Annotated in this window: 57 protein-coding genes and 1 pseudogene; 35 read left to right on the top strand and 23 right to left on the bottom strand. The window is 60.0% G+C overall.

From position 1 onward, the window contains the following. The 6 genes and pseudogenes from DF196_RS02470 to DF196_RS02495 all read left to right on the top strand — a co-directional run. Positions 1–1,107 (top strand): MobA/MobL family protein (locus tag DF196_RS02470; protein ID WP_109056361.1); only part of this gene is annotated, 1,107 nt, incomplete at its 5' end. Further along, on the top strand, positions 1,104–1,406 hold the full coding sequence (locus DF196_RS02475) for a hypothetical protein (RefSeq protein ID WP_109056362.1): 303 nt from the start codon (positions 1,104–1,106) through the stop codon (positions 1,404–1,406). The genes DF196_RS02470 and DF196_RS02475, both read left to right, overlap by 4 nt. 11 nt (positions 1,407–1,417) lie before the next feature. Beyond that, positions 1,418–3,289 carry an AAA family ATPase gene (locus DF196_RS02480; RefSeq protein WP_109056363.1) on the top strand — a complete coding sequence of 624 codons (1,872 nt, stop codon included), beginning with the start codon at positions 1,418–1,420 and terminating at the stop codon, positions 3,287–3,289. A gap of 142 nt (positions 3,290–3,431) precedes the next feature. Continuing rightward, complete coding sequence (locus DF196_RS02485) at positions 3,432–3,590, top strand: transposon-encoded TnpW family protein (protein ID WP_006428300.1); 159 nt, start codon at positions 3,432–3,434, stop codon at positions 3,588–3,590. A 50-nt stretch (positions 3,591–3,640) separates the two neighbouring features. Next, a pseudogene (locus tag DF196_RS02490) lies at positions 3,641–4,519 on the top strand (VirD4-like conjugal transfer protein, CD1115 family); the annotation flags it as partial. A gap of 155 nt (positions 4,520–4,674) precedes the next feature. After that, entirely contained in the window at positions 4,675–5,070 is a 396-nt protein-coding gene (locus DF196_RS02495; protein ID WP_109056364.1) for a plasmid mobilization protein, read from the top strand. A 51-nt stretch (positions 5,071–5,121) separates the two neighbouring features. Here DF196_RS02495 and DF196_RS02505 read toward each other — a convergent pair whose 3' ends face one another. Continuing rightward, positions 5,122–6,123, bottom strand: coding sequence for a LacI family DNA-binding transcriptional regulator (locus DF196_RS02505; protein ID WP_109056365.1), 1,002 nt, complete (start codon positions 6,121–6,123; stop codon positions 5,122–5,124). A gap of 412 nt (positions 6,124–6,535) precedes the next feature. Here DF196_RS02505 and DF196_RS02510 point away from each other — a divergent pair, with 412 nt between their 5' ends. The 7 genes from DF196_RS02510 (at position 6,536) to DF196_RS02540 (ending at position 14,180) form a co-directional block, all read left to right on the top strand. Continuing rightward, positions 6,536–7,078, top strand: coding sequence for a hypothetical protein (locus tag DF196_RS02510; protein ID WP_109056366.1), 543 nt, complete (start codon positions 6,536–6,538; stop codon positions 7,076–7,078). A 364-nt stretch (positions 7,079–7,442) separates the two neighbouring features. Further along, on the top strand, positions 7,443–7,649 hold the full coding sequence (locus tag DF196_RS02515) for a hypothetical protein (protein ID WP_025263185.1): 207 nt from the start codon (positions 7,443–7,445) through the stop codon (positions 7,647–7,649). Between the two features lie 18 nt (positions 7,650–7,667). After that, complete coding sequence (locus tag DF196_RS02520) at positions 7,668–8,513, top strand: VirB6/TrbL-like conjugal transfer protein, CD1112 family (protein ID WP_109056367.1); 846 nt, start codon at positions 7,668–7,670, stop codon at positions 8,511–8,513. 42 nt (positions 8,514–8,555) lie between these two features. Next, positions 8,556–8,936 (top strand): PrgI family protein, encoded by a 381-nt coding sequence (locus DF196_RS02525; protein ID WP_055427677.1) that lies wholly within the window; start codon positions 8,556–8,558, stop codon positions 8,934–8,936. 79 nt (positions 8,937–9,015) lie between these two features. Next, the gene (locus tag DF196_RS02530) at positions 9,016–11,325 is read left to right on the top strand and encodes a VirB4-like conjugal transfer ATPase, CD1110 family (protein ID WP_241519549.1); all 2,310 of its coding nucleotides are present in this window, start codon (positions 9,016–9,018) and stop codon (positions 11,323–11,325) included. A gap of 524 nt (positions 11,326–11,849) precedes the next feature. Next, complete coding sequence (locus DF196_RS02535) at positions 11,850–12,914, top strand: CHAP domain-containing protein (RefSeq protein WP_241519550.1); 1,065 nt, start codon at positions 11,850–11,852, stop codon at positions 12,912–12,914. 21 nt (positions 12,915–12,935) lie between these two features. Next, positions 12,936–14,180: a hypothetical protein gene (locus tag DF196_RS02540; RefSeq protein ID WP_223847559.1), complete on the top strand. Its 1,245-nt coding sequence runs from the start codon at positions 12,936–12,938 to the stop codon at positions 14,178–14,180. A 6-nt stretch (positions 14,181–14,186) separates the two neighbouring features. Here the strand turns inward: DF196_RS02540 and DF196_RS02545 are convergent, their stop codons facing one another. The 14 genes from DF196_RS02545 to DF196_RS02610 all read right to left on the bottom strand — a co-directional run bounded on the left by DF196_RS02545 (position 14,187) and on the right by DF196_RS02610 (position 26,178). Then, complete coding sequence (locus tag DF196_RS02545) at positions 14,187–14,813, bottom strand: ABC transporter ATP-binding protein (protein ID WP_055427673.1); 627 nt, start codon at positions 14,811–14,813, stop codon at positions 14,187–14,189. A 65-nt stretch (positions 14,814–14,878) separates the two neighbouring features. Continuing rightward, entirely contained in the window at positions 14,879–15,565 is a 687-nt protein-coding gene (locus DF196_RS02550) for a hypothetical protein (RefSeq protein ID WP_094729292.1), read from the bottom strand. Position 15,566: 1 nt separating this feature from the next. Continuing rightward, complete coding sequence (locus DF196_RS02555; RefSeq protein ID WP_055427671.1) at positions 15,567–16,265, bottom strand: hypothetical protein; 699 nt, start codon at positions 16,263–16,265, stop codon at positions 15,567–15,569. Then, entirely contained in the window at positions 16,255–17,106 is an 852-nt protein-coding gene (locus tag DF196_RS02560; RefSeq protein ID WP_094667176.1) for a hypothetical protein, read from the bottom strand. The genes DF196_RS02555 and DF196_RS02560 overlap by 11 nt, the downstream gene beginning before the upstream one ends. A gap of 86 nt (positions 17,107–17,192) precedes the next feature. Continuing rightward, positions 17,193–17,600 carry a hypothetical protein gene (locus DF196_RS02565; protein WP_174514764.1) on the bottom strand — a complete coding sequence of 136 codons (408 nt, stop codon included), beginning with the start codon at positions 17,598–17,600 and terminating at the stop codon, positions 17,193–17,195. 141 nt (positions 17,601–17,741) lie between these two features. After that, complete coding sequence (locus tag DF196_RS02570; protein ID WP_094667175.1) at positions 17,742–19,409, bottom strand: VirD4-like conjugal transfer protein, CD1115 family; 1,668 nt, start codon at positions 19,407–19,409, stop codon at positions 17,742–17,744. Further along, positions 19,406–19,840, bottom strand: coding sequence for a hypothetical protein (locus DF196_RS02575; protein WP_055427659.1), 435 nt, complete (start codon positions 19,838–19,840; stop codon positions 19,406–19,408). The genes DF196_RS02570 and DF196_RS02575 overlap by 4 nt, the downstream gene beginning before the upstream one ends. Then, positions 19,837–20,145, bottom strand: a complete 309-nt coding sequence (locus tag DF196_RS02580; RefSeq protein ID WP_055427658.1) for a hypothetical protein — start codon at positions 20,143–20,145, stop codon at positions 19,837–19,839. Before DF196_RS02580 ends, DF196_RS02575 begins: the two co-directional genes overlap by 4 nt. Continuing rightward, positions 20,142–20,855 (bottom strand): hypothetical protein, encoded by a 714-nt coding sequence (locus DF196_RS02585; RefSeq protein ID WP_094729293.1) that lies wholly within the window; start codon positions 20,853–20,855, stop codon positions 20,142–20,144. The genes DF196_RS02580 and DF196_RS02585 overlap by 4 nt, the downstream gene beginning before the upstream one ends. A gap of 18 nt (positions 20,856–20,873) precedes the next feature. Continuing rightward, positions 20,874–22,334, bottom strand: coding sequence for an antirestriction protein ArdA (locus DF196_RS02590; protein ID WP_094729294.1), 1,461 nt, complete (start codon positions 22,332–22,334; stop codon positions 20,874–20,876). Beyond that, on the bottom strand, positions 22,331–23,338 hold the full coding sequence (locus DF196_RS13615) for a hypothetical protein (protein ID WP_174514763.1): 1,008 nt from the start codon (positions 23,336–23,338) through the stop codon (positions 22,331–22,333). Before DF196_RS13615 ends, DF196_RS02590 begins: the two co-directional genes overlap by 4 nt. Before the next feature lie 39 nt (positions 23,339–23,377). Further along, positions 23,378–24,280: a PcfB family protein gene (locus DF196_RS02600; protein ID WP_109056369.1), complete on the bottom strand. Its 903-nt coding sequence runs from the start codon at positions 24,278–24,280 to the stop codon at positions 23,378–23,380. A gap of 51 nt (positions 24,281–24,331) precedes the next feature. After that, entirely contained in the window at positions 24,332–25,783 is a 1,452-nt protein-coding gene (locus DF196_RS02605) for a relaxase/mobilization nuclease domain-containing protein (RefSeq protein WP_055427654.1), read from the bottom strand. Continuing rightward, on the bottom strand, positions 25,774–26,178 hold the full coding sequence (locus DF196_RS02610) for a MobC family plasmid mobilization relaxosome protein (RefSeq protein WP_055427653.1): 405 nt from the start codon (positions 26,176–26,178) through the stop codon (positions 25,774–25,776). Before DF196_RS02610 ends, DF196_RS02605 begins: the two co-directional genes overlap by 10 nt. A gap of 258 nt (positions 26,179–26,436) precedes the next feature. Between DF196_RS02610 and DF196_RS02615 the strand changes: the two genes are divergently transcribed. Beyond that, the gene (locus tag DF196_RS02615) at positions 26,437–26,973 is read left to right on the top strand and encodes a hypothetical protein (protein ID WP_146194685.1); all 537 of its coding nucleotides are present in this window, start codon (positions 26,437–26,439) and stop codon (positions 26,971–26,973) included. Positions 26,974–27,001: 28 nt separating this feature from the next. After that, entirely contained in the window at positions 27,002–27,334 is a 333-nt protein-coding gene (locus DF196_RS02620) for a hypothetical protein (RefSeq protein WP_055427651.1), read from the top strand. A 116-nt stretch (positions 27,335–27,450) separates the two neighbouring features. Here the strand turns inward: DF196_RS02620 and DF196_RS02625 are convergent, their stop codons facing one another. After that, positions 27,451–29,010: a ParB/RepB/Spo0J family partition protein gene (locus DF196_RS02625; RefSeq protein ID WP_055427650.1), complete on the bottom strand. Its 1,560-nt coding sequence runs from the start codon at positions 29,008–29,010 to the stop codon at positions 27,451–27,453. 88 nt (positions 29,011–29,098) lie between these two features. Then, positions 29,099–29,716: a DUF4192 family protein gene (locus DF196_RS02630; RefSeq protein WP_143249101.1), complete on the bottom strand. Its 618-nt coding sequence runs from the start codon at positions 29,714–29,716 to the stop codon at positions 29,099–29,101. Between the two features lie 663 nt (positions 29,717–30,379). On the opposite strand from DF196_RS02630, the gene DF196_RS02635 reads away from it, so the two are divergent. From DF196_RS02635 to DF196_RS02680, 10 genes are all read left to right on the top strand, one after another. Continuing rightward, a complete protein-coding gene (locus tag DF196_RS02635) occupies positions 30,380–31,561 on the top strand; it encodes a sensor histidine kinase (protein ID WP_241519551.1) in 1,182 nt (393 codons plus the stop codon). Positions 31,562–31,577: 16 nt separating this feature from the next. Next, complete coding sequence (locus DF196_RS02640) at positions 31,578–32,285, top strand: response regulator transcription factor (RefSeq protein WP_055427648.1); 708 nt, start codon at positions 31,578–31,580, stop codon at positions 32,283–32,285. Between the two features lie 243 nt (positions 32,286–32,528). Beyond that, positions 32,529–33,212 carry an ATP-binding cassette domain-containing protein gene (locus tag DF196_RS02645; RefSeq protein ID WP_055427647.1) on the top strand — a complete coding sequence of 228 codons (684 nt, stop codon included), beginning with the start codon at positions 32,529–32,531 and terminating at the stop codon, positions 33,210–33,212. Between the two features lie 172 nt (positions 33,213–33,384). Beyond that, entirely contained in the window at positions 33,385–33,513 is a 129-nt protein-coding gene (locus DF196_RS02650) for a lasso RiPP family leader peptide-containing protein (RefSeq protein WP_014484606.1), read from the top strand. Positions 33,514–33,567: 54 nt separating this feature from the next. Then, positions 33,568–35,157: an asparagine synthase-related protein gene (locus tag DF196_RS02655; protein WP_082440439.1), complete on the top strand. Its 1,590-nt coding sequence runs from the start codon at positions 33,568–33,570 to the stop codon at positions 35,155–35,157. Continuing rightward, positions 35,144–35,416, top strand: a complete 273-nt coding sequence (locus DF196_RS02660) for a PqqD family protein (RefSeq protein ID WP_055427646.1) — start codon at positions 35,144–35,146, stop codon at positions 35,414–35,416. The genes DF196_RS02655 and DF196_RS02660 overlap by 14 nt, the downstream gene beginning before the upstream one ends. Further along, complete coding sequence (locus DF196_RS14170) at positions 35,413–35,838, top strand: lasso peptide biosynthesis B2 protein (protein WP_082440438.1); 426 nt, start codon at positions 35,413–35,415, stop codon at positions 35,836–35,838. Before DF196_RS02660 ends, DF196_RS14170 begins: the two co-directional genes overlap by 4 nt. Positions 35,839–36,053: 215 nt before the next feature. Continuing rightward, the gene (locus tag DF196_RS02670) at positions 36,054–36,371 is read left to right on the top strand and encodes a lactococcin 972 family bacteriocin (protein ID WP_082440437.1); all 318 of its coding nucleotides are present in this window, start codon (positions 36,054–36,056) and stop codon (positions 36,369–36,371) included. A gap of 15 nt (positions 36,372–36,386) precedes the next feature. Beyond that, positions 36,387–38,498 carry a hypothetical protein gene (locus DF196_RS02675; protein ID WP_143248718.1) on the top strand — a complete coding sequence of 704 codons (2,112 nt, stop codon included), beginning with the start codon at positions 36,387–36,389 and terminating at the stop codon, positions 38,496–38,498. A gap of 3 nt (positions 38,499–38,501) precedes the next feature. Next, positions 38,502–39,176 carry an ATP-binding cassette domain-containing protein gene (locus DF196_RS02680; protein ID WP_201780449.1) on the top strand — a complete coding sequence of 225 codons (675 nt, stop codon included), beginning with the start codon at positions 38,502–38,504 and terminating at the stop codon, positions 39,174–39,176. A 93-nt stretch (positions 39,177–39,269) separates the two neighbouring features. Here DF196_RS02680 and DF196_RS02685 read toward each other — a convergent pair whose 3' ends face one another. After that, a complete protein-coding gene (locus DF196_RS02685; protein ID WP_055427644.1) occupies positions 39,270–40,595 on the bottom strand; it encodes an ABC transporter substrate-binding protein in 1,326 nt (441 codons plus the stop codon). Positions 40,596–40,828: 233 nt separating this feature from the next. Here DF196_RS02685 and DF196_RS02690 point away from each other — a divergent pair, with 233 nt between their 5' ends. The 6 genes from DF196_RS02690 to DF196_RS02715 all read left to right on the top strand — a co-directional run bounded on the left by DF196_RS02690 (position 40,829) and on the right by DF196_RS02715 (position 48,687). Continuing rightward, positions 40,829–41,944 (top strand): ROK family protein, encoded by a 1,116-nt coding sequence (locus DF196_RS02690; protein ID WP_094729296.1) that lies wholly within the window; start codon positions 40,829–40,831, stop codon positions 41,942–41,944. Between the two features lie 131 nt (positions 41,945–42,075). Continuing rightward, entirely contained in the window at positions 42,076–43,005 is a 930-nt protein-coding gene (locus tag DF196_RS02695) for an ROK family protein (RefSeq protein WP_094667170.1), read from the top strand. Positions 43,006–43,401: 396 nt separating this feature from the next. Next, positions 43,402–44,712 carry a sugar ABC transporter substrate-binding protein gene (locus DF196_RS02700; protein ID WP_206603768.1) on the top strand — a complete coding sequence of 437 codons (1,311 nt, stop codon included), beginning with the start codon at positions 43,402–43,404 and terminating at the stop codon, positions 44,710–44,712. A 10-nt stretch (positions 44,713–44,722) separates the two neighbouring features. Then, positions 44,723–45,658: a carbohydrate ABC transporter permease gene (locus DF196_RS02705; RefSeq protein WP_170114959.1), complete on the top strand. Its 936-nt coding sequence runs from the start codon at positions 44,723–44,725 to the stop codon at positions 45,656–45,658. Between the two features lie 2 nt (positions 45,659–45,660). After that, positions 45,661–46,533, top strand: coding sequence for a carbohydrate ABC transporter permease (locus DF196_RS02710; RefSeq protein WP_109056370.1), 873 nt, complete (start codon positions 45,661–45,663; stop codon positions 46,531–46,533). Between the two features lie 132 nt (positions 46,534–46,665). Further along, positions 46,666–48,687 (top strand): beta-N-acetylhexosaminidase, encoded by a 2,022-nt coding sequence (locus DF196_RS02715; protein WP_109056371.1) that lies wholly within the window; start codon positions 46,666–46,668, stop codon positions 48,685–48,687. Positions 48,688–48,810: 123 nt separating this feature from the next. Here DF196_RS02715 and DF196_RS13760 read toward each other — a convergent pair whose 3' ends face one another. After that, positions 48,811–48,975, bottom strand: coding sequence for a hypothetical protein (locus DF196_RS13760; protein ID WP_241519552.1), 165 nt, complete (start codon positions 48,973–48,975; stop codon positions 48,811–48,813). 21 nt (positions 48,976–48,996) lie between these two features. Further along, positions 48,997–50,088 carry a tyrosine-type recombinase/integrase gene (locus tag DF196_RS02720; RefSeq protein ID WP_241519553.1) on the bottom strand — a complete coding sequence of 364 codons (1,092 nt, stop codon included), beginning with the start codon at positions 50,086–50,088 and terminating at the stop codon, positions 48,997–48,999. A gap of 384 nt (positions 50,089–50,472) precedes the next feature. Between DF196_RS02720 and DF196_RS02725 the strand changes: the two genes are divergently transcribed. From DF196_RS02725 to DF196_RS02740, 4 genes are all read left to right on the top strand, one after another. Then, on the top strand, positions 50,473–50,850 hold the full coding sequence (locus DF196_RS02725) for a hypothetical protein (RefSeq protein ID WP_109056372.1): 378 nt from the start codon (positions 50,473–50,475) through the stop codon (positions 50,848–50,850). Positions 50,851–51,039: 189 nt separating this feature from the next. Then, positions 51,040–51,927 (top strand): hypothetical protein, encoded by an 888-nt coding sequence (locus DF196_RS02730; protein ID WP_146194686.1) that lies wholly within the window; start codon positions 51,040–51,042, stop codon positions 51,925–51,927. Then, positions 51,924–52,994: a hypothetical protein gene (locus DF196_RS02735; RefSeq protein ID WP_109056374.1), complete on the top strand. Its 1,071-nt coding sequence runs from the start codon at positions 51,924–51,926 to the stop codon at positions 52,992–52,994. The genes DF196_RS02730 and DF196_RS02735 overlap by 4 nt, the downstream gene beginning before the upstream one ends. A 14-nt stretch (positions 52,995–53,008) precedes the next feature. Further along, entirely contained in the window at positions 53,009–53,683 is a 675-nt protein-coding gene (locus DF196_RS02740; protein WP_109056375.1) for an ABC transporter ATP-binding protein, read from the top strand. 50 nt (positions 53,684–53,733) lie between these two features. Here the strand turns inward: DF196_RS02740 and DF196_RS13765 are convergent, their stop codons facing one another. The 3 genes from DF196_RS13765 to DF196_RS02755 all read right to left on the bottom strand — a co-directional run bounded on the left by DF196_RS13765 (position 53,734) and on the right by DF196_RS02755 (position 56,509). Then, on the bottom strand, positions 53,734–54,471 hold the full coding sequence (locus DF196_RS13765) for a hypothetical protein (protein ID WP_240542078.1): 738 nt from the start codon (positions 54,469–54,471) through the stop codon (positions 53,734–53,736). Next, positions 54,468–55,172 (bottom strand): helix-turn-helix domain-containing protein, encoded by a 705-nt coding sequence (locus DF196_RS13770; RefSeq protein WP_241519554.1) that lies wholly within the window; start codon positions 55,170–55,172, stop codon positions 54,468–54,470. The genes DF196_RS13765 and DF196_RS13770 overlap by 4 nt, the downstream gene beginning before the upstream one ends. 92 nt (positions 55,173–55,264) lie before the next feature. Beyond that, positions 55,265–56,509, bottom strand: coding sequence for a tyrosine-type recombinase/integrase (locus DF196_RS02755; protein WP_094667163.1), 1,245 nt, complete (start codon positions 56,507–56,509; stop codon positions 55,265–55,267). Positions 56,510–56,793 lie beyond the last annotated feature (284 nt).

Consider the following 56,793-nt stretch of genomic DNA (forward strand, 5'->3'; position numbering starts at 1 on the left):
CCCCAAGACACCTGTCAATTATGCCCCGAGACAATACACCCCATCCGCCCCATCGAGCAGAACGGCAAATGGGGGCTAAAGCAACGCCGGGTGTACGAGCTGGACGAGGACGGCAACCGTATCCGGGACGCAGACGGAAAGTTTGTGTTCAACGCCGTTCCCACTACCGACTGGGGCAGTCCCGAAACGCTGGAATACTGGCGGCAGACATGGGCGGAGCTATGCAACGCCAAGTTTGCGGAAAAGGGGCTTGACGTTCGTATCGACCACCGAAGCTATGAGCGTCAGGGCGTGGAGCTTCTTCCCACCGTCCATGATGGCGCAACCGTCCGGGCAATGGAGAAGAAAGGCATACGCACCGAGAAAGGCGAGTTCAACCGCTGGATCAGAGCCACCAACGCCGTTATCCGGGACATCAAGAAGAAAATCGCTCTCCTGTTTGATTGGATTGCCGAAGCAAAAGCGGAGCTTGCCAAGCCGCAGGCACCCGACCTTGTTTCTCTGCTGAACGCCTATTACACCCAGCGCAGAGCCGGGGCGTATTCGCAGAAAGGCAAGGTCAGCAATCTAAAGGAGATGAACGAGACTTTCAATTATCTCCGGGCAAACGACATTTACTCCCTTGAAGATTTGGAACACCGTGTCAGCGAACACAGTGCTGCCACAGAGAGCTTGAAGAAAACGCTGGACGAACAGACCGCCCGAATGAAAGCAATTAAGCAGCTCTATGACAGCTCCGCTGCTTTCCAGAGCTTGAAGCCTATCTATGACGGCTTGCAGAAAATCAAGTTTGAGAAGCCCAGAGCCAAGTACAAGGCAGAGCATGAAGCGGAACTGAAACAGTTCTACGCCGCCAGACGAAAGCTGACCGGAGAGTTCCCGGACGGTAAGGTGGATATGAAAAAGCTGTCCGCAGAGTATGACGCTCTGGAACAGGCGCATGAAACCACCTACGGCGAGTTTAAGACCGTCAGAGACGATTTACACCGCCTTTGGAAGGTCAAGTCATGCGTAGATACTGCCGCCCGATTTAACGAGCGTACAGAGGAACAAAAGCTCCAAAATCGACCCCAAACACGACACAAAAAGGAGGATATATCCCGATGAAAAAATACGACTGGAAGAACGAATACAACCCCATCCGCAGAACGGCAAAACGCTTTTTGAGCGGAGAGCCTTTGACCGATGGCAGACCGCTTTCCAATCTAATTGAGCTGGACGAACACACCCGGAAATGCCTTGCCTTTGAAGCCACCCTCACCGACCGTCAGATTGATATGTTGCAGGATTTGGGCTATCTGCCCGTTACCACAAGACAGTACGGTGAGGAATGTGCAAACTGCCCCTATACGCTGGACGAGCGTGAGCATGGCGTTTGCAGACGATGCGCTGTTTTCAAGAAGTAAGGAGGACGCTCATGCAGTACACCCAAGCACAGATTGACCGGGCAAACGCCGTCAGTCTGGAAGATTTTCTCCGCACACAGGGAGAAACGCTTATCAAAAGCGGACGGGAATACCGCTGGAAAGAGCATGACAGTCTGACCGTCCGAGGAAACAAATGGTTTCGCCACAGCCAGAGTAAGGGCGGCTATCCCATTGATTTTGTCATGGAGTTTTACGGAAAGTCCTTTCCCGAAGCCGTCCAGCTCCTGATCGGCGAAAGCGGCGAGGGACAGAGCGAAGCCAGCACAGCACCGCCCACAGCGTTTCACTTGCCCTTGCACAACAGAACAGCCGACAGAGCAATTCAATATCTTTGCGAAAGCCGAGGTCTCAACAAAATGCTTGTTGAGGCTTTTCTTCTTTCCGGGGATATTTACGAAGACGCAAAGCGGCAAAATGTTGTGTTTGTTGGCAGAGACCGAAGTGGTACGCCGAGATACGCCCATGTGCGAGGAACGGCAGACCCATTCAGACAGGACATTGCCGGGTCTGACAAGTCCTATCCGTTCCGATACGAGGGCAACGGCAACCAGCTCTTTGTCTTTGAAGCGCCGATTGACCTGTTATCGTTCATCTGCCTTTATCCGCAGGACTGGCAGACAAGGAGCTATCTTGCCCTGGGCGGCGTTTCGGGCAAAGCCCTTGACCGTTTTCTTTCTGAACGCAAGGACACCCGAAAAGTATTCCTCTGCCTTGACAGCGACACCGCAGGAAGTGAAGCCTGCTCCCGACTGGCACAGTCCATTCCCGGCGAGATCGCCGTCATTCGCCTTGTCCCGGCAAGGAAAGACTGGAACGATGTTCTCCGTCAGCAAGGGGACATTCCCAGCCGCAAATTCATAGCCGAGACAATCACGCTGCGAGAGCTGCCCACCGCCCAGCCTGTCCCAATGCTCCGCATGGCAGATGTGGAGCTGACGAGCGTGGATTGGCTATGGTTTCCGTATATCCCCTTTGGAAAGCTGACGATCATACAGGGCAACCCCGGTGAGGGCAAGACCTACTTTGCCATGCGTCTTGCGGCGGCTTGCACCAACCGAAAGCCTTTACCCGGTATGGAGAAACTTGAGCCTTTCAATATCATCTATCAGACCGCAGAGGACGGTTTGGGCGATACCGTTAAGCCCCGGCTGATGGAAGCGGACGCAGACCTTGAACGAGTGCTTGTCATTGACGATAGAGACACGCCGCTGACTCTTGCCGATGAGCGCATAGCAAGGGCAATCCGTGAGAACAACGCAAGGCTGGTTATCATTGACCCGGTACAGGCGTTTCTGGGCGCAGATGTGGACATGAACCGGGCAAACGAGGTGCGCCCAATATTCCGCAGTCTGGGAGACATTGCACAGGCTACCGGGTGCGCTATCGTGCTGATTGGACACCTCAACAAAGCCGCAGGAACGCAAAGCACCTACCGGGGATTGGGGTCTATCGACATTACGGCGGCAGTCCGCAGTCTGCTGTTTATTGGCAAGCTGAAAGACAGTCCCACAACAAGGGTGCTTATCCATGAGAAAAGCTCCCTTGCGCCGCCCGGACAGTCCCTTGCCTTTTCTCTGGGAGACGAGAAAGGCTTTGAATGGATAGGAGCTTATGACATTACCGCTGACGAGCTTCTTGCCGGGACAGACACCGCCAAGACCGAAAGCAAGACCGCACAGGCGCAAATGCTCATTCTGGAACTGCTTGCAGATGGAAAGCGTATGCCGAGCGCAGAGCTGGAAAAGGCAGTCAATGAGCGTGGGATTTCCTCACGCACCATGAGAACGGCAAAGAGCCGTATCGGGGACAGACTTGTGACCGAGAAAGACGGCACAGCATGGGTCTGCTATCTCCGAGATTGACAACAGGAACACGGCAAGCGTGGCAAAGACGGCAAGGTTTTTATAGATACCTTAATGTTGCCGCCTTGCCTTGTTCCCTCATACCGACACCGCCCGATGATGAACAGTCACCGGGCATTTTTCATTTACAGGAGGATTTTGAATGAACAATACCGCAACCAACACCGCCACTTGCCCTACTGTCAGAAAGCAGATTGGCAAGACAACCTATATCGTCCGTGTGCATTTCAGCCAGACCGCAAAAGAGACAATGGAGGACAAAATCAAGCGTCTGCTCCGTGAGGAAGTCCGCAAAATGTGACTTCTTTGTGAATTTGATGAAAAAGTCCTTGACTTTTCGTCTCTGGCAAGACGGCAAAAAGCATTTTAATTTCCTGCGGTGCGCGGCTGGCTCCCTTTGACATCCCGCAGCTTCGTGAAGTCATGGCCTATGACGAATTGGAGCTTGACCGCATCGGAGATCGGAAAACAGCGGTATTCTTCATCATTTCCGATACCACGCAGACCTACAACTTTTTAGTGGCGCTTGCATTTTCGCAGATGTTCAACCTCCTGTGTGAACGGGCGGACAATGTTCACGGTGGCCGCCTGCCGCACCATGTACGGGTGCTGTGGGACGAGGCAGCCAACACGGGACAGGTGCCCCAGCTCGAAAAGCTGGTCGCGGTTATCCGCTCCCGCGAGGTGAGTCTTTGCCTGCTGTATCAGCAGTTGGCACAGTGCAAGGCCATTTACGATAAACACGCTGAGATAATCCTCGGCAACATGGACAGTGTGGTGTTCCTCGGTGGCCGCGAAGCCAGCACCATCAAGGAAATATCTGAGAACTGGCTGGGAAAAGCCACAATCAGTATGCAGACCGACAGCCGCTCCCGTGGCCAGTCGGAAAGCTATAGTCAAAACACCCAGCGGCTGGGCCGGGAACTAATGACCCCAGCCGAACTTGCAACCATGCCGGGAGACAAATGTATTTTGCAACTTCGGGGCCTGCCCCCATTCTTCTCTCCCAAGTATGATCTGAAACGGCATCCGAACTACCGCTATACGGCGGAGGCCGATAAACAGAAAAACGCTTTTGACCTCGACAGGCTCATTAACCGCCGCAGGCGGCCCGGTCTGAACGAGGCGTGTACGATGTATGAGGTGACTGTGCCGGACGATGCACTCACGGATGAGGACGAGGACATCCTCAACTATGATGACATCGACGATCCAGACGCCTTTGCATAAAGGCTTCGAGACAAAGTGTCCCGAAGTTTGTAACCTTCCGCCTGCATGGGCGGCTTTTTTGTTTTTTCGGATTTTTCAAAAACAGTTCCGCTTCACACCCTGTTTTTCTCCTATTAGTGAGAGGACACCATACACAGAAAGGAGGTCTGTCGACCATGAAACGATACAACACACCGCACCGCAGCCGGGTAGTCAAAACACGCATGACCGAGGAAGAATACGCCGAGTTTGCAGAAAGGCTTTCTGCCTACAACATGAGCCAAGCCGAGTTTATCCGGCAAGCCATAACCGGGGCAGCCATACGCCCCATCATAACCGTTTCTCCCGTCAATGATGAGCTGCTTGCCGCTGTTGGGAAGCTGACCGCCGAATACGGCAGGATCGGCGGCAACTTAAACCAGATAGCCCGGACGCTGAACGAGTGGCACAGCCCCTACCCGCAGCTTGCCGGGGAGGTACGGGCGGCGGTTTCCGACCTTGCTGCCCTAAAGTTTGAAATCTTGCAGAAAGTGGGTGACGCTGTTGGCAACATTCAAACATATCAGCTCTAAATTCCTTCCAGCAAAATCGACGCCGGTGCCGCCCGTCTTCGAGACGACGTCTTACGCCTGAGGAACGAAGCTTGCGCGCGGCACCAGCTCGGTCGTCAGCAGGATGTGACGACGCACCCGCCGCTCATGCTTCAACCCATCAATCAAGGTGGAGAACGCCATACGGGCCAACTCCCTTTGATCGATCGCATACGAACTCAGCGACGGCGACGTGTACCGGGCGATTGACTGGTTGTTCACACTCACCACGGCCAACTCGTCGGGAACCGCCACGCGCAGTGCGTTCAACGCCTGCAACGCCCCCACCGCAAGCACGTCGGCGGCCACGATCAGACCATCGGGCATGCTGCCGGCCTCACGATGATCGGCCACCAGTTGCTCCGCGAGACGATAGCCGTTCTCCACGGTGAACGTGCCGGACGAATACACCAATCCGTCCGTTTCCAATCCCAAGTGCGCAGCCCACTGGCGGAACGACAGTTCGCGTATGTCCTCGGGATAGTCATGCGTGCCCATGATGCTGCCCACGCCACCGAGAAACGCGATGCGTCTGCGGCCTGCCGCGATCATCGCGTCCAAGGCATCCAGCATCGTCTGCGACAGATCGGGCCGTACGGAGTCGAACAGGTGCGGTGCCGGATTCGTGTCGATGCACACGCCATGTGGGAGCGCCGCATGCAGGGCGCGCAGGTCTGTTTCGGGAAACACCGTGGCGCCCACGGTGATGAACCCATCGAACTCCGCTGCGCGTTCCGTCAGCTCGTGTATGGACCGGATGAACGTGGGCTGGTCCAATTCCATCGACTCCGCACACTCCGCAAGAACCTTCCGCAGATCGGCGAAGTACGCGTCCTGCAATTCCTCCCCGGACGGAGGCGCATCCAACACTGCGATCGCGGGACGGAACACATTGCGGTATCCCATCTCCTCACACACGCGCAGCACACGCCGACGCGTCTCCTCCTTGATGGAGAACGACGGGTCGTTCAGCAAGCGCGACACCGTGCTCTGCGACACCCCGGCCCGTTCCGCGACTTCCTTGAGCGTGGCCATGACATCCTCCCCGCAAACTTTAGTAAAGGGTTTTACTACACAGCATAGCCCAGAAACCGCAGGATGGCGGCACCTTTGCAGCAAGGCAATGACCCGACCTGATAGACTGTCCGTGACCCCTCAGGGGGGCAATGCATAGGCGGTGGATACGCAAAGTGTCCATCGCCTTTTCTTCGGCCATACAGGGACGTCTGAATACTCAGCGAACAGAGGCTCACGGTTTTCTCCTCGCAACCATTGATTGTTGTCATCTAAAGATGACAGTTTGTCAACAGGGGTCGCGAGATACCCAAGTGGACGGTTATATTTGACCTAACCTATTTGCAAAGAAGCATCAATGAAGGAAGGAGCTACCTCATTCTTCATATTCCATTCCATCAATGAAAGACATAATTAGGAGAAGGAATTGATCATGAAAAAGGATATGTTTTTAAAACGACTGGCATCTGTTGCGGCAAGCATAATCGCGCTATTCACAGTTGTCTCAATGTCGGGGTCCGCATATGCGGCAGATTTGACGAGCGTCGACGCAATCGTTCAGGTTGCACCTGAAGTATTGCAGGGAGAAGCCACAGATCCTCTAGAGCATTATGGAATGACCATAATTCACTCTAGAGAAAATCAAAGTACCTTTGCCGCAGCTAACATCCAGACTCAGTGCATCAGTAAGAATATGCACATGACTTGGTATGGTCTCAAAGCAGGCAAATGCAAATATGCCGATCAGAGCGGCGCAGTCTTTACTGTTTTTGACATGACCAGCGGAACACCTATTGCTAGAGTAGATTTAGCTAAGGTGAATGCGGTTTCCGGCGACGAGGTTAGCCTCAAGTGCATTGCCAGTGTAGCCAGTTTTGTTTTGTCTTTATATCCTCCTGCAAGTACTGTAGTTGGATGGGTCAAATATGGTTTCCTGGCATATATGGGCCTTGTTGGAATTAAAACAGCATGCTGAAATATATACACATTGTTTGTGATCTATTCTTTTTCATCTTGTTCATTACCTACGATAATTATCTTATGTCCATAATCGCCCTTTTGCTTTTACTGAGTGAGCTGATATCTCTCATTAAGGAAAAGGTTAGACAAAACAAGTTTAAGAACAATGGCAATATATAACTGTTCAACCAGCAATATTGTTTCAATACACGGTGGGTTTTAGAAGTACTTCTAAAACCCACCTTTTTATATATGCATCGAGCGGCATCGCCCCCTACCCAGGAACTGTCCGCCGCTATCCTGCCGGTTTTCCCTGACGATGAGTGTCAACGGAGACCGTTGCATGTCGGGCTCCTTGATCGTCATCAGAGGAGGCCGTCGTGGATTTGTTGAATCAGGTGCTTCAGTTATTCGTCAGGTTCGCCACTATCGGCGGCGGACTGTGGCTGGTGTGGGGTGCCGTCACATTCGGTGGCGGTCTGAAGGATCACAACGGGCCGCAGACGCAATCGGGACTGTGGCAGATCGTGGGTGGAGGCATGATCATCGCGGCCGCGCAGATTTTCAACGCGGTGGCGCTGGGCTGAGCTGATTCGGGGCCTGCCGTGGAGGACTTCATCGTAGCCATGCTCAACATGATCGGCGGCGGAGGTGCCGGTTCGATTACGGCCGGGCTGTTGTCTCAGGCGCCGGAGACGTGGAATCCCGCTCTTTACCAGTTGGCGGTGAACGTGCATGGAGCCGCGGTCAAGCCTTTGACATCGGCGGTGCTTGCGGTCATGTTCACGTTGGAGCTGGCGCGTAACTCGACGCGCATCGAGTCGGACCGTGATCTGGGTGTGAAGATCGTGGCCGGCACCATGTTCAAGATCGCGTTGGTGTTCATCGCTGTGCAGAACGCCAGTCTATTCATTCGGATGTTTAATCAGGTCACGCAGTTCCTCATGCAGGGTGTGTCTTCTCAGATGTCGTATGAGGCGACAGGCGACGGCGGTCAGCTGGGCGATCTGATGCGTGACCAGATTCGCGATGCCGGGGTGATGGGGCAGGCGGCGTTGTTCTTTCTGCTGGTGATCCCGTGGCTGTTGTCCCAGTTGGCGTCGGTGGTGTTCACGGTGGTGCTGTATGTGCGGTTCATCGAATTGTATGCGTTGACGGCGTTCCAGTCGTTGCCATTCGCGTTTCTGGTGCATGAGGACACCAAGCCGATCGGCGTGGGTTTCTTCAAGTCGTATGCGCGCACGTCGGTGAATGCGGTGTGCGTGTTCATCTGTCTGGTGTTCTATCAGCGGGTCGTGGTCGATGCCGTGAAGATCCCGGATTCCGCGGACAAGGGCATGGTGGCGTGGGTGACGGGCAACTTCGGCAATCTCATGATGGCGGGCATCCTGCTGTTCTTCGTGATCGCGGTGAGTCAGCGTGTCAGCCGGGCCATAGCCGGCGGCGAGTAGCCGCCTACCACAACCGGGGCCAATCAGGGAAAGGATTCTTTCATGTTGCAGATGCGCGTATATAAGGAGATCGCCAATGTCGAGGCGAAGGTGATGTGGGGGCTGAGCTGGCGCCAACTGGCGGCCGCCGCATGCATGCTCGTCCTGGGCGGAGGTGAGGCGGCGTTGTTCTGGTCGTTGGGCTTGTCCGATCTGGGGTCGTATCTGCTGTTTGCGGTTTGCCTGCCGTTCGCGCTGTGGGGTTGGTGGCGTCCGAAAGGGCTGAAGCCTGAACGGTATCTGGGATACATGCTGCGCCAGCGTTTCGGTCCGAAGGTCTACCTGCTCGAACCCTATGTTCCCGCGAGGTTTCCCGGCAAACCGTCGTTGAAAGAGAAGGCCCGTAGACGAATCAGGGGAAGGCAGGTACGTCGTCATGTCTGACATCAGTGGCAGCAAGGCGGTCAAAGGCAACGGTAAGCGACATGGAAAGGTCGGGAACAGGCGGTCCGGGAATCGTCGCATGCCTCGTTCGTCGAAGGAGTTGCTTGGCTATGATTCGATGCTGTCCAATGGCATCGTGTTCCTTGGCGGCGACCGGTGGAGCGTGTCGCTGCGGATCAGCGACATCAATTATCAGGTCGCGACCCAGGATCAGCAGCTGGATGTCGTGGACCGGTGGGGTCGTTTCCTGAATTCGATCGGCGAGAACATGGGAGTCCAGATCACGGTCGCCACGCGCATGCTGGATCCCGAGGAGGTGACGCGCAGTATCGCCATGTCGCTTCGGAGCGATGCGTTGGATGGATTGCGCGGGGACTTCAACCGCAATGTGCGTCGGCGTCTCGCCGGGCGTTCGCAGGGCGCGGTGACGGACAAGTATCTGACGTTGACGTTGCGTGAGCGGGACGGGGAACGGGCGGTCACGCTGCTGAACCGTGCCGCGTTGCGTGCCACGGCGCAACTGCGGTCGGTGGGCGGCTGCGTCGGCGTCCGCTTGAACCGGCAGTCGCGTCTGGCGGTATTGCACGGGATGCTGCGGCACGGTGTCCGGTTCTCGTTCACCGAGGATGGCTTCCTGAAATCGCATGGCATGTCCACGAAGGATTATGTGGCCCCGTTCGCCGTGGATGTGTCGGATCGCCGTCGGCTCCGGTTGAGCTCGGGCACTGCGGAGGTGTGGCATCAGTGTCTGTTGGTGCGTGACTTCCCGGATTATCTGAGCGATCAACTAGTGTCGTCCATCACGGACATCAAGGCGGATATCACGGTCGGCATCCATCTGTCCCCGCGGGGCAAGGCCGAGGGGTTGAAGCTCGTGAACCGGACGATCGCCGAAATGGATATGCAGGCCATCGACGAGCGGCGCAAGAACCGCAAACAGCATCTGCCCGAGGACATGCTGCCTCATGATCTTCAGGAATCCATGACTCAGGCGGGTGAGCTGCGTGATGATCTGGAGCATAACGGCGACCGTCTGGTGGATTCCCTCATGATCGTGGACGTGTCGGCGGGCAGTCGCGAGCAACTGGACCAGACGGTTCGTGACGTGACGGCCGCAATCGATGGGCAGTCGTGTGTGGCCGAGACCTTGGCCTACATGCAGGTGGAGGGGCTGAACGCCGTACTGCCGTTGGGGAATCCCCTGCCGCCGATGCGTCGCACGCTGACCACGTCGAGCGCGGCGATTCTGGTGCCGTTCACGTCGCAGGAGCTGTTCGAGCCGGGCGGGGTGTTCCATGGGGCGAACGCCCGCACCGGCAATCCCGTGGTCATCGACCGTACGAAAGGCATGAACGGCAACGGATTCGTTCTGGGTACGACCGGGTCGGGCAAGAGCCAGGCGGCGAAGAACGAGATCACCCAGATCTATCTGACCCGTCCGGACGATGATCTGATCGTCATCGACCCGGAACGTGAGTTCACGCCGTTGTGCACCGGTCTTGGCGGCGAGCGAGTCGAGATCGGGGAATCGTCGCGCGCGCATATCAACGCTTTGGATATCGAGTATGAGGATGATTCCGAGGGTGATCCGATACGGTCGAAATGTGCGAGCGTGCTGAACATGCTCGGCGTGCTGATCGGCGGACAGGACGGCATCGACCGCATGCAGCGCAGTCTGATTGACCGTACGGTCATCGGCATGTATCGCGAGGTGCGGGAGCATCCGGAACTGGGCATGCCCACGCTCGCCACCCTGCATGACCGTCTCATGGCTTTGAACGAGCCGGACGCCCGTGACGCGGCACGAGCATTGGAGATTTACGCGACCGGCAGTCTGAATGCCTTCGCCCATGCCACTGATGTGAATACGTCCAGCCGGTTCCTGGTCTATGACGTTTCCGGTCTGGGAGCGGAGTTGCGCACATTCGGTATGCTCGTCGTCCTGGATCAGATATGGAACCGGGTCGTCAGGAATCGCCGTCTCGGCCGGCGCACCTGGCTGTGGGTGGACGAGTTCCATCTGCTGTTCTCGAACCGGTATGCGGCCGAATACTTCCTGCGCCTGTACAAGCGCGCCCGTAAATGGGGTTTGTGCCCCACCGGCATCACGCAGAACATCGAGGAGCTGCTGGCCAACCAGGATGCGCGTCTGATGCTCGCGAACAGCGACTTCCTGTTGCTGCTGAACCAGACCGCCACGGATGCCGACGCCTTGTGCGAGCTGCTGAAGCTGTCCGATGAACAGCGGGCGTTCTTCACCGGGGTGCAGCCCGGTCAGGGCATGGCTAAGAGCGGCACTGCGTTCATACCATTCGATGGGCGTATCGATGCCGATAGTCTGCTTTATCGGTTGTATACCACGAAATTCGAGGATCGGAAACCCGAATGAGACCCGTCACCTCCGACTCATTCCACGCCACACGCAATCTCGTTCGACCGAACGGCACGATTCATGGCTTGAAAGTCCGTCATGTCAGCGGACTCTCCCATGGGCCCGTGCTGGCCGGGCTAAAACAGCCACAAACTATCATCAGGAACAGTGAATCCGAAGCATCGCACCCGATCGGCACAACAACCGTCAGCGCTTTGAACCGTGGTGTGAAAGCGACACGATCCGTGCTTGAATCGCAATCGACACAGACGGAGACCAGCGAGGACGACAACCCATTATCACCAATGGCCCCCGTAAGCCGGATATGCGACGGCGTGACCGGTATTATTCGCACAAGACATGCGGCAAGAGGTTCGACGGCACGTGCCGCGGCAGGAAGAACGGCTTCGGCTCGTGTCAGACGTGCGAGGCGCTCCGGCAAGACCGTACGATCGGGCGTCCAAGGGGCCAAATCCGCTGCCAGAGCCTCGACGCAGATTGCGAGACAAGTCACGCAGACGGTTTCTCGGGCCGTAACGGCGGTGAAAGCCGGGATCGCAGCATCGGCATCAGCTGCGGTCGGTGTCCCGTTTCTGCTGGGCGCGGTGGCGGTGCTGATGGTCTTCAGTCTGCTGTTGTGGTTCATCCCCACCGTTGCCGTTGGAGATGACGGCGGTTGTGAAGCCAGTGTGATCGAGGTCCCGGACGAGGCGAAACCATGGGTGAGCGAGGCGGCTCGATCGAGCGGATTGAGCGCGGATTTCATCGCGGCGATCATGAAGCAGGAATCCGGTTTCCGACCGGATGCATATGCCGACGACAGCAACGGAGGAACCTGGGGATTGCTGCAGATGAACAGGAGCGTATGGCGCGGCGTGCACCCCGAAGGCGCCGACCAGACACCACCTGAAGGCATCACCGAGCCCATGGTCCACGCCCATTACGGCGGCATGTATCTGAAAAACCGCTTGGAAGGCGTCAAACAACTCAAGGCCAAGCACCCGGGCATGCCGTTCGCCGAGCTTGACGACCTGACGGCTTTGGTCATCGCCCATAACGCGGGCGAAGGCAACCTCATGAGGTACCCGGATATTCCCAACATCACCAAACGGTATCTCGACAACGTGAAGCCGGCGATTGATGCGGGAGGCGGCTGTTCGGCCACGGCAGGACGAACCATCGGCAAGCTCACGCCACCGTTGGTCATGCAGTCTGGCACTCTGAACGTGGATGTGGCGGCGACCGGCACGCCCGTGGGCAAGATCACCACCTATGAAACCGGCCAATGCACATGGTGGGCGGCCGCCCGCCGATTGCAGATCGGCAAACCTGTGGACGGTTACATGGGCGACGGCTGGATGTGGGCGTCAAGCGCCAGAAAATTCGGATACCCGACGGGCGGCGGCATACAGCTCGGCGACGTGGCGAGCTTCGCCAAAGGCTATCTCGGCGCAAGCGCCGATTACGGACACGTCGCCATCGTCGAGGAAATCAAGGACGACGGCAGCATCGTCGTCAGCGAATCCGGCGGCGGCCTTCCATACGCATGGCTCAGGACCCTTACCAAGGAGCAGGCCAACAATCCCAGCATCACTTACATCCACTAATCCCGAGGGAAGGAAGGAAGCATGCGCCGCATCAATCCCAAGCTTGACCCTTGCGAGCTTTCCGATCTTATGAGCGATTCCGCCAACTGGGATCTCCTCATGCAAATCCGCAATCATCCCAGTACATGGCCGGAACTCGACCAGTGGGCTGCGCATGCCATTGCAGACCCTGAAACCGCTGGGGCTCCACCGGAACCGTTGACAGACGGAAAACCCAAGCACCGGCTGCTTCCCATCACACCCATCATCGATGATGAGCTGCCTCGCGATGCACGGAACAACAGCACTCCCGTATCCAAGCTTGACAAACAGAAGGGAACGACGATAGACACACCAATGGGGGTAGGGGAACATGCCAAGGATGATGTGTCCTTGGCAGAAGATTCATCGGCTGACAGCACGGATGAGGTGGCCGTCCATCGGCATATCCCTTTTACCCACATCGCCGGCATCATGCTCGTTCTGGTCATCGCAGCAGGATCAGCCGCAGGCCTTGTCATGGCGAAGAAGAACTACGACCATCAGGCGGCGCTCACGTCATGCAATCACGCAATCAAGCAATCTGACATAGTGCGGATTGAATGGAACAAGGCATTGAAACAGGCGGAACCATATGCGAAGTTCCAGGATAAAGACGTGCGGGATCCCAAGTCTTTGGAACTGCTTGGCAAAATCATGCAATATCAACCATCGATCTCAACAGAAAATTGCAATCCGAGTCTGACGGCCGACCGTCTCGATCGCACTCGTGCAGAAATAGGGAGAGCGAATAACCAGCTCAGAACCCAGATCAGGAACCTGCATGACACAGTTGACACGGTCAAGGCATCACAGGAACAACAACAGATCGACAACGCACAGAACGCACTGAGCCAAACCATTGAAGACGCCGATAGGTTCTACAAAGAATCCGCGAACAAGGTCAGAGACGACAACACCCGCGCACGACTCAATGAGCAGATCACCCATGCACGACTCATGATGCGCGACCATCAGGATCTTGATGTCTATAACAGAACCATCCAGGACCTCAACGAAGTCATGCAAATCGTCCGGGATTCCATGACGGCTGTAGTAGAGAACGAGGAAATATCCGAGGCGGGCCGTTCGGATGGTTCCACGCATCCAGGATCGGATTCCCAATCATCGAACCGACAACCCGCACCATCAGCGGAAGGTTTATCCCAGCCAGTCACGCGAGGCAATCCCACTTGGGACGTACCTGGGCAATCGGCAACCCCCTCATTCCCCGACCGGCTGGGATAGTACTGCTCATCCGAGTTTGCCGTCGGTCATGGTGTAGAGGTGGTCGGCGATTTGGTTGAGTTCATCGCTGTGGTGGGAGGCGATGATGGCGGTCCGTCCCATGTCGCGCTGACGTTTCATCTCATTGAGGAAGATATCCACGGAGTGTTCGTCAAGGCCGTTGGTGGGCTCGTCGAGCAGGATGAGATGCTGATGCTCCATGAGGGCCTGGACGATGGCGAGCTTCTGGCGCATGCCCAGGGAGAACGACTTGACCTTCTCGTGCCTGTGGTCGTTCAGTCCGAACAACGTCAGCAGCCGTGTGGTCTCCCGCTCGTCGTAGGTATGGTTGATGCCGGCGAGATAGCGCAGGTTGGCGTCTGCGGTTTCGGAGGGCATGAATCCGGGGTTCTCGATAATCACACCGACCATGTCGGGGAGCTTGCGGTTGAATTCGACCGTTTTGCCGTTGATGGTCACGGTCCCGCGGTCGGGACGGATGAATCCGCATACGGCCCGCAACAGCATGGTCTTGCCGGAGCCGTTGGCGCCGACCACGCCGTATATCCGTCCCCGTTCGAAGTCGGCGTTCACGTCTTTGAGGACGGTCCTGCCCTTGAGCGTCTTGGTGAGGTTCCTGACCTGCACGTACATGATGTTCCCCTTTCGCTGGTAACAAAGTGGTTGGTTTTCCGATTGGCGACGTCATCCCGACCTCTTCAGAGAATCTGCATCCGATTGAACGCGATCAGGTTCGCCGCGGCGCATATGAGGATCGTCAGGATGGCCGCGGGCATCCAGTTCGGTACGTGAAGCGGACCGACGGCGAGCAGCCACTGCTGCGGTTCCGAGAACGACATGAGCAGTCCCAGCAGTACGACCACGACGAAGTAGCCAGCGATGCGCGACCCCGACAAGTAGCCAAGGTTCGCGGTCAGCATCGCAGCCAGCAGCACGCACGCCGCGCACACGGCCGAACCTGCGAACGCGACCGGGTCTTCGTCCGGGAACATGATCCGCTGGGCCACGGCTTGGATCAGGGTGTAGACGACGCAGTACACGGTGATCATGAGCAGGTAGGCGAGGAACCGTCCCGGTCCCCGGCCGCGTCTGACGTACACCATGCACTCGGGCACGGCGAGCCATTCCGAGAACTGCTCCAACGGGATCGCCATACCGAACAAAGCGTACACCAGTGCATACATGTTGTACGCCAGCCCCGGAGTGAACGGCGAATCCGACGAGCGGAACATGCCGATGAACACGCCCGGATCCATACCGCTGATCAGGAACCGGTACACGACCACCGCGTAGATGACGAGCAGCATCGCGCGCAACCCGTTGCGCCGATGTAGCGACTGCAGGAACCGGGCCATCTGCCACTTCATCCGACCACTATCGTTCATGTCACGCCTCCAACCTGTCCATGTGTCCAAAGGCGACGACGTTCGCGACGACGAGCAGCAGACACCAGCCGACGAACGGCGCCACCTGCCCGACGAGCACATCCGACCAATAAGGACTGATCGGATACCAGAAGTAGTACACGTACCGGGTCACCTCGCCCGTCAACGGCAGCAGCATCCAATTCGCCAACAGCAGGATGGCAATCAGCACCGGCAGCGTCCGCGAGAACGGCAGCCCGCAGTTCGCCAGCAGCAGCACCAGCAGCGACACGGCCACGCACATCATCACCGTCTGCACCGTCAGCATCGCCGTCAGCGACAGCGAGCCCGGCTCGAACGGCCGGCCGAGCAGGACGAACTCGGTCAGTGCGAACACCACACCCGAGCACGCCCCTGTCAACAGGCCCATCAGAGTCAGCCACGCGAGGTTGTGCCGCAACTCGTTCCTCGGATCGCGGCGCACCCGTTCGAACGCGCCATACCTCGCACTGCCCGCGCCCACCGCGATCAGACACGGCGGCAACGAGCACAAAGTGGCGCCCACACGCATGAACCCGATGTAATCGTCGTGCAGGGATGGGGCCAAGCCCCCGTATAGCAGACTCACGGCGCATACGGCGCCGATCAGGGACACCAGCCCCACTGCGATACGCATCACCCGTGGCGCGGTCCGGAACGGATGGAACAGATCAGAGCACATCGCGGGCCTCCTTCACCCGCGCGAGCACCAGCGAGCAGACCGTCATCCCGACCGTCATCAGGAGCATCCCCAAGTAATTGCGCCACGCGGTGCCAGGCGCATCCCAATGCGAGAAATTCAGGAAGATGATCTGGCTCCACTCGTCGGGAACCAGGCCACCGGTCAGCGCGGGCAGCATCCACCACACCAGACTCGCCACGAACGGGACCAGCAGCTCCACATGCCTGCGACGGATGAACAGGGACGAGCCCAACGCCAACAGGGCGAACGCACCCGACAAGACAAACACCAACAACAGGATCACCGCAATCAGCAACGGCTGACTCATCCTGTACAACGGATACGCCCACGACGACGAATCAATCAGTACATATTTAGGCAGCATCATGCCATTCTCATCCGCCGATGTACCTTCGATGAACGACAACTGTGGTGTCCGAACAGCCGAAACCAACAGGTTGACGATCAACGGCAACACCCCACCCAAGCCACCCAGCACAAAACCGGACAGCATGCTTGTATGCAAAAGCGCGGAACGTCCCTCGCGCGGAAGCATGTTCAGCAGGCGACCGCTACGCTCCTCCACCGCCCACACGCTCCCACCCATCAGGGCCGCGAAGAACGGCAGCAAATACAGATACAATGTGGATGCCGAACCATACTGGTTGAATAGCATCACATCCTTCAGGAGCGATGGCGCACTTTCCCTGATTCGATACCCCGCGTGGTACGTGGTCCAATACTGCACCGCCATCAGCATTACAGACATAGCCACGACAACCAGCAAACGAACACTGCACACGTTTCGCGCCAACTGCCGACGGAATACAAATCTATTCATGCTTTACTCCCTACTCCCATATCGTTCTAATGACGATGTGGGTGACGCCGAATATGTGGCACCACCCACATCGTTATTAGTCGTTATCAGTTAGAGTCCGGACTCCAGACACCATACGCAGACGTTGCAGAGATGTAGTTCTCTACATTCTGCATACGCAAATGAATTTGCTTGGGGCCGTTCTTGAAAGCGTTATTTGATACAAGAGCACTCTTATTGCTGCGCAGGAATTCAACGCTGGATGACACGTCATCATTGCTGTATCCAAGGGCCCATACCCTAATGGTACGATTCCCAGATACATTATCAGCTCGCACGAAGGAAGCTGAGCTATTCTGCTTCTGCCGGTTAGGGGTATCGAAGGTAGACCAGTTCTTGGCATATCCGCTCCAGCTGCTGCTGCTCACGTTGCCGGCGATTGCCGGTGTTGCGAAGCAGGCCATAGCCAGCATCGGTATGAAAACGCCAAGAAGCTTGCGCTTGACGGTGTTCATGATGACTCTTTCTCTTTTAAGGGTGTACGTCTGACGAGGCTTCACCAGACGCTGAGGATTCATCAACGTCTTTGTGATGAACCTCACATTTATACTGGCACTTTATTCAAAACGCTGCCTGTGAAAAGAGGGGTTTGTCATCTATAGATGACAAACCTTATTGCTAAGGAACGGCGGTATGCCTCTGAGTAGGTAGATGCACTGGTTGGCAGGTATGCGTCCGAGTTCGTCCGGGGTGAGGAGTTTTCGGGCGTTCTTACGGGTGCTGCGCGTCCAGCTGCCGTTGAGGCCTTTGGTTTCGCTGGTTTCGATGACGTCGATGGTCTGGTCTCCGAGTCGGTCGCTGATGTATTTGGTGGTGCTGGGTTCGTTGCCGCCGAGGAAGAGCTGGCTGTCGCAGTTGCCGGCAATGGTTTCCCAGTCATCCCGATAGAGGCTCTTGCCTTGGCTGACGGTCTGGAGGATGATGCTGCAGCTGATGCGTCGGCTTCGTATGGTGGCGATGAGCCTTACGAAGTTGGGGATTTTGCCGATGTTGGCGAATTCGTCGAGCATGCAGTGCACGTCGCGGTCGAGCACGCCGTCGGGTTTGGCGTCGGCTTTGCGCACGAGTGTTTCGAAGAGGCATTGGTAGAAGACGCTGGCGATGAAGGAGAACGTGGCGTTGGTGTCGGGCAGTTCGAGGTAGATGATGCGTTTGCCTTGGTCGAGGGTTTCGAGCCGGATGTCGTCGCCGTCGAGGATCCGGCGTACCTCGCGCACTTGGAGAGGTGAAAGGTGGACGCCGGTGGTGATGATGATGCTTTTCTTGGTTTCGCCGGCGCCTTTGAGGAACGTGTTGTATTGGGCGCATGCGAACGCGAGCCCGTCGAGCATGCTCCGGGTCTCCTCATCGTAGTCGTCGGGGTGTTCGCGCATGCGGTGGATTTCGGTTTGGGCTTCGGCAAAGAGCGCATCGATGATGTATTCCTTGTCTTCGTCCTGTTCGCTGGCTCCCATTCGGTCGAGTGTGTCGGTGACTTGGTTGAGGGTGGGGTTGTTTTCGGTGTAGTAGGTCCATGCGATGAGGGCGCATAGGAGTGCTTTTTCGGCGTCCTGCCAGAAGCTGTCTCCGGTTTTGCGGTCTCCGTTGGCGTTGGTGACGAGGTTGTCGGTCAGACGCAGGATCGCGGATTGGGGTTCTTCGGGGTCGATGTAGCGCATGGGGTTGAACCGGTCGGACCGGTCGAGGTGGATGAGGTCGAGCGTGTTGACTTGGTATCCGCGATCGCGCATGGCGTGTTCCGTGTCACGTTTGAGTTCGCCTTTGGGGTCGGTGACGGCCCAGTTCATGTCCACGGACAATAGGTTGGGTTTGACGTAGTAGCGGGTTTTGCCGGAGCCTGATGAGCCGAGCAGGAGCGCGTTGAGGTTGCGCAGGGTGCGTCGCGTGTCTATGGAGAGCCGTTCGGTCGCGGTGAATCGAATGTTGCGGGATTCCACGGGGTCGATGAACGGTTTGATGTCCTTCGGAGTGCCCCAGTGGGCGGAACCGTGTTCCTCGCCGCTGCGCAGGTTCAGGCGCGCCGTGTACTTGTATGCCCAAATCAGCAGGCCGACTCCCATTGCGGCGAGTCCGCACAGCAAATCGGTATGGTTCGTGGATAGGTGGAATGGATGGTACAGGTCGAGCCAGAATCTGTTCATCAGGTCGATCACGCTCGTGCCTTCATCCAGGTCGGTGCGTATCTGGTAGCCGATCTTGTCGCCCAGCCAGAACAGTGTGAGCAGTCCCATGGCCGCGGGCAGTATGGCCTGTAGGCGTTTCATTGGTTTCCCTTGTCTCCTCCCACGCTGACGCGGTGCTGCGTCATGGTTCTTCGTATGTCATCTCCAACGAATGCTTCGGCCGCTTGCGAAATCCGACTGTTGATGCGGTGTTCGGCGCGGACGCGGATGTTCGTGAGCGTCTGTTCCCTAGTCCATGGCGGATCGTCGGCCGCGGGCTGCATGACGGCGGTGTCCGCTTGCAAAGGCTTATCGCGTCCGAGTGCCGGCTGTCTGTTTCCCGCGTCGGCGGCGCTGGTGATGCGCGTGAGACCTTGGCGGTTCTCGATGGTGTCGCCTCCGTCGCACATCGCGGCAAGGATGCGTCCCACGGGTGTTTCCGCATCGTAGATGGCCGAGTTCCCGCGTGTGATTGGAGTGCCAACGGTTTCCTCGCCTGCATCGATGATCGTGATTGTTCGCGCCGTGTTCACGGGAGTGTGTCCTTGACGCTGGTGTGCAGGGCCATCTCGTCGGCCAGGATGTACACTTCGTCGGCGTTTTCCTCTTCGTGGATGATGCCGTGGACGATGAGTCGTCGTCCCTGCAGTGCGCTCTGTTCGCGCAGGTATGTCGCATGGTCTCCGGCCGCGTGCACGCGGATGATGAGCGGCGTGTCCATGGTGCCGGCGTTCACGGTCAGGGTTGCCGTCGTCCTGCCGTCGCCGTCGGTGTGGAATCTGGCGTCATCGGTGAGGATGCCGCGCGCATAGGCCTGCGGATGTCGGGCGTCGATCATCGGCTCGGCCTGCGTTTTCTGATGGGTTTGTCGATGTTCGGGGCTTTGCCTTGGACGGCGTTGATGGCGTCTCGACCGATGGCGCGGGCGTCGCGGCCGCCTCCGGTGAGCGCGTCGGATTCGGCGCGGGCCTTGGACACCCGAACGTGTTTGGAGGCGAGCGTGTCGAGGGCCTGTTCCCGTGCGGCCATGACCCGGATGCTCCACGGGTCCCGGTAGTCGTCGATCGGCTGGCTGATGCGGGTGCGGTCGGGCAGTTCGTTGCGTCGGGTCTTGCGGTCCACCGGGTAGGAGCGGCATGCGGGGTTCGCGGATTGGATGTAGTGGATTGCGGTGGCGAGGTCGGCGATGCGTTCCTCCGCCGTTTTGTCCATGTCGATGAGCACGCGGCCTTGCACGTGTTGTTCGTCGCATACGGTGCGCGTCCATGTTTCGTAGTCGCGCACGTCAACGGTGTCCCGTTGTTCGCTGTCGTGCTGGTATCGCGTGGCGTCGAACCGGTAGGTGATGTCGTGCGGGTGCACGTCGGCCGACCATTCGGGCAACGGTTCGATGGGGATCTCGCGCAGGGTGACGAGCCGGTACGGTGGTTCGATGTCCCCGTAGGAGCCTTGGGGCTGGAGGATGCCGAAGCCTTCCATGCGCAGCTCGTAGCCGAGGCGTTTGAGTTCGTCCTGCAGTTGCCGGTAGGCGGTGTCCATGGTGGTCATGCTGGTCTCCTCGGCGGCTTATCGGTTGCGGGTCTTCGTCCGGTCCGGTGTGGACGGATGGGCTGTGGGGTCGTCGGCGCGCTGGCTGGCCCGTTGGCGTATGCCGTCGAGCACCGTGTCCCTGCCTTTCGACGTGTTCGGCTCTTCCTCTTTCGCCGATTTGGGGTTGAAGGAGGTGATGGGTGCGGGCAGCGCGTATCCCTGGTCGATCGGGGTGATGCCGTCGGCGGGGTCGAGTTCGCCGGCGGGTCTGGCGCCCATGGTTTCGGCGAGTATCGAGGCGGCGTCGCCGCGCCCGGTCCGGTCGGCGATGATGCGTTGGAGGGTGTCCTCCAATCCGGCGCTGATGTCGGTGGAATCGGCGGGCATGATGCACTGGTAGACGGGTGCTCCCCAGTTCGTCGCCGTGCCGGCGAGCGTGTATTCCATGATGCGTTCGCTGGGTTCGAGCAGTGATTCGAGCCGGAACGGTTCCCGTGCCGGCATCTGGTCGGGATTGGCGTGTTCTGCTGCGTGTTCGGCGACGAGTCGGGCGAACGTGGCCGAGCCTGAGGGCATGTCGCCGTCCAGCTGGTCGGCCACCGGTTTGACGAGGCCTTGGACCTGTCGGCGCAGGGTGTCGCCATCGGTGTCGTTGGCCTGCATGATGCGTTCGGTGATGCGCTCCGTGCCGTCCGATCGCATCACGTTGTCGTGCGTGTCTCCCCAGCGCTCGATCATCCGCATTGCGTCGGGGGTCGACTGCGTCGTGGCGTCGAGGCCGGGCTCGTCGTCGGTGTAGGCGTCGATGATCTGCTTGAGTTCCGTGCCGGAATACCGTTTGGTGTCGGGGATGGTGGCGTCGATCAGGAACCCGTGGTCGGCGAGGGTGACGTTGTCGTTGATGGCGGCGTCGCGCCCGTATTTCGCCACGTCGAAGTACATGCCGTATGGTCCGTCAAGGAGTTTCGCGAGTTCCGTGCTTTGGTTGACGCAATGCCAGCCGTACATCTCGTCCAGGTCGGGCGTGTTCTCCTGCGTGATGCCTTGCGGCGGGTCGTAGGTCATGTATTCGATGTCCTCGGATTGGACGAGCAGGTTCGCCAGTCCGATCGGGTCGTGCACGCCGTTCATATCGGCCGCCAGCCGTACCGCCTCCAATGCTTCGGGCTGGTCTTGCGTGAAGATCCGGGCGGCTTGCGCGAGCGTGTTCAGGGAGTGGAGGTCTTCGTATTCGCCGGGCCGGTAGTCGAGTGCGGCGAGCAGGCCCGTGTATTCGTGGTCGAAGATGCCGTATTCCTCATAGGTGACGCCTCCTTGGCGTCCGATCTCATAGGCTTGCTGCGCGTCGAGCGTCAGTCCGACCTGTTCGGTGAGGAACCGGTTGATCCGCTGCTCGTCCGTGGGCAGGCGCAGCCATCCGCCGATGAGCGTGCCCTCGTTGTATCGTCCGAGGTTGCCTACCCATACGTTGATCGTCAGGTCGTCTTCCGCCATCATCGGCTCCTTGTCTGTGATTGCTGTGATTGCGTCCGCGTTCTTGCCGGCGTGGTGGATGGTGTTTGCGTGCGGCGTTCGGCCCTGTCCTTGATGGCGTCGAGTGTCCGGCTCTTGCCGGCCTTCCGGGATTGCTCGGCCGCCGGTTCGGGGTTTTCCGGGCCGGGTGCTGCTGGTGGTTCCTCGCCGGTTGGGGTGCCGGTGGTGGCGGTGACTGGTTTGTTTTCGGCGTGCTGCCTCGCGTAGGCCATGCGTTGCGCTTTGACGGCGCGGCACAGCTGCCATGCGTCGTCGATGCGCATGGTCTCTCGTTGCTCGCCTTTGCCGCGCCACAGTTCTACCGGTTCGCCGGGTTTGAAGCTGACGGTCACGTCGCGCCCGTTCAGTTTGGCGTCCCGTGCATGGTCGGTCAGGAAGCGGTCGAGCTGCCATCCGGTCAGGTCCACGCCGCGGATGCTGGTGCCCTGCGGTATCGCCACGCGCATCTTGTCAAACATGCGCCCGTCCTTGGAGGTCATCCGGTACAGGTGCACGTAGCTGTTGGGGAAGTTCACGCGCGGCCAGATCTCCCTTGTTCTTCCACCGGCCGCGGGTTGCGCCGTCTGCTCGCCGCCGGGCCGGCCGACGGCCGTCTCGTTCCGTTTCGGCTCCGGGGCCGGAGTTCGCGCGTTTCCGGTCTGTTCGGGCTGCCATCGCGTCGGCGTCTGCATGGCGTCGGGCGTGTTCCATGATCGTGCGGCCTGCGTGCGGATGCGTTGGGCGATCTCGTCGGAGGCCTGGTCGAGGTCCGGCGCAGGGAAGCTGATCGAGGCGTCGGGCCATGCCTGGTTGTGGCGTCGGATCGCGTCATCGACGACCATGCGGGCGACCTGGCCCAGCCGATTGTCCTGCGGCATGCCGGCGGCCGCGTATTGCTCGCCGCGTCGCGCGATGTCCGCCAGGGCCTGCCGGTCGTTGTCGATGAGGTTGTCCATGAGCCAACGCGCGTTGGCTGAAAGCTCGGGCATGGCGATGTTCCTTTCCGGTCATGGTCGTCGCGCATCCGTTCACCGGGTGCGGGTGCGTTGCTTCGAGGGCGCGGTGCGGCGTTGCCCTTCGATGCGTTTGCCGGCCCGCGTGCGGATGTCGTTCAGGGTCTGCTGCTTGGTTTTGGGGCGGCGCACGCCGCCGTCCGGGGCGGGGATGTCCATGCGGTTCCAGTCCAGGCCCCGTGAGCGTGCGGTCAGGGTTTCGATAGTGTCGGCGATCCGTCTGGCCTGGCCGGCCGGGTAGGTGAAGCGCACCGTGTCGTCGGCGACCCGTTGCGGGGGGTGGGGTATGGGGAGCCGGTCGAGCTGGTCGGTGATGATCGCGGCGTCACGGTCCCAGGGCACCGTGCGGAAGTCAAACCGGCCGTTCGATGGCGATTCGGCGTCGAAGGCGAGGCGCAGCGCGTCGTCGGAGGGTTCGAGGAACGGATTCGGCTCCTCTCGTTCCGGTGCCGGCATTGTCTCCGTGGCCGGCCGTGCGGGATCGGCGTCGCCGGGTTCGGGAGTCGTGGCGGTCTCCTGCCGGGCGAGTTCCCGGTTGAGGCGTTCGACGATGCGTGAGACGACGTGGTTGACCTCGTCGGCGTCCTTGCCTTGGAAGTGGAGGAAGGTGCGGCCGGTGTCGCGGTCGTGCTCGATGTGGAAGGTGATGCCGGCCTTTTTCAGGTCGTGTTCGAGCTGTCGGGCGTATCGTCCGGTGACTTCCTGCACGTTGATCGGCTCGCCGGTGCGGTGCAGGGTCTTGCCGTCCACCTTGCCGGTGGTCCTGATACGCCGTAATGTCTCGCCGGTGGCGTGCACGCCGATGCCGAGCAGGTGCAGCGCCTTGTCGAGCCCGTATTTGGTCACGTCGATGATGACGCGCGTGCCTTGCTCGCTGACGCGCATCATGAGTTCCTGTGCCTGGTCCTCGGCCGCCATAGGATTCTCCCGTCATCCGTCGTGGTTCGTTGCGTTCCAGCTTCCGCCGGCTCACCGGTTCCTGCGGCGGACACGATGCCCGCCATCGCGGCGTTGCGCGCGCCGTGCGCCGTCGGAGCGTTCGGCGGTTGGCGTGGTGCGGGCGATGAGCCGGCGCAGGGCGAGGGCGTCGGAGGCCAGGCCACGGGTCTCTTGCTCCTCGATGGCGAGCTGGGCCTCCAGTCCCGTGGCGTCGGCTCCCTGATCATGGTTGTCGGCGATGAGCGCGATCAGGGCGCGCATGTGCTTCGCGTTGAGTTCGACGGAGTCGGTGAGTCGGCCGAGCGTCGCCAGCCGGCCGTCGCCTTCGTCGATGACCTGGGCGAGCACCTTGAGCTCGCGCAGGCTGTCGGCGAGCCGGTCGCAGGCGATTGCCTGACGCAGCGCGCGCCCGTTCACGCCGGTCAGGTCCCGGCCGTCGAACCGTTGACGGCAGTAGTCCTCCAGTCGCAGCGTGGGCCGCGCGAACCATGCGTACAGGCCCTCGCAGTCCGTTGAACGTGCATAGCCGCCGTTCTCGTCGGTGAGCACCTGTCTGACGTCGTCGGACAGGTAGGCGTGCCAGATCCTTCCGTCACGCACGAGCCGGTCGCACGGTATGGACAGGCGCAGGCGTCCGTGCGTGCCGGGCACCCGAACGGTCACCGCCGTATCCGTCCGACGGGCGATCATGGCCTCGTGGAAGGTGATCTCGCTGAGCGTGCGCCGGTGGATCTTGCCCATGATGGCGAGCATGTTGTATGCCACGCCCAGTCGCCGGTCTCGGATTCCGCGGGTCTGCCCGCATGGCGTGTAGGTGATGCGTCCGCCGCGCACGGTCGCGTTGACGCCGAGCGTCGCGAGTTCGCGGCGGAAGCCCGCGAAGTCATGGGCGTTCATGCAGGCCGTGTCGATGCTGGTGCGCAACCGGTCCTTGATGTTGCCGCCTCTGGCGCTCAGATGGAGTTCCCCGATCGACGGGGCCACGCGCCCGGACCGTTCCGGCATGAGGGTGTGCAGCCCGTATTCGCGGCATAGCCGGTCGCTGATCTTCCGCCATTCGCCCAGGGTTCCTTTCCTCAGACGCAGGGCCTTGCCCGTGATCCGGTCTGCCGGGCAGATGAGGATGTGGTTGTGCATGTGGGATCTGTCGGTGTGGGTGGCAATCACGTAGTCGTGCGTGCCTCCGGTGATCTCCCGGACGAACCGTTCCCCGATCAGATGCGCCAATCGGGGCGTGACCTGGTCGGTGGGATCGAACGATTGGATCACGTGCAGCGCCAACACGGCCCCCTGCCGGCGTGAGCCGCCTTTCGTGGCGTCCAACGCACATTCGAAGCCTCGGGCGATGGACTCGGCGTCCGTGATGTCATCGCCGACGGTGGTCGAGGCCCACCGGTAGCCGTCGGTCTTGGCCGGGTTCGTCACGTAGGCGATGCTGCGGGCAAGCGTGCTTTTGATCTTGCCGATCTTGACTACAGCCATTCGGGCACCCCTTTGGGGTCAACGTCGGTCTCCACCCGGATGCGCAGGCCCGCGACCAGCCGTTCCGCCTGGCGCAGCTCGTCGAACACGCGCGAGAGCATGGCCAGGTCCGTCTCCCGCGTGGTGTTCGCGTGACGGGCGATCTGGTTGACGTTGTTGCCGATCCTCGCCAGTTGGGCGCTCACGTCATGCAGGTTCGCGGGCACGGTGATGTTGACGCGGTGGGCGCATCTGATCCTGTTGCGGGCGAACGCCATCCATCCCACGGGCCTGAGCCCGGCCTGGATGCGCTGACGGTTCTCCACTTTGAGCGAGTCCGCCACCCACCGCCATTCCTCCTCGCTGAACGTGACCGCCTTGCGGATCGTCCTGGAACGGTTGCCTTTCCAACCCATCGGCGCCTCCTCATATCGGGTTCCACGGGTGTCCCGCGATCGGCCCCGAGCCTCGCGGGGCCGCGCCGGTGTACGTACACCGGCGATGCTTGCTACACACCAACCGCCCCTCCGGGGAGGGGATGGTTGCGCACCGGTCAGTTTCGCCTTGGCGCCACGCCATGCGCGGCGGACTTCAGGTCACGTTTCGCATGCCGACGCCGGTTCCGTTTCGTGTCCGCCGGCATCATTGCCGGCGTCGTTCTACGATGCGGGGCAGTGAAGAACAATCACCGTGAGGAGACCGTCATGGCGAAGCCGAGGGAACGCAACCGGGCGATGCGCGCCATCGCCGACAACGCATTGGATGCCGAGTTGGAGGCGCTTCGGCGCAAACGCGGCGAACTGTCGCGTTTGGGTATCCTGCTGGACGATATGCGCTGGGCCGCGGAACGATTCCGTGACGCCGCCCAATCGTTCTGCGACGACCATCACATGCCTCGTGCCCAGCTCGTGCGCACGCTCAGGATGGAGCCAAGGGAGACGGGCATGGCGTTCCATGCCGTCACGCCCGACTACGGGCAGGCCAATCCCGCCGATAGTCACGGCGAAATCCATGATGGCGAGGATTTGTCCCTCGAATCCGACGGCCGACCGGCATCCGCCGTCGATACGCCGGAGATTGCCCTGACGGAAGACAACGCCGCAACGGCGAATGCGGCCGATGCCGGTGATGCCGGAGAATCCGGTTCGATTGGATTGGACCCGGAGGGATTGCGATTCGGTTTCCCGCGTCCTGGCGGCTACGCTGGATGACATTGGCTACATACGGGAGGTGGCGGCGATGCCGATGCTGCTGGTGATGCTTGGCCTGTCGCTGGCGACGGGCGTGATACGCATGCTGATGCGTGGCGTGGCCTCGTGCCTTGCCCTGTTCGCGCACCCGTTGCGGCTCGTGGTGTTCCTCGTGAACTCCGTGTTCACGGCGTTCGCCATGCTGTCGGGATTGCTCATGCTGGCGTTCCTGCTCATGCATTTCCTCGCCGGCTCGGACGCTCCGGCATTGGACGGCTCGTTCGCGTTGATCGTCGCCACGTTTCTCACGGCCGTGCTTGCGAGCATGCTCATGGATTGGTGCGACGCGCGGCTCCGACGACGCTCCTCCCGCCACGGCTGAACGTCACCCGCCGCCGCTTGGCTCCGGAAGGCGCGGGCGCGCATGCGCCGTCACGTTTCGCCATTCGCGCCCGGACGGGGGCGGAACCCGTATTCCGGTTCCGCCCCGTCCGTCGCTTATTCGGCGTCGTCCGGCTCGCCGGATGCGTCGTCGGCTTGCGACGCCCCATCGTCGTCCGGTTCGCTGTCCTGCCCTATGCCGGTATCCTCGCCATTGTCGTCGTCATCGATTGGTACGAGGGAGCCGTTGAGGGCTTCGGCTTCCGTGTCCGAGGTGCGGTAGCCGAGTGTTTCCAACGCCTCGTACAACGGTGCGGCGTGTTCCGCGATGGTCGCCGCGTCACGCCACGTTTCCCAGCTGACGCGCTCTTCGGCCAAGGCGTAGAGCAGTCCGAACGCGGCCCGTTGCGGGTCGCCGGCAATCATCGCGGTGACGGACTCGCGTAACGGGTCTTCGGCCTCGTCCTCCGGCTTTGCATCATCGGCGTCGTCGCCCGCCGTGCCGATGCCGGTGATTTGCTCCCAGACGTCCTCGGCATGACTGTTCCATTGGTCGAATCCCTCGGTGAGCGTATCGAGCGCGAATCTCGCGGACAGCAGGGCGACGGCTTTGCCGATGCCCTTCGGCTGGGATTTCAGTTCCATGAGATGCGTCACGAACGCGATGCGCAAATCACGGCTTGCCCGCGCGAACTCCTTGGCCGGTGCCGTCTCGCGTTCCTCGCGTTCCCGTTCCTCGCGCCAACGCGCCTCACGCGCCTCGCGGGCCGCGGTCTCGGCCTCCTCGTCCACGGTTTCGTACAGGGCGATGCCGCGCGCCCATGACGCGCCTTCGGCCCGCACTCCAACGACGGGCGTGGCTCCGTCATGGGAGTCGCGCCATGCGTCGATGGCCTTGGCGATGTCGCCCGTGGTCAGCATCGTGGTGCGACGCAATCCCTTTGGCGAGTCATACCAGTTGTCCGTGTTCGGCTGTTCGTCGGCCGCGTCGATGCCCATGCGTTCCAATTCGGCTCGCGCCGTGTCGAGCCATTCGCGCCATGTTCGCTCCTGCCGGGCGTGCTTGACGGCCATGTTCCAGTTCTTGCCGCCTGCCGCCTCGGCGAGCCGTTCCTGAAGGTCTGGATGCCGGTCGAAGTCGGCGATGGTCTCCCAGTCGTCGATGCTCAGCTGGGCCGTTCCGGCCTTGCTTCGCGCGTTCTCGCCGATGGCGGCTATCTTCAGGCGTCGGCGCACCAATGACGTGGAACGGCCGGTGCGTTGCGCTGCCTCGTCCACGCCCACGCCCAAATCGAGAAGCCCCTGATAGCCGTCGGCCTCCTCGATGACGGTCAGGTCGGCGCGCTGGCTGTTCTCCACGAGCATGAGCTCGCGTTGCTCCCGTTCCGACAAATCGGCCACCACGGCGGGTACCCGGCTCAATCCGGCGAGTTTGGCGGCGGCGAGGCGGCGATGCCCGATGACGAGCAGGTAGCGTCCCTGCGGCGTGGGAGTGACGAGCAGGTTTTGCCGGATGCCCTGCGCGCGTATCGAATCCGCGAGTTCCGACACATCGCCCACGTCGCGGCGCGGGTTCGCGGGGTTCGGATCGATAAGTCCCACGTCCAGCATGACGATGTTCGATTCCTCCATGCCTTCGTCGGCCGATACGGGACGTTCGATGATTGCGGTTTCCATGATTGTCTCCTTGAAAAAACAGATGATTGGGGATTGGCTGGGGCTTCCGGAATCGGAAGCCCCAGCCAGATGAATCCACGGCCGACGCTCAGTGGCGGCGGCGTTCCGTCCACGCGGGGCGGATGCCGTGTTCGCTGGCCGCGAGCACGAGGGATGCCAACGAGCAGTCGTCGTCCAAGGCCAAGGCCTTGAGCGCGCGCACCGCGGCGGCGGTCGAACGGTCGGCCATCCACAGCAGGTACGCGCACGACGCCATCGGCTGTGCCTTGTATCCGTCCGGGGCGTCGGCCGTCACCGATTCCAGCAACGCCGTCGCGCGTTCCCCGCGTCTCGTGTCCGGCTGGTAGGCGGCGTCCTTGAACGCCCGTGACAGTTCGCGCATGACCACGGCCGCCGACTCCATCGAATGCGGCTGGGCGTACAGCATGTGCAGTTCGCCGCCGCCCATCTCGCGCAAAGATGCGAGTATCAGCGCGTCCCGCATGCTCAGGCACTCGGTCATCAGCACCGCCAGCGTGACGCGCTCCTCATGGGAGAAGCCTCCCTCGTCGCGCGACAGCAGGCCGTTCCACCTGTCCATCAGGGGTGCGAACCACTTGTCGGCCGCTTCCGCCGGCCCAAGTTCACGCCGGTCCTGAAGGAACCCGTCGCGTACGCGCTTCGCCAGTCCGGTTCCCGTCGTGCGGGTGTCCACCATGTCGTTCATGTCCATCGGTCCTTTCCGTGTGGTTTCCATTTCGGACACCACCCGCCTGCCATGCGCGCAGGCGGAGAGACCGGAGGCGTGGACCGCGACGATCCGGGCAGTAGCGAAGACGGCATGCTGGTCCGCCGTCGCAGCGCAGGCACGGGAGCGGCGCGGGACACGGCGCAGGGAACGCAGACGGAGCGCATGGCATGCTGGTGGTGGCCGCAAACCCCTCGTCAGATTCCGCGCGGCCCACCGCCGCGAGCATGCGAGCGGCCAGACAGCACGGTCATGCGCGCAGCGCATGGACCGGGGCCGCGTTCCCGCGCCGATTGCGGAGAGTATGTCGAACAGCCCCGCCTGGAGCATTCTCTCCGCAAGCGGAGAGGGAAGTCCGCGATAAGTTACTGTCATCCGTAGATGTCAAACAGGAGCCCAGTCATGGACATGCGAGCCTCAAATCGTAGATAATGGGAAAGCTGTATTCTCGGACAACGAAGAAGGCGTAAGGTGCAGGTTGCGAGGAACCATCTCATTATGGGCTCACGCCGGGGTAAGTCATCAGATGGGAGACAAACGTTAGCCGTCACCCCGCGGGATCGATTGATCCTATGGCTTCGTCAGCTCAAAGGGGAACGCCTGCTTCGTTTCACGACGACTCTGATCTGCATCGTTGGCACGATGGGCGTGCTGATCCGCGATTATGTGAAAGAGCGGATGGCAATCGGCACAGGATATTCGTTTATCCGGTTCCTCAACGAGGGAGCGGGAATATGGTACTTCCTTATACTGCTAGTTTTGGGAGCCATAAACGTGACGTTAAGGTCCAGAAGCCCCGTGGCGTTGCTGGCCTTGGAATTCATTGAGCTCTCTCTGGGCGTCCTGTTCGGCGTTGGTCTGCACTCATACACGCAGTTCGCGCTTATCTTGGTGCTTTATCTGTGCATTCGGCTTCCTTTGTATGTTCAGGCCATGTGCGATCTGGCCATGATCTGCATGATCGCAATGCAATACATCTATCCCTCCTATCTGCAGCCTCAATATTTGGCGTTACTGTACTCCGTCGCTTTGGCCGGCATCGCATCCTCACTGTTGTCCATAGCGTGGGAACGGCGAACGTCGAATAGGCTGCTGTCCGAGGCACGGCGAAAGACCGCAATGCTGGCGGAGGAAAAGAATCGTACGGAACGGCGCCTTCGCATGGCCAACGAGCTGCATGACAGTGTCGGTCATGGATTGACCTCGATTATCGCGTTATCGCAGGGAGGTGAGGACTGCATAAGGAATGGCGGCTATTCCGCTTCGCAACTGGCTGATGTCTTAGCAGAGATCACATCGATTGCGAAGGACAGTCTGACCGATACGCGCCGTATACTAAAGGTCTTCAATGAAGAGGAATCGCAGCCGTCTTTGGAACAGGTCGGTCTTGACCCAGTGAATCAGGATGACATCCTGCGTTTACGGGATTGGGACGATATCAGACCCGTACTGGAACACATACGCTCAACCGGAATCATCGTCGTGTTCACCGAAACGGGAAGACGCGTCGAGGACCCCCGCCGTTCGGATTTATGCTTCGCCGTCACTCGCGAGGCACTGACCAATGCCCTTCGGCACGGCGCGGGACTGACCCGCATTGCCGTCTCCTGGAATCATTACCGTGATGGCGGAACAGCAATCACGATCCGCAACGATGGACACGTCTCCGGACACGACACCACCGGCGAGGCATCCGGTCAAAGCAGGAAGCCGACAGGTGGAACCGGACTGCAACGGCTCTCCCAACGCCTTGCGAAAATGGGCGGCACCCTGTCCTATGGGCCATACGGCAATGGCTGGGCGGTCAAGGCACTAATCCCCTGAAAGAAACGGAAGAACCATGAAGGATGCAAGAGACGACATCATCAAGGTCATGCTGGTCGATGACATGCGAGGGGCGCGCACCGGCTTCATGATGATGCTGAACAACGATCCGAACATCATCGTCAGCTCCCAGGCCGTGGACGGCGCCCAAGCAATCGAGTTCCTACGGCAATCACCGCAGCAACTGCCTGACGTGATTCTGATGGACGTGCGCATGCCCGTCATGGACGGCATAGAGGCGACGGGCATCATCAAGGAGCAATTCCCCCAAATCCAGATACTGATCCTGACCACATACGATGAGGACGATTACGCCTTCGACGGATTGGCGCGAGGGGCATCCGGATTCCTGCTCAAGGATGCGACCCCCAAACAGCTACGTGACGCCGTACACGCCGTGCATAACGGAGATGCGGTATTGACACCGAGAATCACCGGTGAAGTACTCAATCGCGGGGTTCGGCCCATATCGGACAACACCCGCATCAAGCTGCTACGAAGCCTATTCGACGGACTTTCCAAGCGGGAACATGAAGTCGCGGAACTCGTGGCGGCAGGCTTGTCCAATCAGGAAATCGCGGAGCGCCTATTCATCGAAACGACATCGGTACGACGCACGGTAAGCCGCATATTGGCCAGAATGCACATGCGGGACCGAGTCCAAATCGCCATAGCTTGGTATCAATCGGGGCTGGACCAAATAACAGGCAGCAAACCAGCATAAAAATCACGATATTCATCTCAACGATTGTGGTGTTTGTCATCTTCAGATGACAAACACCACAATCCTTTTATTGGAGAATAGAGCAAACTGGTTAACTGTCTATGTCCGTCGCTCAAGCGAACGGAACAAACCTAGCATATATCACGTCACTTTTGCCATCCCCTAAGATAGGGCAGTATCCAAAAACCGTTAGGGGGGGGACTTCGATTATTGCGGCTCGGGTCAATCGAAGAAAGGAAAACGATGTGCCAGCTGCCCGATTCGGCTTCACCCATCATTGCGTTTGAGAACGTCTCATTCAATCATGCCGGTCGCGAATTGCATGGGATCACATTTGCCGCCTATGCAGGTCGAGTCACCGTTCTGATGGGGCCACATGACGCCGGCAAAACAACTGTTCTCCGGATGCTGTTGGGACTGGATATCCCGGATTCCGGATGCATATACACCTGTGGCAAACCCTGTGGCACATCCCGTATACCCAAAAACGTTGTGAATGCAATGCCCGAAGCCATTTCACTATCCCCGTATTACTCGGTCGGAACCTATCTTCGTTGGAAGGCGTTCTGGGCCGGAACGTCTGATTCGCTTCTTGACGGGATTATTCACATGACCGAACTGCAGAATCTTCTCACCGTCAAGCTCCACGATCTCGCTCCAATCGATGTCCTCAAAATGCGATTCGCCATAGCTCTGCTTCCCAATCCCAAAGCCCTGATCGTAGATGAACCGCTCCAGGCACTCGATCAATCGGGCACGAATTGGATCTGCGAGCAGATACGGAAGCAGACAAATCGTGGCGTTGCGGTGCTCATCGCATCCGAACCGGACGGCAAGCTGAAGCCGATTACCGATGATGTTGTGGTACTGGATAAAGGCACCGTGGTAAAAGAGGGTTCCCGCGGCCAACTCTGGAAGGAAGACTGAAAAACGCCAGCAGATCGTCCGATTCCCCATAGATCCATGTGTTTGGTGTTTGTCATCCGAAGATGACAAACACCAAACACATTCTTGGATGTACTATCCAAATCATGTTAACTGGAATGGCATGCACCGACATGCAATCCGGTTCCATATCCAGAACACGAGGAGAACGAAGATGAAGGATTATGTGCCTCCTGCCGTTGAGGTCATCGCATCATTCAAGGAAGCAACCAATGGCGTATGGTTCGGCAACTATGTCGATGTTGGCGGCGCCAAGGCCCCGTTCCCTTGGGGATCGAACTGACCGAAACCCTGCATATATTGATGATCCCTAGCTGTATCAGGATAGGGAAACGTGATGCCGTTTACGTATAAGAACCCAAACCGTACCGTGATTGTCCGCGGCGGGAAGCCAACGGACTGTTCGAAGCTTCCCGCCTCCATCAGCATCAATGACGAGGGAACATGCGTCCAAGTTCCTCTGCTGAGTGGCGATCGCATGTTCTGGATCGTCTCCGAAGATGAAGTGCTCCTGTCGGACAGCGCCTCCCGACTTGCAAGCATCACGAACGCCGATCTTGACCTAGAACGCATTGTCATGGATCTGCTGCCTTCGCTCCCTGACAGCCTACGAGGGGACAAATCCCCATGGAGGAACGTACATTCCATACCTGTCGCAACCATACTGCACCTCGACAAATCCAATAGGCCGCGATATACGAGAGCGGAACCTTCACCCATAAAACATGTTTCAAACGGCGCAATTCTGGCATCGCTAAGGAGCAGTTTCCTGACGATCGCGGATGAGTGGCGCAATGAGGCACTACTATCCGCCGATGTGTCCGGAGGAGTGGATTCCGCCGCCATCACATACATCTTCGCCAGCGAGGGGGTTCGTATGCCCCTGTATCATGAAACACCCGACGATCCAATGAATCAGGATTCCCAATGGGCCGAGCGAATCTCCGAGGACGTTCGGATGCCACTCATCAAAGTCGGCCGAGTCGTGGATGGAAACAGATCATTCGAACCCGCAGCCGAATACCCCAACAACGAGATACCTGAAGAACCGATCTACTGGAGCGATATCGAAGGCTATCTCAGCCGAATCTCCGAAATGGAGGCAGGCACAAGCCGTATCCATGTCACAGGTTTCGGAGGAGACGAGCTGTTCGCATCTATGCCATCCTCATCTTGGAGCTGCCTGCGGGAACACCCACTGCGACTACGAGACATCCGAAGACAATACAGCGCCGATTACCGAATCCCACCCCATCAGGCAATTCTCGATCTGACCGATAACACCGATCTGTATGAGGAATTACGGTCATCGTTCCTGGACGCGGAACAAGGTCATAACCATCGCTCCTCGCCTTGTGGATGGCACGATGTCATACTCATTCCCGAATTCCTGACCACAAAAGCCAGGGATATCCTATATAGCGCTATTGAATCACAATTCAAACACGCCGACATTCGGCCATTGAGCCCCGACCGAAGCCGTCATCAGGCGCTCTATTCTCTGTCAATGCAGGCACGAATGCTCAATCAGGTTAATCGGACGTTCGCCTCTGACGACATAACGTTCCGCTCCCCCTACCTGGACCATGGGATCGCGGACTATGCGCTATGCGCCCCAATCAGTGCACGCACCGAAGGAAATCTACACAAAGCCGTATTGTACCGGGCACTCAAAGGCATAGTCCCCGAAACGATATTCCGGCGTCCCGTCAAAGGCGATCACTCATATTCACTGTATCTGGCCTGGCAACGCTCGAAGGACTCGCTGCTCAACTCAATCACCGGTGGAGAGCTGGACGAAGAAGGATTGATCGATATGCCAGCCATACGGCGTCGAGCTTCCATGCCGATGCCTGACATCACGTTTCTGTTCGAAATGCAACGAGTCGCGGCAGTGGAAAGGTGGCTAAGACATGCAAACCGATGACACGATGGCGAACACCAGCCTGAAGGACCAGATATCTCTGTATCCCAAAGAGGGAGGGGCAATCGTATTCGTCAACGACACCGGCGAATACCTGCAGATCAACGAAATAGGCCGAATCATCCTCGACGGTCTGATGCACGGCAAAACCGTCGAGGATTGCACGAATGAAATCGCCGAAGAATATCGGGCTGACAGACAAATCATCGTCCGGGATACGGAACGATTTCTCGCCGATATGGGGAAGCACGTGCGTTTATGAGCATCCCTCTACAGCCGGAAGCAATCACACGAGTCAACTTTCACGACCGCCTGGTGGCGCTGATTGCCATCATTATCGGAAGACAGATGGAACGACAACGAATCGGAGAGTTTTGCCGTCAGCTTGAAACGTGGTCCGAACGGTATCCGCCAGCCGATGCCGACATGGCGAAGCGTTACCGCAACGCCGTATGTGCGGTAAGCCGCAGATGCCGCAGCCAGCAGGGTTGTCTGCTTCGGTCTCTCTCCACAGCGGCGGCATGCCGCATATCTCACCGATCCGTCACATGGTGCACCGGATTCACCGATCGTCCCTTTCGCGCACACGCCTGGGTCGAAGTCAACGGCACACCCATCGGCGAACCTGATGCCATCGGACAATACATCATCACCAGATCTAGCTCTGCACGAAAGAATCAATGACGCAACAACTAGGACACCGACCCTCGCATAAAGAATTTCCATGCACAAGATGAAGTTGTGGCTGCCATTTGTCATCTCAAGATAGCGAGATTGGGGGCTTCATGTCATCTCCAGATGTCAACGAGCTTGCTCGTCATTGCCCGTCGCATTCTCGCTTAGGACAATAGTTCTTACGGAGTCGAAAAGAATTCGGCCTACTATAGAAAGGGTCAAAGATGACCGATAAACATCGACGTGTCAAAGCAATGGCTGCTATCGTTCTAGCGGCAGGACTATCTCTGGGAGCCACCGGGACAGCAATGGCGGCTGTCGTACCTGCCGGTGGTGGAACTTGGAACTACGGAATCATGGATTTCGGTGAAGGCTATAACTGGTCAAACTATCGTCATCCATCTGCTCTTCACGGTTCCAGTGTAACCGGTGATGTCGGACTTGTCCGGTCAGAATGCGCAGTGAAGAAGCAGTGGTCTACCGCGACTGCTTATGACAGCAATCCCCTTCGAATCGATCAGGCATATTGGAGATATTGCTAATCGAGAATTGATTAGGTGATGCCGCAAAACGGCATCACCTTTAATGAGTTTGAGGAGGGTGCCATGCGCAGCGGGTCCATTCGTCTGGCGGTGTGGATTGCGGCGTTTGCCGCAATGTTGGGTTCGTTTCTGCTGTTGAACGCGCTGGATCTGTCGGGGCCTCTTATGGTACGGGCCACTGTGCAGGTATCGGGGCCGTCACCGCAGGTCAGGAGCGAGGCGACGGTCGGTGTGATATCCGAGGTGGCGCTGGCGGACAGGGTCAATATCGTCAAAAGCGTCGCCGATGTGCGGGATCCCGGTGGTGCTAGACACTTGTATGTCGCGGTCGGCAATCCTGCCGGTGACGCCGCTTCGTGGATCGGGCACGGGTATCCGTCGTTCAACGTCTCGATGCGGACTGTAGTCGGCCGGATGGATGAGTTGGCCACTTCCGATCCGCGGGGAACGTATTACGTGTTCGACGGGCCCGCCGCTTCGGCCGTCGACCTGCAGCAGAAACTGCAGTCCCAGGGGTACCGGGTCCTTGTCAAGACGAGTTTCGTCGGTTCGTATGCGCAATGGGTCATGTCGAGGCCCGTCGGGGTGGGACTGGTCGTCGTGCTGCTGTTGTGTGCGACGTTGGCGGGCGGTTTCTCCCTGATGAACGCGAAGGGATACGCGGTGCAGCGGCTTCAAGGTTCAGGCCCGTTGATGATGGTGGCCCGGGATGTCAAGGCCAATGCGGTTTCCTGCATGTTGGGGGCATGCGTTATCAGCATTGTGGCTTGCTCTCTGGTGGCAGCGCACAACCATGGGGCCCAGTGGGGCCTGTTCGGCATGCTCTCGGCCGCGATCTTCCTAACCATATGCGTGGGTCTGGCAATCGCCTATGGAGTGGGATTCATAATCGCGGCCGCGCAGCCCCTGTTGTCCGCGGTCAAGGGGCGGCTACCCCGCAGACTGCCTTCCATCGCGGTGTACTGCGTGCGCATTCCGGCGATATTCATCACCATATGGTCGGTGACGTTGTTGTTCACCGCCGTGGGGAATATGCGCAACCAGTGGCAGGCCCAGGAGGCGTGGCGGGGCGCCGGCGATGTGGCGCAGGTGCATCTCAATCCGAACATGTCGACGGACGAGCAGGACGCGTACAGTCGCAGGACCGGCGAATGGCTGGAACACGCCGAAGACGAGGGGCGGATGATTCTGGCCCATGAGGACGACCTGCGGTTCATGGCGCCCACTGAGGGCGACGGGGAGACAGCGTCCAGCACGGTGCTGCTGGTCAATGGCAACTATCTGCGACACCAGACGGTCAGGGATGACAAGGGGCGTCGCCTGACATCCGGCTCCAAGGCGGTGAAGGTGGTGATCCCGTATGATGCGGACGCGGCGGCCGTGAAAGCGTACGAGAAAGCGATCGACAGCTGGGCGCGATCCCATGCGTCGGCCTACGGCGTTCCGGTTCCCGAGATCGACTATGTGCGCGGCGAGCGGGGCCAGCGGCTATTCGGCTACGGGTCAGCCCTGCCCGACACGCCCACCTTGTTCGATGACGCGCTGATTGTTGTGGTCGACAACGGCAGCGGACTGTTGTCCTTCGACGATTACGCGGCGTATGCCAGCCAGGGCGATGCACTGCTGGATGACGCGCAGTACGCGATCACGTCCTCAAGGCAGGCGGGTCTGGAGGACTTCATCCTTGCCGTAAGCGATGCCGGGCAGAATGCCGCGACGCATTACGCGCAGCTCAGATCGGATCTGGTCGTCCACGGGTACAACGTCATGATGTCGGCCGTCGTCCTCATCGCCTCGGCCGTGGCCATCGCCCGAATCAGGGTCCGCGAGCGAGCCCAGACCATCTTCGCCCGGTACATCCACGGATGGTCCTTCGCGAGAACCCATCTGAGCCTAGTCATCGTCGAATCGATACTGGCGATCATTCCGTCCATATGGTTCGTGTCGCAGGCCGTTCTGGCCGCGCGCCGGTCCACCGTCTCGTACGCTCAGAACAATCCGCTGCTGCTCGACGGGTATCAGCCGCTCATCGCCGTCCTGATCGCCATGACAAGTCTCGCGGTCTGCCTGCTGTCCACCGCCGCATACGTGCGCGGCAACGTCCGAAACCATGCTAGGGAGGAGTAAACGATGACCACCGCATTATCCGGCCACATGCCCGATCGCACGCCGGTGAGCACACGGCTTGACGTCCGGGGCCTGTCCAAATCCTTCGGCGATCACCTGCTGTGGAAGGACCTCGGATTCTCGGCCCATTCGGGACAGATGATCGCTCTCACCGGACCATCCGGATCCGGCAAGAGCACACTGCTGAACTGCATCGGCCTCTTGGAGAAGCCGGACGGCGGCGCGATAGAAGTGAACGGGAGAGACATCACCCGATACCACGCGCACGGCGCGCGAATGTTCCGCAAACACACCCTGGGCTATCTGTTCCAGGACTACGCGCTCATCGACAACGCCACCATCGAGGAAAACCTGAACGTCGCCCTGCCACACCTCCCGTCACGGGTAAGGAAGACCACCATCTCCCACGCCCTGCAACGGGTCGGTCTGGCCGACCGCCAAAGGGAGCTGGTCTACCAGCTCTCCGGCGGTGAACAACAACGCGTCGCACTGGCGCGCCTCATCGTCAAACAACCTGAAGTCATTCTCGCCGACGAACCTACCGGTGCTCTCGACCACGACAACGCCGACATGGTCATCCACACCCTGCGCGACATGGCCGGCAACGGCGGCATCGTCATCATCGCCACCCACTCCGACCACGTAGTCGAATCATGCGACTGGAGCATCCAACTTTAGTATTCCTCCCGTTATAATAACGGGAGGAATACTAAACGAACAAGATAAGTCATAGCCAGCGCTATAGCTATCTCCTGAAATCAGGGAATCAAATCAATGGATGATGAAACCTTGATCTTCGGCGTAGAGTTTCAGCGCCTTTTGCCACTTGTCAGCGGCAGCCTTGAAAGTCTCCTTGCCGGAGAAGAATGATCCCATATTGTCGTTGTAGATGGAGCGGGCATAGGGTTCGAAGGGCAGGAACTCCCATTTGCCGGTGACGTCCTTGGCGGCCTGGGAGAAGACCTCGTTGTATTTCTGGCCGCCGAAGAACTCGTTGTCGCTGCCGTCGGCGTTTCTGAGCGTGGTCTTGGCGAGGAAGTCCTTCTGGTTGAGGGTCTTGGTGGTGGCGGGGAAGCTGCCGTTGGATACGCGGGCGTCGATGCCTTCGTCGTTGGTGGTGACGTATTCGACGAACTTTTTGGCGGCGTCGAGTTTGCCGTCGGGGATCTTCTTGGTGATGGCCAGTCCGCTGCCGCCGTATTCGCCGTTGATGGGCGTGCCGTCGATGGTGGGCAGGAGGGCTACGCGGAATTTGCCGGTGGCTTGGGGCACGCCCTGCAGGAGGTTGTTGGCCATCCATGCGCCGCTGATGAGGCTGGCGATGGAGCTGTCGCCCAGTGACTTCATCCAGTCGTCGGTCCAGGTCTTCGTGTGGACGTCGATCAGGTCCTCGTCACGCATCTTCTGCCAGAGGTCCATGAACCGCTGGGCGCCCTTGTCCTTGGTGATATTGATGGTCAGTTTTTCGTCGTTGAGTTTGTAGGCGTGGCCGCCCATGGCCCACATCATCGCGTTGAACAGGCCCGCGTCGCCGGAGTCGGAGGTGATGTAGGAGCCGGTGGCGCGGATCTTCTTCGCGTCCTCGTAGAACTCGTCCCAGGTGGTCGGCGGTTCGCTGATGCCGGCCTTGTCGAACACGTCCTTGTCGTAGAAGTAGGCCATCGGGCCCGAGTCGGCGGGCATCGCGTACAGGCCGCCGTTGATGTTCACGGAGCTCCAGGTGCCGGGGGTGAACGTGTCCTTGAGCTTGACGGTGTCGTAGATCTTGCTCAGGTCCATGAGCGTGCCGGAGTGCACGAACTGCGGGATGGCGAGGTATTCGATCAGGGTGACGTCGGGCAGGCCGTTGCCGGCCTGGGCCGCGTTGTTGAGCGCGGTGTAGGTCTCCTCGGTGCTGCCGACGTTGCTCACCTTCACCGTGATGTCGGGGTTGGCCTTCATGAAGTTTTTGGCGGCGCGATCGATGCTGGCGTCCCATGACCATACCGTCAGTTCGGTCTTGCCCGAGCTTGTGGTCGTGTTGCCGCATCCCGCGAGCGGGATGAGCAGGGCTCCGATGGCGGCCGTGGCTATGGCTGCGCGTGTGGTGTTGTTCATGTTGGTCTTCTTTCCGTGCTTGACCGTCTTTGGCCGTATGTCGCAACTATTTTGTTTGGATGTCGAACATGATTATGTACAGAGATGGGAAACTTGTCAAAGTGCCGGGGTTTTCATATTGTCAGTCCCCTGATGGGTGTTATTCTGAAAGCCGTTCGAGGATGACGCCGGGATGTCCGTCCCGATAATGTGATTCCGCATTTCCGCAATCGTCTCACCCGAGGAGGGCTCCCATGTACGCTAAATCCAATCCCAGCGACGCAAGGGCCAACAACCGTAGACTGTTGTTCCGGCTGCTGTTCCCCGACCGGCAACTGTCGCGCGCCGACCTATGCAAGGAGACGGGGCTCTCGCGCGCCACCGCCACGGATGTGACCGGCGAGATGATCGACGACGGCCTGCTACGTGAACTGGGGTCGGGGAAACGGGATGGCCGCGGCAAGCCGGGCACCTTGCTGGCCATCGATACGGACGTGCTTCGTCTGGTGTGCATCGATCTGTCGCGCCCGTATGTGATGACCGGCGCCGTGATGGATCTGCGGGCCAGAATCGTGGAGCGTCGCGAACGTGTGCTTGATGATGGCGATCGGGTCGATCTCGACGACGTGCTTTCGCTTGTCGGTCAGATGATCCGGCTTGCCGGTTCGGGGCTTGTCGGCATCGGCGTCGCAGTCCCCGGCGTGGTCTCCGGTGCGGGGAGGGTGATATCCAGTTCCAATCTCGGCTGGGACGACGTGGAGCTTCGCGACATGCTCGAAGGCGAGTTCTCGTTGCCGGTCCGAGTGGACAACGACGCGAACGCCGCACTGCTCGCCGACCGCTTCCTCGGGCACGGCAATCCCAACTGCCTGCTCGTGCAGATCACCCGGGGCATCGGTGCGTCGGTGCTGCTGAACGACGAGTTCGTGGATGGCGACGACCATGCGGCCGGTGAGATCGGCCATGTTGTGATCGACCCGAATGGTCCGGCATGCACCTGCGGCAAGCGCGGCTGCCTGGAGACCTACGTCTCCGCCATCGCGTTGCGCGACCGCATTCGCCAGGACCCGAATCGGCGCGCGGACATCCTGGCCGAAGCTGGTGCGAGGCTCGGCGGAGCTCTGGCCATGCCGGCGAGCCTGTTGAATCTTCATGACATCGCCGTCTACGGACCTCCCGACATCGTCGGCGAGACGCTGCTCAATGCATGCGACGAGACCGTCAACTCCTTGTCGCGGAACGACTACCAGAGCAGTATGCGGGTGCGTCGGTGTGAGCTCGGTGACGACGCCACTCTGCGGGGGCAGGCGGTCTCCGTGCTGCGCGAGATCGTGGGCAGGCGCGGGCTGTCCGCGGCGGCCTCGTCCTGACGCCACGTGCGTCCCGCCGCCAAGCGCGCGTGGCGTGGTGTATCATCGCTTCCCGAATCCAATATGTAAGGATTCCGAACATAATGGCGGGCGGACGAAACAGGAGTCCGCCCTCGGGAACGGAGATCGTCATGACGATGAATGCCAGTGGTACGCCGGAAACAGAGAACCTGCGCGTCGGCGTGGATGTCGGCGGAACGAAGATCGAGGCGGTGCTGACCGATGCGGCCGGCACGGTTCTCGCATCCGCGCGCAAGGCAGCCCGGAAAGGCGGTGACGAGGTCGTGGAGGATGCGGTAGCCATCGTGCGGCAGGTGGCCGGAATGCGGTTCGATGAGGTGAGATCGGTGGGCATCGGCATCCCCGGGCTGGTGCACCGCGACACCGGGCGCGTGGAGAACGTGGTCAATCTCGGAATTGAGAACCTGGAGCTGGGAGGTCGCGCATCCGGCATGCTCGGCCTTCCCGTGTGGGTGGACAACGATGTGAACGCCGCGGCGCTGGGAGCCTATGGAACGCTACCCGACCGGCTCAAGCACGGCAGGATGGCGTTCGTCAACCTAGGGACGGGGCTGGCGGCCGGCTTCGTTCGCGCCGGTCTCGTCGAACGCGGCGACACCGGCGCCCTCGGGGAGATCGGCCACCTGCCGGTGGACCCCAACCGCATGGCGTGCAAATGCGGTCAGCGCGGATGCCTGGAGACCGCATGCTCGGGAGGGGGCCTGCGGCGCATGTGGCCCGTCGCGGATCCTCCGCTGCCCGACATCCTCGCGAGGGCCGACGGCGGCGATGGCGAAGCGGAACGGGTTCTTGGCATCGCGCTGCATGCCCTCGCCGACGTCGTGCAGATCGTCGCCCAGGCCGCGGATCCTTCGGTCATCGTCATCGGAGGCGGTGTTTCCCGCGCCGGGTCCCCGTTGCTTGATGCGCTGCGCGGGGAACTGCGCAACAGGGAGGCCTCCAGCGGATTCATCGCGGGTCTGCGGCTGACGGAACGCCTGCGGCTCGCCGATGCGTCGATTCCGATCGGCGCGCTCGGAGCGTCCCTCATCGCCTGCTGACCAGACCCCGGTGCCGACGGACCATCGGCGCGCCGAAACCAGATTCCCCAATCTCCAACAGACGGGGTGCACCACATCCATTATTTTGTTCGACTGACTTGCAAAAAAGGTTAAGGCGTCATATCCTTGGCTCTCAAGGAGGTTGAAACCAACTACAGGAATTACGCAAGGCTTGCTAACAAAATATCCGGTCTTGCTGCGGCGCGATGCCCAGAAGTGGTGTGGCGTCATGTTCCTCGGTATCGCTACGGACGTCGGCAACGGCGTCCGTAGCGGCATCGCCCGCGCACGGCAGCGCGGGCGGATACGGACCCGGGACCGTCGTGCGCAGCGGCACGTCGCGCCATTCCTCCGAACGACGGCGTCGGGCAGGCATTCCAGGAAAAGGAAACCATCATGAGAACGAAGAGGATTTCAGCGGCCATCGCCTTGGCGGCCGCGTCGGCGCTCACCCTGTCGGGATGCTCGATGGGAGCCCCGTCCGGCGGCTCACAGCAGGATGCATCCGCAGGCGGCAAGCTGACGGTGTGGATCATGCAGGGCGACCAGAGCGAGGACACCATCAAGGCGATCAACGAGCGGTTCACCAAGGAGACGGGCGTCAAGGTCGATGTGCAGACCCAGGTGTGGGCCGACATCAACACGAAGGTGACGACCGCGCTGTCCACGGACACGCCGCCGGACGTGATCGATCTGGGCAACACGCAGGTCGCAGGGTTCGCCGTGAGCGGCGGCCTTCTGGATCTGACGGACAAGGCCGACGACATGAGGCAGGGGCACACCTGGCTGTCCGGCCTTGAGGAGCCCGCCACCATCGACGGCAGACTGTACGGCATCCCCGCGCTGGGAGCCGCCGGCGCCGTGATCTACAACAAGAAGATGTGGTCCGCGGCCGGAATCGACAATCCTCCGAGCACGTACGAGGAGCTTGAGACCGATCTCCAGAAGCTCCGGGACGCGAACACCGACAAGGACTTCTCCCCGTTCTATATGCCGGGGCGTGACTGGAAGTCGGCGGCACGGTGGATCTGGGATGCCGGCGGCGACTTCGCCGAACAGCAGTCGGACGGAACCTGGAAGAGCACCCTGTCGAGCGACAAGTCACTCAAGGGCATCGACCAATGGCTGGAATTCCAGCACAAGTGGTCCTCCGAGGCATCCCGCTCGCTGGACACCGGCAACCCCGACTTCAGCCAGCTGCTGGCCGAAGGCAAGACCAGTGCGATCCTGAACAACAGCGCCGGCATCCGCACCATCCAGCAGTACAACCCCGACCTCACGACCGACGATCTGGGATCGTTCCCCATGCCCGGCGCCAGCGGCAAGCTCCAGCCGGCGATGATGGCCGGTTCGGTGTGGGGCGTTGCGCAGAAGAGCAAGCGTCAGGAGCTGGCGCTCAAGTGGATCAAGATCGCCGCGAGCCCCGAGATCCAGAAGGACTACGTGTTCGCCAAGGACGGATGGATGCCCAACTACGTCGAAGGCCTCGACGAGGTCATGAAGTCCGCGGACTTCCCGTCCTACCTGACCGGCTTCTTCGAATCGGCGAAGGACACCAAGGCCACACCGGCGTCCCCGCAATGGCTGACCATCGAGAACGACAGCTCCCTGAACTGCTTCGGCGACATCGCCACCGGCGCGACCACGGCCAAGGCCGCGGCCAAGTCGTTCGACGAGCATGCGGACTCCCTGTACGCGAAGAAGTAGGGGAAGCGTGATGAGCAATGCGCAATCGACGGCTGCCGCCGTCCCCGTGGTGAAGCGGCGTCGCAATCTGACGCCCCTGTGGCTGCTGACGCCCGCCGGCGTGATCATCGTCGCGCTGGTCGTGGTGCCGTTGGTCTTCCTGGTCTTCACGTCGTTCACGGACTTCAACCAGAAGACCCTGTTCACGGGCTCGTTCAACATCGTCGGGTTCGACCAGTACGAGAACGTGCTGGCCGACCCGGAGTTCTACAAGTCGCTGGCCCGCACGTTCGGGTTCGCGGCCGCCCTCGTGGCCGGCAGCGTGCTGATCGGCATGGGCGTGGCCCAGCTGATGACCAAGCTGGGGCCGGTGATGCGCTGGCTGGTCACGTTCGTGCTGATCTTCGCATGGGCCATGCCGAACGTCGCCTCGTCGGTGGTGTGGAAGTGGCTGTTCCAGCCGGGGTACGGCGTGGTCAACTGGCTGCTGACCCAGACCCGGCTGTTCGGCGACGTGACGAACCTGTCGTGGACCGACAACACGTGGCTCGCGTTCCTGGAGATCTGGCTGCTGGTCGTCTGGCAGGCCGTCCCGTACATCGCGATCAACCTGTACGCGGCGACCACGCAGGTGGACAAGTCCTGCCTTGAGGCGGCCCAATTGGACGGCTGTTCGAAGCTGCGCTGCTACTGGCAGATCACCGTGCCGCTGATCAAGCCGAGCCTGATGGTCATCACGATGCTGTCGGTGATCTGGGACTTCAACGTGTTCAACCAGATCTGGCTCGTCTCCCAGGGAGGACCCCGCGAGACGACCGCGACGATCGGCATCTTCACCTACAAGAAGGCGTTCGTGTCGTTCGACATCGGCACCGGCGCCGCCGCGAGCGTGCTGGTCACGCTCATCCTGCTCGCCCTGACGAGCGTGTACATCCGCTACCTGCTCAAATCCGGGGAGGACCTGTGACCATGAATAGGGCAACCGCAAACCACGGCATCGCGCCGCGCGCCAAGCGCAGCGCATCGGCCGAGCTGCGCCGCATCGGCACGATCGTATTGGCCGTCGCGTTCTGCATCGTGTGGATCTTCCCGGTCTACTGGATGTTCGTCACGTCGATCAAGCCGCGCAACCAGATCATGACCGCCACTCCCGTGTTCTGGCCCGCGAAGCTGTCGATCGACAACTTCATGGTGGCCGTCACCCAGACCTCGTTTCTGACGAACCTGAAGAACAGCGTGATCGTGACCGCCGTGTCGATCGTCCTGTCGATCGTCCTCGCGTTCTTCGCGTGCGCGGCCCTGACCCTCTACCGGTTCCGCGGCCGCAAGGCGATCATGGTGTTCGTGCTGGCCATCCAGATGACCTCGGGCGGCATCATCCCGCAGTTCATCATCTTCAACCAGTTCGGCCTGCTCAACAAGTACAGCGGCCTGATCCTCGCGTACATCGCCATGGTCCTGCCGTTCGCGATCTGGAACATGCGCGGCTTCTTCCTGAACATCCCGAAGGACATCTTCGAGTCCGCGGCCGTCGAGGGAGCCAACGACTGGCAGATCCTGTGGAAGATCACCTTCCCCCTGGCCGCGCCCGGCATCGTGTCCACGTCCGTGTTCGCGTTCATCAACGCCTGGAACGACTACATGACCGCCTACACGTTCATGAAGGACCAGTCCAAGTACACGCTGCCCGTATGGCTCTCCTCGTTCTCCACGCCCACCATGGGCACCGACTTCGGCGGACAGATGGCCGCATCCGTCATCTTCTCCCTGCCCGTCGTGATCTTCTTCATGATCATTCAACGCAACATCATGAAGGGCGTCACCACTGGAGCCGTCAAATAACACAAACGGAGCGATGAACAATGCGTGCGGCGCCGGGACCATTTCCGCGAGTGGTTCCGGCGCCGCGCGTCATCTCGGAACCCAAAACGCAATATACCGCAATCAAAGGTGAACCACTGAGAAAGGACTTCCATGAGCGATCAAGCAACCCTGAAGGGATGGACCATCATTCCCACGCCGCAGACCGTACAACACAAGGCGGGCGTCTCACTGCTGCCGATGTGCGGCCGAGTCAACGAGCCACGTGCGTTCGGAGACGAACGGCAGGTACTCGCAACACAACTTGCCGACGACATCCGTGCGGTTACGGGATTGGAATGGGACATCGCCACGGGTGACCGTTGGCCTGGATTCATCACATTGACGACACTGGACGATCTCCATGCGCGTCCGTCCGGCGCGTACACGCTCGACATCACCAAGGACGGCGTGGCCGTCAGGGGTGCGGACTTCGAGGGCGTGCGCAACGGCGTGCAGACCCTGCGCCAGCTCATCCGCCAATGCGGCGCCGCCCTGCCCTGCCTGCACATCGAGGACCAGCCCGCCTTCGAAACGCGCGGCTACTACCTCGACGTCACCCGCGGGCGCGTCCCCACCCTCGACTGGCTCAAGACCTGGGCCGACAAACTCTGCCTCTACAAGTACAACCAGCTCCAGCTCTACGTCGAACACACCTTCGCCTTCGACGGGATGAGCGAGACCTGGCGCGGCTCCAGCCCGCTCACCCCGCGCGACATCCTCGAATTCGACGACTACTGCACCGAGCGAGGCATCGAGCTCGTGCCGTCCGTCTCCACGTTCGGCCACCTCTACATGGCCCTGCGCACGCAAAGCCTGCGCGACCTCGGCGAATTCCCCGAGAGCGCCGACGAGCCGTTCGGGTTCATCGACCGCATGCGCCACCACACGTTGAACATCAGCGACGACCGCGCCTTCACCCTGTCCACGAAGCTCATCGACGACTACCTGCAATTGTTCCGCTCCGACAAATTCAACATCTGCGCCGACGAGACCTTCGACCTCGGCAAAGGCCGCTCCAAACCCCTCGCCGGGAGGATCGGCGTCGCCGCCATGTACGCCGACTACGTCACCCGCCTGTGCCGCCACCTCGAAACCCAGGGCAAAAAGCCGATGATGTGGGGCGACATCACCCTCGAACACCCCGAAATCCTGAAAAGACTCCCCGAAACCGTCACCCTGCTCAACTGGCAGTACGACCCGCAAGTCACCGACGAGAAGATCCGCACCGTCGCCCGATCCGGCGCCACGCAGATCGTATGCCCCGCCGTATGGTGCTGGAACGCGCTCCTGCCGCGCATCGACGACGCCTGGAACAACATCACCCGCATGGCCCGCTACGGCACGCAATACGGCGCGCAGGGCATGCTCGTCACCGACTGGGGCGACCTCGGCCACGTCAACGACCCGCGCATGGCCATCCCCGGAATGATCATCGGCGCGCAGGAGGCATGGAACCCCGGACGCATCCCCGACGAGGCCGACATGCTCCGCCGCATCTCCCGACTCGAATACCGCGACGCCAGCGGCGAACTGCTTGATATCCTCACCCATGCCAGTCATGCGGCCAGCTTCGAATGGAACCATCTGATCACATGGCTGGAACTTGATGACGGACGGGGCGGCGTCAACACCGGGGTCCTGCAAACCATCCCAGGACTGCTGCCGGAAGACGAACGACCGGACGACGTGGTCCGCGCCCTTCAGGACGGAAGCCGGGCACCGTCACTTGCGGAATCCCGACGGATGCTGTTCCGCTATCTGAAACATCACGTCACGCTCGGCGAAACCGCAGATCACCTTCTACAGACCAGTGCCCGTCGAATCTCCGCAATCGCCGCGACCTCAGGACCTTGGACCAACGGGGATGCCGCTGCATTTCGCGTAGCCATCGAGGGGCAGCGACTTCTGAACCGAGTTGGCCTCCGACTCGCGTCCGAGACCGGGGTCATTGGCACTGTGCAATCGGGTGAGGCGATTCAGCATGACGACGCGGTGAACCTTGCCGAAGCATTGGAGATCTGGATGGAGGCGTATGCGGCGCAATGGCGTACTCTCAGCCGAGACTCCGAACTCCGTCGGCTGCAAGATACGGTGTGGGAGTTAACGGACTATCTGCGCTTCCAATCCGTCTGATGCTGCGATTGTGAGACTTCGACCAGTCAGATACCGAAATGCCGTGAGGGACCAGATTCAGATCCCTCACGGCATTTCCTATACGAAGGTGAGTCACGTATCGCGATGGTGCATCACTTTGGTCTAGAATTCACGCCGCTGGATACCGCTCATAAATGATTCGGCAAGCTCGTCAACCACTTGACTCTGATGTGAGGCGACGGTGAGCTGGTAGTACCGGATGGCAACCTTCTCACTGACGTGTCCCAATTGATTCATGACTTCCCGCAACGTTCCACCCTGAATCATGAGTAATGTTGCATGGCTGGCTCATAATGCTTGGAATGTCAGATCAGGGCGTCCTGCTTTCAACCGGGCTTTGGCGAACTGGCCGTCCAGCGTTGTCTGGGACATGATTCTTGCACGTTTGGGCACGAACACCGGCGAATCCGGTCGGGTCAGATCGCAGTAATCAGAAAGGTGCTGTCGAATAAGAGAAATCAGCGTATCCGGGATGTGTACGTTCCTGATGCTGGATTCCGTTTTCGTCTTACCGAATTGGAGATCCCCTCTGTCAGCGTCACCGCGATTCACGGAATGCCGGACGTGAAGTATCTGCCTGTTCAGATCGATGTCTTGCACCTGCAGCCCACATAGTTCGCCACATCGCAGACCACCCACTAAAGTCGAGAGGAATACGGACAGTCTGGTGTAATCGGGCATGGCATTCGCCAGCAGGATCAATTCGGAAGGAGTCACCGGCGGCACGTTGATGCGGGCGGGCTGTGGCGCTGGCGGAATATGGAATATGAAGGGATTGAAGGACAGCAATGGCTCCGAACCATCCAATCCGCCACGGGTGGCTGACTCAAGTACCGCCTTCAGCCGCATGCATGAGCGTCGGAATGCCCACCGGCCTTCCGGGTGAGGCGCATCATACCAAGCCTTGATGATGGACGGAGTGATCTCGTTAAGCGGCAGGTCTCCAAGACTTGGCAGAAAATGGCCAATGTCCAGATAAAGATTGCGACGCGTGCCACCGGCGATGCCATTGCCGTCGGGCAGCCGGTATTCCTCGGCCCATCGCATCACATAGTCGCGGAACAACATATTGCGTTGTGTCTGGCTCTTTTCCACGACGGCTTTTCGTCGGCTTCGTTCTGTTGGATGAACCCATTCGGCGATGCCGTTACGATGGAGGCTGACAAGGTACTTTTCGGCTTCCAGCCATCTACGGGCTTCGAGCTCCTGATCCGGCTTGAACTGGCGTTGGACGCGTTTGCCGGGTTCTAATGGATTCGGATATCGAACCTGCCATGCGATTAGCATGCCGGTTCTGTCATAACGGGCCAGCACGGTTCCCCACTTGCTTCGCGGCGGCTTCTGCGGATGGTTTCCATGGGAATGCCTGATTTTCGGCATATTGATCTCCCTCGATCGCGAAAAGGCGCACCCTGCGTGCGCCTTGTGGGGAGATTGAAACCAAGGAACAGTGTAAGTGAATATGCTGAAAGAGCCGTTGCTTGTTTTTGTCATCTTGAGATGACAAAAACAAGCATAATCAGTATTAGGTTGGCTATAGAAGCAGCTAGTTGTAGCTTTCCCCTTCTCCGATTGACGTATTGCGAGTCATCTCTAGATGTCAATAACTCCTTCTCTGATTGTTTCTATCTCGCTGGGGTAGAAGACTGGATCTTGCAAGACGAAGCCATAAGACTTCGGCATCTAGCAGAAAGGAAAGTAATTATCATCTAGTTTTTTACGCATGTCTTTACACATTCCAAATTTTCCAACAAAGGAGTAATCATGATTGTTCGAAAGAAATTTACGGCAATTGTCCTTGCGGCAATTCTGGGTATCGCTGGCATCGCATTGCCTTCTACCGCTTTTGCTGGCAGTCCGAATTATGGACGCACATGGGAAAGCAGCATTGGCGGCATCAAGGTGAATGGCTACGTACAGATTCAGGCTTCCTATAATGATGGCGGGCGTCACGCGCGTCGCGGATATCAGCGTTTCACCCGACAGGCCGGCCCCAGCTTGGATACCGGACGACTGTATACATCAGCCGCTTCCTATTCAGGAGACACTCAGGTTCGAAGCAGGACGGACTCCGTCTGGGATTCCGTATTGTGGGGCGATAAGTACGTCACGCACTATTACTGGGGTGTTGAATACTTCTGACGCATTTCTTATTGCACCCATCTAGAAATACCGTGATTGGAAAGATACGGAATGCTAAAAATTACCCGTCATCTAAAGTTTTTTTCTACATCCATTTGCGCAATATCGTTGCTGTTGGGGATGTTGTCTTCGTTTCTTGCCTGGGCGGTGTACTGGAGCGTTCTTGATTGGCGTGGCTCGCAATGGGGCATGTTCGACGCGAAGACGCAACTGGTGTTGACCGCCTCGGCGGAGGACGGGCATGACGACGGGAAGAGTCTTGAGGCGACGCGTGATCTGGCCGAGTATCTTTCCGGTCATGGTATTTCCTTGGTGGAGGGTTCCGTGGGGGACGGTTGGCCGGCGATCGTGTTCCAGTCGTCGGGGTCCTCCATCGGATGGGCCGATGCGCTTCCGCAAGAATGCCGGAACATGAACAGTCGCGTGGCCTGTGTGATCGAGTCGTCGTTCTCGGCCGGGCAATGGCGTGAGCATGGGGATGCACCGCTATTGCCCGCCGGGTTTTCCGTCGGCGGTGTCGTCAGGGTTCCGGGGGTGAACGTCGGCGGCAACCTGCAGTATGTGCTCCCGTTGGGGGCGGTTCCCTTGTTCCCCGGCAGCGTGTACGTGAATACGAGCGACCCGCAGCGGCTCCGGGAGATCTCGGACCTGTTCGCGCGCTGCGGCATGGACGTGACCCAACCGCAGGCGCAATCGTTGTGGTCGTCTCTCGCCGGTGATTCCTTCGTGGGCATCACCTTGCTGTTTCTGGTACTAGCGTTGGTCTGCGCCTGCGTGTGCGTCATGACGATGGAGACGGCGAGGAAGGCCGACCTGCATGTCAGACGATTGTTCGGCGCCACCGGCAGGCAGGTGTGGATGGGCCGGGTGCGCGAGGCCGTTGCCCCGATTGTGACGGGCGTGTTGGCGGGAACCGTGTTGAGCGCCGTGCTCATCACCGTGGTGTCGGGCAGGACCGGCATCGGCCCGGCGGTCGCGTTCGCCGCGGCCTTCACCGTCGGAACGATTCTGACGACGCTCGTGACGGGCCTGGCCGAGTGGGTTGGCATACGATCGAATGACGAGGTGGAACGATGATCCATGAACTGATGACCGGCGTCCGCATGGGATTGAGGCGATGGGGATCGATCCTTGGCATCACGCTGCTCGTCGTCTTCGCGGGCAGCGTGTTCACGATGACGCTCAGCGACGTGCTGACCGAGTCCAGCGTGATCGGCGGCGAGGCGCGTCTGCGGGCCGTCGACGCGGTCACGTTCTCCCCGCAATACCTCCTGCAGTCCCCGAGCAAGACGAGTCCCAAGGTGACGGACAGTTTGCGGGATATGCTGGAGCAGGGCAGGGGGTACGCCGCGATCGTCAACAACGTCGAGATCGACGATCCCGGGTTCGCCAACGGGATACCGGCCATCGTCCTGATGGGCAACGTCGATGACGTGTTCCCCCGGCTGGGCCTGTGCTCCCATGCTCCCTGCGCGTCCATCGGCTACCGGGTGGACCGGGCGCAGGCGCCCGACAGCGTGCATATCGCCGGTACCGACGTCAAGGTAACCGGCACGCTGCCGGCCTCGGCGGCCATATTCGACCCGAACACCGCCGGCATCAACCTGGACCGGACCATCGTCATCCGACTCGACCCGGGCTCATTGAACCGTCTCAACGACATCGAACTCGAAGAGGCGGTGACCAAAACGGTCATGTTCAACCCATCCCGAACCCAGCTCGACGGTCTCATCACGGGAAGCCGCGACGCCGGCCTGATACTCGTGCCGCACCGGCTGAACACGGAACAGCCCCAACGCGACAGGGACCTCATCGTGCGCGCGCTGATGTACCTGCTCGGACTGTCCGCCTTCCTCGCGCTCACCGTCATCGTGATCATCCGGACACTGTCCGTGACCCTCGCACGGGAACGGCCGTCGATGCTCGTCCGCCGGCTCTACGGCGCCACCGCCGTAGACGAGGCGATTCGCGTCGCCGGACTCATCCTCAGCATGCTGCTGCCCGCCGCCGTGGTACTGGCATGCTTCCAGCTGATAGGGGAACCGGTGGCCACCGCATCCCGGACGATGATCGCCGTCATCCTCGCCATGGCGGCCCTGGTCTGGACGATCGCCGCACGACGCGCAACCACACACATCCAATGAAAGAAGCACCGACCATGCCACAGACGACCATAGACGCCCGAAACCTGACCAAACGATACGCCGACGGGCAGGCGCAGCTCCTCGCCGTACACGACATATCCCTGCAGGCCATGCCCGGGGAGTCGATCGCCATCATGGGACCGTCCGGATGCGGCAAATCCACCCTGCTGCGCATGATCGGCCTGTCCATGAAACCCACCTCCGGCTCCCTGCTCCTGCAAGGACGCCCGGCACCGGAAAACGACAAGGACCGTTCCGCATGGCGCAACCGCATGTTCGGCTTCATCCCGCAGGACTACGCGATCCTCGAAGACGAGCCCGCATGGGCCAATGTCGCCATCCCCATGGAATACGCGAAACCCGGAATCAAACGCGCCGAACGCAAGCAACGCGCCACGGCCGCTTTGGAACAAGTCGGACTCGCCAGCAAGGCACGACGCATGCCCGGGCAACTGTCCGGCGGCGAAAGGCAACGCATCGCCATCGCCAGGGCGACCGTGATGCACCCCGCCATCATCATCGCCGACGAACCCACCGCAGCACTCGACACGCACACCGCCGACACCATCATGACCATGCTCCTCGCGCAATGCAGGCAAGGCGCCACGCTCATCCTCGCCACCCACGACCCACGCGTCGCAGCCCAATGCGACACCACCCTCACCATGCGAGACGGCGCATTCATCTGAAGGTTTTCGCAAGGTACAACTGGATCTGCAAGAAAAGGAATTGCCGACAATTACCATGTGGCGAGCGTTTCAATAGTGTCGAGCCCGTCTTGACGGTGTGATTCATCGAGGTTGTCCCAGTACGGGGAATCCTCGATGAGCTTGTCGTGCAGGAGTCTGATGCGTTTGCGGTCGGTGCCGCTGTGCAAGCGTGCGAGCTCCGCATCGGGATCCGGGATGAGGGATGCGAGCATGGCTGCATCATAGAGGTGACGGTCACCGTAGCCGGCGTGGTCGGCGCTGTAGGCCGCGCTCTTGAGTATCAGCGCGCCGAGCAGGTCCGGGATGCGAACCACGACTTCGGCGCCGTCCTTGTCATCGATGAGTTGGACCTGCATGCTGCGTTCCACTGCCTGCGCGCCGCCCGGCATGGATAGCACCGGTGTGCCGGCGATGGTCGCGTCAGCCCCAAGGAACTTGGGAAGGTGATCGGCGACCAGCAGGTCCACGACGTCGCCGTTCGGCGCGATCATGCGGGTCGTGTATCCGGTCAGCGTGCCCGGCTGCGTCTCGAACCCGCGAGAGGTGAGAATGCCGCGCAGTCTGGCGATGCCGCGTCGATCCGCCATGAGGTCGGCGAGCAGGTCGGCGTCGGTGGTGGGTCGTGCTGTCAATCCGCCCATGATGGCGTGCAGCTGGACCATGAGCCCGCCCGTAAGCAGCCATGATTCCGGGATGTTCGCCGCGGCGACCGCGTACACGGTATTCCACGGATGGCCCGTGTTGGGGATGCGGATTGTCGGAATCATGCCTGATGCTCCTTGCGATGATATTCGTCGATCAGCTGTTGAAGGGTTTCCATGCCGGCGCGGCGTTCTCTCGGGTCGTTGGATTCGGCCAGGTCGGCCGCACGTACGCCGAGAGGCATAGGGCCCTCACCGGCGGGAAGATCGTCGGTGACATGGAGCCGTACCCGGACCGGAGTCGCGCCTTGCTTCAACCGGCATTGCCGAATGGCGTCGTTCAGAGCATCGGCGGTGACGTAGCCTTCCACCACGTCTGTGGCGGTCAATTGGAACGAGGCGGCCAATGCTCCGGTGGCGGCGGAGGGACGGATGAGGGTTTCGACCTTGTCGAGGTTGGAGTCCCTGCACCAGTATTCGACCGTCGTCGCACGCCTGCGCGCGAGACGGGTCAGATTCTCCGCATCCATCTGCCTCAGGTATCCCCTGAGCCGGTATCGCTGCTGTCGGCCCAGCCATGGCGCGTCGAGCCCGCTGAGCATGTATAGCGCCCCGAACGCCATGTCTGGTGAATAAGGACGCCCATCCGCACCCTGCCACTGTGCTTGGCGACGTACGGAATCCTCCGTAATCAGCGAGCCGCCTCCCACGGAAAGAGATTCAAGCCGGCCAGCAGCGCGAAGCGCGCTGACCCGTCGCTCGCTCACTCCGAGTCTACGGGCGGCTTCCCGCCGTGTGAGCAGCGTCCGATTCGTTCTGATAGCCATATTCCTATTGTATACAGAACTATTCCAGATTGGGAATAGTTCTGTATACACAGGGCAACAGGGCGTCTCAATCCGTATTCGTCTGCATGTGGTCATTGCGCTGCTTTGATGAAGTCTTCGGCGAGTTGGTTGACGATCTGGTTGCGGTGTCGGGCGACGATGCGCTGGTAGTGCTTGATGGCGACCTTCTCGCTGACGTGACCGAGTTCGTCCATGACTTCCCGCAGGGTGCCGCCCTTGAGCATGAGCAGTGTCGCGTGACTCGCCCTCAGGGATTGGAAGGTCAGGTCGGGGCGGCCGGCTTTCTCCCTGGCTTTGCGGAACTGGGCCTCCAAAGTGGTCTGGCTCATCACCGAGGCTCGTCTGGGGCGGAAGACCATGGCTTCCGGGTCCGTCCATTCGCAGTGCCTGAGCAGGTGGTCGTGAATCAGGGGCACGAGCCCGTCGGGGATGGGCACGGTGCGCCGGCTGGAGTCGGTCTTGGTCCTGGCGATGCGTGTCGAACCGCGATCCGCATAGCCCCTGTTGACGGAATGTCGCACGGTCAGGCGTTTGGCCTTCAGGTCGATGTCCTTGATCTGCAGGCCGCACAGCTCGCCGCAACGGAGGCCTCCGACGAGCGTGGCGAGTATCACCGCCAGTCTCGTGTAGTCGGGCATGTTCTCCGCGATCAGCTTGAGTTCCAGCGGCGTGACCGGTGGAACGTCCTCCCTGGCGGATCGTGGCGCGGGTGGTATGGGCAGGATGAACGGGTTGTCGCGGATCAGCGGCGGGGAGCCGTCCATACTCATCTTCGTGGCGCTGGCGAACGCCGCCTTCAGGCGCATGCATGAGCGGCGGAACGCCCATTGCCCCTCAGGGTGCGGCGCGTCGTACCAGCGTTTGATGTCCTTCGGCGTGATCTCGGTCAGGAGCTTGCCCTTGAAGCCCGGCATGAAGTGCGCGATGTCGAGATACAGGTTCCGGCGCGTGCCGCCGGCTATCCTCTCGCCGTTCGGCAGCCGGTATCCTTCCGCCCACCGGGTCACGTAATCCTCGAACGAGATCAGGTTCGCGCGCTTCCTGCGGCGGCGTTCTGACGGATGGACCCATTCCTGGATGTTCTTGCGATCCAGTTCCACCAGATGCCGTTCCTCTTCGAGCCACTGGTGCGCCTCGTGCTCCATGTCCGGCTTGAACTGACGCTGGACCTTCTTGCCCGGTCGTTTCGGGTCCGGGTACCGCACCTGCCAGGCGACGAGATTGCCTGCGGTATCGTAGCGCGGCGTCACGGTGCCGAACCTGCTCCGCCGTCCCGGCGACGGCCCCATACTGTCCTTCTTCGTCCTTGCGGACATGATGATGCTCCTTGTGCTGAATCCAAGATCGATGGCATGGCATAACGGCCTCGGAAAAATGCCACCAAAAATGCCACCAAGTGGCCGAATACGCTCTCAGTGAGCCATTGCACCTAAAAATGCACCTCTAGTGCCTTAGGCCTTGCAATCATTGAGGTTTAGGCTGATTCGATCACTCGTCACAGGTCGTTTCGACCATCAGCCGCATGAAGATGACGATAAGGAGCAACACTGCTTGCGTGTCTATTGGAAGAAAGCGGGAACCGTTGCTATGATTGATTTTG

This window comes from Bifidobacterium callitrichidarum, from assembly GCF_003129905.1.
Lineage (GTDB): Bacteria > Actinomycetota > Actinomycetes > Actinomycetales > Bifidobacteriaceae > Bifidobacterium > Bifidobacterium callitrichidarum.

What these genes read in the sequence shown, in the direction of transcription:
- DF196_RS02705 (WP_170114959.1), top strand. Translation starts at nt 44,723, where the DNA reads ATGAGCAATGCGCAATCGACGGCTGCCGCCGTCCCCGTGGTGAAGCGG.
- DF196_RS02480 (WP_109056363.1), top strand. Translation starts at nt 1,418, where the DNA reads ATGCAGTACACCCAAGCACAGATTGACCGGGCAAACGCCGTCAGTCTG.
- DF196_RS02485 (WP_006428300.1), top strand. Translation starts at nt 3,432, where the DNA reads ATGAACAATACCGCAACCAACACCGCCACTTGCCCTACTGTCAGAAAG.
- DF196_RS02650 (WP_014484606.1), top strand. Translation starts at nt 33,385, where the DNA reads ATGAAGGATTATGTGCCTCCTGCCGTTGAGGTCATCGCATCATTCAAG.
- DF196_RS02495 (WP_109056364.1), top strand. Translation starts at nt 4,675, where the DNA reads ATGAAACGATACAACACACCGCACCGCAGCCGGGTAGTCAAAACACGC.
- DF196_RS02710 (WP_109056370.1), top strand. Translation starts at nt 45,661, where the DNA reads ATGAATAGGGCAACCGCAAACCACGGCATCGCGCCGCGCGCCAAGCGC.
- DF196_RS02640 (WP_055427648.1), top strand. Translation starts at nt 31,578, where the DNA reads ATGAAGGATGCAAGAGACGACATCATCAAGGTCATGCTGGTCGATGAC.
- DF196_RS02560 (WP_094667176.1), bottom strand. Translation starts at nt 17,106, where the DNA reads ATGAATAGATTTGTATTCCGTCGGCAGTTGGCGCGAAACGTGTGCAGT.
- DF196_RS02525 (WP_055427677.1), top strand. Translation starts at nt 8,556, where the DNA reads ATGTTGCAGATGCGCGTATATAAGGAGATCGCCAATGTCGAGGCGAAG.
- DF196_RS02605 (WP_055427654.1), bottom strand. Translation starts at nt 25,783, where the DNA reads ATGGCTGTAGTCAAGATCGGCAAGATCAAAAGCACGCTTGCCCGCAGC.
- DF196_RS02620 (WP_055427651.1), top strand. Translation starts at nt 27,002, where the DNA reads ATGCCGATGCTGCTGGTGATGCTTGGCCTGTCGCTGGCGACGGGCGTG.
- DF196_RS02630 (WP_143249101.1), bottom strand. Translation starts at nt 29,716, where the DNA reads ATGAACGACATGGTGGACACCCGCACGACGGGAACCGGACTGGCGAAG.
- DF196_RS02755 (WP_094667163.1), bottom strand. Translation starts at nt 56,509, where the DNA reads ATGTCCGCAAGGACGAAGAAGGACAGTATGGGGCCGTCGCCGGGACGG.
- DF196_RS02540 (WP_223847559.1), top strand. Translation starts at nt 12,936, where the DNA reads ATGCGCCGCATCAATCCCAAGCTTGACCCTTGCGAGCTTTCCGATCTT.
- DF196_RS02720 (WP_241519553.1), bottom strand. Translation starts at nt 50,088, where the DNA reads ATGCCGAAAATCAGGCATTCCCATGGAAACCATCCGCAGAAGCCGCCG.
- DF196_RS02530 (WP_241519549.1), top strand. Translation starts at nt 9,016, where the DNA reads ATGCCTCGTTCGTCGAAGGAGTTGCTTGGCTATGATTCGATGCTGTCC.
- DF196_RS02610 (WP_055427653.1), bottom strand. Translation starts at nt 26,178, where the DNA reads ATGGGTTGGAAAGGCAACCGTTCCAGGACGATCCGCAAGGCGGTCACG.
- DF196_RS02655 (WP_082440439.1), top strand. Translation starts at nt 33,568, where the DNA reads ATGCCGTTTACGTATAAGAACCCAAACCGTACCGTGATTGTCCGCGGC.
- DF196_RS13760 (WP_241519552.1), bottom strand. Translation starts at nt 48,975, where the DNA reads ATGATTCAGGGTGGAACGTTGCGGGAAGTCATGAATCAATTGGGACAC.
- DF196_RS02600 (WP_109056369.1), bottom strand. Translation starts at nt 24,280, where the DNA reads ATGGCGGCCGAGGACCAGGCACAGGAACTCATGATGCGCGTCAGCGAG.
- DF196_RS02635 (WP_241519551.1), top strand. Translation starts at nt 30,380, where the DNA reads ATGGGCGTGCTGATCCGCGATTATGTGAAAGAGCGGATGGCAATCGGC.
- DF196_RS02740 (WP_109056375.1), top strand. Translation starts at nt 53,009, where the DNA reads ATGCCACAGACGACCATAGACGCCCGAAACCTGACCAAACGATACGCC.
- DF196_RS02730 (WP_146194686.1), top strand. Translation starts at nt 51,040, where the DNA reads ATGTTCGACGCGAAGACGCAACTGGTGTTGACCGCCTCGGCGGAGGAC.
- DF196_RS14170 (WP_082440438.1), top strand. Translation starts at nt 35,413, where the DNA reads ATGAGCATCCCTCTACAGCCGGAAGCAATCACACGAGTCAACTTTCAC.
- DF196_RS02645 (WP_055427647.1), top strand. Translation starts at nt 32,529, where the DNA reads ATGTGCCAGCTGCCCGATTCGGCTTCACCCATCATTGCGTTTGAGAAC.
- DF196_RS02585 (WP_094729293.1), bottom strand. Translation starts at nt 20,855, where the DNA reads ATGACCACCATGGACACCGCCTACCGGCAACTGCAGGACGAACTCAAA.
- DF196_RS02680 (WP_201780449.1), top strand. Translation starts at nt 38,502, where the DNA reads ATGACCACCGCATTATCCGGCCACATGCCCGATCGCACGCCGGTGAGC.
- DF196_RS02625 (WP_055427650.1), bottom strand. Translation starts at nt 29,010, where the DNA reads ATGGAAACCGCAATCATCGAACGTCCCGTATCGGCCGACGAAGGCATG.
- DF196_RS02545 (WP_055427673.1), bottom strand. Translation starts at nt 14,813, where the DNA reads ATGTACGTGCAGGTCAGGAACCTCACCAAGACGCTCAAGGGCAGGACC.
- DF196_RS13770 (WP_241519554.1), bottom strand. Translation starts at nt 55,172, where the DNA reads ATGGCTATCAGAACGAATCGGACGCTGCTCACACGGCGGGAAGCCGCC.
- DF196_RS02690 (WP_094729296.1), top strand. Translation starts at nt 40,829, where the DNA reads ATGTACGCTAAATCCAATCCCAGCGACGCAAGGGCCAACAACCGTAGA.
- DF196_RS02695 (WP_094667170.1), top strand. Translation starts at nt 42,076, where the DNA reads ATGACGATGAATGCCAGTGGTACGCCGGAAACAGAGAACCTGCGCGTC.
- DF196_RS02670 (WP_082440437.1), top strand. Translation starts at nt 36,054, where the DNA reads ATGACCGATAAACATCGACGTGTCAAAGCAATGGCTGCTATCGTTCTA.
- DF196_RS02715 (WP_109056371.1), top strand. Translation starts at nt 46,666, where the DNA reads ATGAGCGATCAAGCAACCCTGAAGGGATGGACCATCATTCCCACGCCG.
- DF196_RS02565 (WP_174514764.1), bottom strand. Translation starts at nt 17,600, where the DNA reads ATGAACACCGTCAAGCGCAAGCTTCTTGGCGTTTTCATACCGATGCTG.
- DF196_RS02590 (WP_094729294.1), bottom strand. Translation starts at nt 22,334, where the DNA reads ATGATGGCGGAAGACGACCTGACGATCAACGTATGGGTAGGCAACCTC.
- DF196_RS02660 (WP_055427646.1), top strand. Translation starts at nt 35,144, where the DNA reads ATGCAAACCGATGACACGATGGCGAACACCAGCCTGAAGGACCAGATA.
- DF196_RS02550 (WP_094729292.1), bottom strand. Translation starts at nt 15,565, where the DNA reads ATGAACGATAGTGGTCGGATGAAGTGGCAGATGGCCCGGTTCCTGCAG.
- DF196_RS02735 (WP_109056374.1), top strand. Translation starts at nt 51,924, where the DNA reads ATGATCCATGAACTGATGACCGGCGTCCGCATGGGATTGAGGCGATGG.
- DF196_RS02580 (WP_055427658.1), bottom strand. Translation starts at nt 20,145, where the DNA reads ATGATCGACGCCCGACATCCGCAGGCCTATGCGCGCGGCATCCTCACC.
- DF196_RS02725 (WP_109056372.1), top strand. Translation starts at nt 50,473, where the DNA reads ATGATTGTTCGAAAGAAATTTACGGCAATTGTCCTTGCGGCAATTCTG.
- DF196_RS02685 (WP_055427644.1), bottom strand. Translation starts at nt 40,595, where the DNA reads ATGAACAACACCACACGCGCAGCCATAGCCACGGCCGCCATCGGAGCC.
- DF196_RS02510 (WP_109056366.1), top strand. Translation starts at nt 6,536, where the DNA reads ATGAAAAAGGATATGTTTTTAAAACGACTGGCATCTGTTGCGGCAAGC.
- DF196_RS13765 (WP_240542078.1), bottom strand. Translation starts at nt 54,471, where the DNA reads ATGATTCCGACAATCCGCATCCCCAACACGGGCCATCCGTGGAATACC.
- DF196_RS02555 (WP_055427671.1), bottom strand. Translation starts at nt 16,265, where the DNA reads ATGTGCTCTGATCTGTTCCATCCGTTCCGGACCGCGCCACGGGTGATG.
- DF196_RS02475 (WP_109056362.1), top strand. Translation starts at nt 1,104, where the DNA reads ATGAAAAAATACGACTGGAAGAACGAATACAACCCCATCCGCAGAACG.
- DF196_RS13615 (WP_174514763.1), bottom strand. Translation starts at nt 23,338, where the DNA reads ATGCCCGAGCTTTCAGCCAACGCGCGTTGGCTCATGGACAACCTCATC.
- DF196_RS02505 (WP_109056365.1), bottom strand. Translation starts at nt 6,123, where the DNA reads ATGGCCACGCTCAAGGAAGTCGCGGAACGGGCCGGGGTGTCGCAGAGC.
- DF196_RS02570 (WP_094667175.1), bottom strand. Translation starts at nt 19,409, where the DNA reads ATGAAACGCCTACAGGCCATACTGCCCGCGGCCATGGGACTGCTCACA.
- DF196_RS02700 (WP_206603768.1), top strand. Translation starts at nt 43,402, where the DNA reads ATGAGAACGAAGAGGATTTCAGCGGCCATCGCCTTGGCGGCCGCGTCG.